Genomic DNA, 57,671 nt, shown 5'->3' with positions numbered 1-57,671 from the left:
CCGAATGTCGTATTAGAGCTTCCGAAAGATAAAACACATGGCGATTATTCTACAAATATGGCGATGCAGCTTGCCCGTGTAGCGAAAAAAGCACCCCGTGCAATAGCGGAAGGTTTAATTGAAAACTTCGACCGTAATAAAGCTTCGATTGAAAAGATTGAAATTGCTGGACCCGGTTTTATCAATTTTTACATGAATAATCAATATTTGACTGAGTTAATTCCAGTCATTTTAAAGGCCGAAGATTCGTATGGTGAAAGTGAATTTGGTCAAAAACAAAAGGTTCAGGTAGAGTTTGTTTCTGCTAATCCGACGGGTGACCTTCATTTAGGACATGCACGTGGAGCGGCAGTAGGAGATACTTTATGTAATATCCTATCAAAAGCTGGGTATGATGTTTCGCGTGAATATTATATCAATGATGCCGGTAATCAAATTAACAACCTTGCGTTGTCTGTAGAGGCACGCTATTTCCAAGCCCTAGGTCTTGAAAAAGAAATGCCACAAGATGGATATCATGGAGCAGATATTATTGGAATCGGCAAAAAGCTTGCTGAAGAGTTTGGTGATCAGTACGTAACAGTGGATGAAAGCACGCGTTTTGAATTTTTCCGTGACTACGGCTTGAAATATGAAATGGAAAAGTTAAAAACGGACTTAGAAAATTTCCGTGTTCGCTTTGATGTATGGTATTCTGAAACGTCTTTGTATAAAAACGGTAAAATAGATGAAGGTCTTGCTGCGTTGAAAGAAAGAGGTCATATCTACGAAGAAGGTGGAGCCACATGGTTCCGTTCAACAGATCTAGGAGACGATAAAAACCGCGTCCTGATTAAGCAGGATGGTTCTTACACATACTTAACACCAGATATTGCATATCACCGCGACAAGCTAGAACGTGGCTTTGAGCAGCTGATTAATGTTTGGGGAGCAGATCATCACGGATATATTCCCCGCATGAAAGCGGCGATTGAAGCGTTAGGCTACCGTCGAGACCAGTTAGAAGTAGAAATTATTCAGCTTGTCCATTTATATAAAGATGGCGAGAAAATGAAAATGAGTAAGCGAACTGGGAAAGCGGTAACGATGCGTGACTTGATCGATGAAGTAGGTCTTGATGCAACACGTTATTTCTTTGCTATGAGAAGTGCGGATACACATATGGACTTTGACTTGGATTTAGCCGTTTCCCAATCCAATGACAATCCTGTTTATTATGCACAATATGCACATGCACGTATTTCGAGCATTTTGCGTCAAGGAGAAGAGCAAGGAATCAGCCTAGACGAATCAGCTGATTTCTCGCTACTTTCGACAGAAAAAGAGGTTGAGCTTTTGAAAAAGCTTGGTGAATTCCCTCAAGCCATTGCTGAAGCAGCTGATAAACGGATGCCGCATCGGATGACGAATTACATCTTTGACTTAGCTTCTGTATTCCACAGCTTCTACAACGCAGACAAAGTATTGGATGTTGAGCATACTGACCGCAGTAAAGCGCGTCTAGCACTTGTTAAATCTGTGAAAATTACACTGAAAAACGCACTTGCCTTGATTGGCGTATCTGCACCAGAGAAAATGTAAAGAAAAAAGTAAGAGGATGGCCCAGTGCCATCCTCTTTTCACATTTAGTGGGGCTAGCTAGCAAACGTTCCAATAATTAATCAATCCTTCTTTATCTTTCCTATTTCCACTCCACTGTTCCACCGCTGATTCGTTTTACGCCACGGATTTTTGCTACATCGTTAATCAGCTGTAACATGGCTTGGTCTTTCATTTTCGCTTCAATCATGAAATCGACATCATGCTGATATTCTTTAAGTGCTTGAAGAAGGGGCATGATAAAGTCAAGGTTGACAAAATCGGAATGGGAACGGAATTCTTTCTCTGACTTAGGCGAGGAAATATGGATTTTCGGTACTAATTGTGTATGCTCCCATGTTGAAAACATGGCGGGAAGTAAATCCTGAAACGCCTTTACTCCGATGTTGACCATATGGTGATGATAATCAAATACCATTGGAATTCTTTCTTTCTGACAAATGGCTAACGTCTCATCAGTTGTATATGTTTTGTCATCATTTTCTAGTGTCATTTGCTGTTTCACAATCTGAGGAAGAGAGCGTAAATTCTCGTGAAAGCGAAAGGTCGCACTCTCTTTATCCCCATAAGCACCGCCAACATGAATATTAATAACAGCTTGCTTTTGAACACCCATAGCTTCAAGCATTTTAAAATGAAACTCCATATCCTTTACAGCATTCAGTGTGATTTGCGGTTTTGGACTAGTGAAAAGAGTGAATTGATTAGGGTGGAAGCTGATTCGTAAGTGATTGGTTTTAACCCAATCACCTAGCTCTTTCCACTCATCTTTAAAGGGTGTTACAAAATCCCAATTTACATCAGGATGGGTTGCTAGTGGAACGATAGAACTGGACATCCGGTATAATTCAATCTGATGGGCTGTATTGTAATAGAGAACACGTTTTGTATTAGCAATATTCTGTTTTGTGATTTCCAGCAGTTTTTGCATGCCGTTCTCTTTTCCTAACTGACAATACCTTTTAAAAGTCACTGTCTTTGCAGGTGAAGCTTCCCACAAACGTGTTGCAATGGAGACAAAGCCAAATCGTATTTTCATGTGAAATCCTTTCTTCATTCAAAAACTTATAAAAAAGGGGATATCGTATAGGCAATCCGTTCTTTGATTAATTGAATCAAAGTCGGACGGGTTAGAGTAGATTCAGCTAGTGTGGTTGAATTCGCAATGTCATCCTGTATTTGCTTTGCCACTTCAACTAAAAATGGCGGATCATAGATCAGACAATTGACTTCATGGTTTAAAAACAAACTGCGTTTATCGAAATTTGCTGTGCCAATATCACACAGATGATTATCAATAAATAAGACTTTTGAATGGTAAAACCCATTTTGGAACTGTAATACGTGAGCCCCTTCTTTTATCAGAATTCGAAAATAACGATAGGCGGCTTCTTTCACGAATGGGTGATCGGAAACAAAGGGAACAATGATGGTTAGTTTGATGCCTTTTTGCAGCACTTTCCTCAGTTCTTCAAGCAATGAAATGCTCGGGATGAAATAAGGCGTACCAATGATAATTTCATGTTTTGCTTTGTGAATAAATCGTGTAAATGTTTCTTCCAATCCGAATCCTTCAGTTGGAACGATCATATGTTGCATAGAGCCAGGTTGCTGCTGAGGGAAATAACGATCACTTCTCCGGTAATCTTCCTTTGTAGCTGTGTACCAGTCTGTTAAAAACTCATATTGTAAATCTTGAATGGATTCACCAGTAATTTTAAGGTGATAGTCTCTCCAAGGACATAATTTAGGGTCTTTATTGATATATTCTTTTCCGATATTTAAACCGCCTAAATAACCAATCTCTCCATCAATGACAGTGATCTTTCGATGATTTCGTTTTTGGGAGGTATAGAAAAGGTATGGCAACTTTGGTGTGAAACTAAAAGAAAAGTGGACGCCGTTCTTTTTTAATTCTTTTATCATTCGCTTTGAAATAATTCTACTTCCCATCCAGTCTATCAAAAGCCTTACCTCAACCCCGCTTTTTGCCTTGCGCATCAATAAGTCCAAGAAATGTTGGCTAAACTGATCATTTTTAATAATGTAAAAAAGAACATGAACATGTTGGGTAGCTTGATGTATATCCCTAAATAGTTCTGCAAATAAATCGGTTCCATCTGTATAAAGCCTTAAGTCTCCTTGACGTTTTGGATATACTCGATTGTGGTTTTTTTGAATATGATGCTTTTGTCCTCGTCTAAAATCAATTCTTAGCCAACAGAGGACAAATAACAGCAGTAGTAAAAGAACGATAACAATTTTCAAAGCATACTCTCTCCTCAAATGTGGCAAGTCTCGTCTCATTAGTTTACGCATAATTTCCATTTGTACTCATTAAATAAGCCTAATAAAGCGAATAGAATTTTTTGCAATTCAGGCAAGGAATAATAATAATTTGAAAATTCGCAATTTACAAATTAAATTTATTGACTGAATGACCATTCATTATATAATGGAGGTAATCTATTACAGAATATGGGCAGATGTTTTCTACATATCAAAATCGGCAATTCACCAGAAGGGGGTTATTTCTGTGGAAATGAATGGTTTACTTTGGATAAACTTAGTCGCGACAGTGATTGTAATCACCTACTTTGTAAGCCTTTTTGCTTATTTACTTAAAACGAGAACAGCATATGTGAAGCTTGGGAAAAAAGTAGAATTCGATAACCGTATTAAAGAGCGGTTATTGAATATTTGGGTATATGTATTTAAACAGAAGAAACTATTGAAGGATAAAAAGAGCGGTGCGATTCATGTCATGCTTTTCTATGGGTTTATTTTAGTGCAATTCGGTGCAATCGACTTTATCATCAAAGGCTTGAAACCCGGTTGGCACTTACCATTTGGCCCAATCTATCCTGCTTTTACATTCTTCCAAGAAGGGGTCACTTTAATTGTACTTGTCGCTATCACTTGGGCATTTTACCGCCGTTATATCGAGAAGCTCGTACGATTAAAGCGTGATTTCAAGGCAATGCTTGTGGTCCTTTTTATCGGTGGTATCATGGCTACTGTGTTATTGGGTAATGGAATGGCGATGATCTGGCACAGTCATGAAGCTACTTGGTCAGAGCCAGTCGCCTCAGTCGTTGCGTTCCTATTTAGCTGGATGGGACCAATAGCAGCAACGGTAGGCTTCTACATCGCATGGTGGCTGCATTTGCTGATCATATTGACCTTCCTTGTTTATATCCCGCAATCCAAACATGCTCATTTAATTGCAGGGCCTGTAAATGTTTTTTTTATGCGCTTAACTAATCCAGGAAAGTTGGAACCAATTAATTTTGAAGAAGAACCAGAAGATGATGAAGCAGGGGTCTATTACGGAGCTCAAAAGATTGAAGACTTTACGCAGTACCAACTTACTGATTTATATGCTTGTGTGGAATGCGGTCGTTGTACGAATATGTGTCCGGCCTCTGGAACAGGAAAGATGCTTTCTCCAATGGACCTTATCGTGAAAATGCGTGATCACTTAACCAACACAGGAGCGGCCGTTACAGGCAAGCAGCCGTGGGTACCGACATTTGTTTTTGGCAAGACAGAGGGCAATCAGATTGCGTTAGCCACAGCCACAGCGGGAGTGAAAGAAACAGCAGCAACTGCTGAAACATACAGGAAGAGCTTGATTGGCGAAGTAATCACTGAGGAAGAGCTTTGGGCTTGCACAACTTGTCGGAACTGTGAAGACCAATGTCCGGTATTAAATGAGCATGTCGATAAAATTATCGATATGAGACGTTATCTGGTTTTAACCGAAGGGAAAATGGACCCAGACGCAAAACGTGCTATGACAAACATTGAACGCCAAGGAAATCCTTGGGGCTTAAACCGGAAAGAAAGAGAAGACTGGAGAGAGCAACGCACAGATGTTCACATCCCAACTGTGAAGGAAATGAGGAAGGCGAATGAAGAATTTGAATACTTATTTTGGGTTGGCTCCATGGGGTCTTATGATAACCGTAGCCAGAAGATTGCCTTATCATTTGCCAAGTTAATGAATGAAGCAGGTGTGAAATTCGCGATTCTTGGCAACAAAGAGAAGAATTCAGGGGATACGCCGCGCCGTTTAGGAAATGAATTTGTTTTTCAAGAGCTGGCAACGAAAAATATCGAAGAGTTTGAGAAACATAATGTGAAGAAAATCGTCACCATTGATCCACATGCTTATAATATTTTCAAGAATGAATATCCTGATTTTGGATTGGCTGCGGAAGTATATCATCATACAGAATTGCTTGCCAAGCTTGTAAAAGAAGGGAAACTTGTGCCGAAGTACCCAGTTCATGAGAAGATAACCTTCCATGATTCTTGTTACTTAGGCCGCTACAATGAAGTGTATGACCCACCGCGGGAGATTTTGAAATCAATACCTGGTGTTACCCTTGTTGAAATTGAAAGGAACCGAGAAAACGGGATGTGTTGTGGGGCAGGCGGCGGCTTGATGTGGATGGAAGAAGAAACCGGACACCGTATTAATATCGCCCGAACAGAGCAAGCCCTTGCTGTAAATCCATCAGTAATCAGCTCAGGCTGTCCATACTGCTTAACGATGCTTTCGGATGGAACGAAGGCAAAAGAAGTAGAAGAAGATGTAAAAACGTATGATGTAGCGGAATTGCTTGAGCGATCAGTCATAGGACAACAAATACTAGTCTCATAATGTAAAACGTACTCTCTAATAAATGTATTGCTACCTACTCCTTAGAGTTTCAAGTGTATTTGGAAGTGGGTAGTTTTTTCGAAAAGTTAACGAAAAAAAGTTGGGAAATAACCAAGCTTTAAATAATTTTTTTCTGAGGGTTCACGTAAAATATTTATAAAGCGCTTACAAATAGGCGGCGATAAGGCACTTACACATACGAGCGAGCATTCAGGCAACCAATAAAGAGTAAATGATTTCTAGATGAGGGAGGAGCATGAATATGGCGAAAACAGTGATTGTGAGTGGTGCCCGTACACCTTTTGGTAAATTTGGCGGAAGCCTTAGTAGTTTAACAGCTTCAGAGCTTGGCGGAATCGCAATTAAAGAGGCCCTTAACAGAGCAGGGATTGACGGAAGTCAGGTTGATGAAGTAATTATGGGAAATGTACTTCAAGCAGGGCAGGGACAAATACCTTCACGGCAGGCAGCGCATCATGGAGGTCTCCCTTGGCAAGTAAAAACAGAAACGATTAATAAAGTTTGTGCATCTGGACTACGCAGTGTGACACTTGCCGATCAAATTATAAGGCTTGGAGATGAAGAAGTCATCGTCGCTGGTGGGATGGAGTCTATGAGTAACGCACCTTACATTTTACCGAATGTAAGATGGGGCTTGCGAATGGGTGATTCACAATTGAAAGATGTACTGATCCATGATGGTTTAAGCTGCAGCTTTACAGGTGTACATATGGGCACATATGGAAACAGCACCGCAAAAGAGCTGGAGTTATCACGGGAAGATCAGGACGATTGGGCATTTCAAAGTCACCAAAAAGCAATAGGAGCGATTGCCAATGGAACACTTGCTGAAGAAATTGTACCAGTTCAAGTACCTAACAGAAAAGGTGAGCCACTAACGGTTGCCGACGATGAAGCACCAAGAAAAGATACAACAATGGAGAAATTAGCAAAGCTTCGACCTGCTTTTAACAACGAAGGGACGATCACGGCAGGAAACGCTCCTGGAGTAAATGACGGAGCAGGAGCACTTGTATTAATGAGTGAAGAGCGGGCAGAGAAAGAGGGCATTGCCCCATTTGCTTATATTCTGGGGCATGCAGAAGTGGCAGTAGAAGCGAAAGATTTCCCAAAAACCCCAGGTTTCGTAATCTATGAATTGTTGAAAAAAACTGGGAAATCACTTGATGAAATTGCTTTATTTGAAATTAACGAAGCATTTGCAGCCGTGGCGCTTGCTAGTAAGGAAATTGCTAATGTGGATCCAAGCAAAGTGAATGTGAATGGTGGAGCAATCGCGCTTGGTCATCCTATAGGGGCAAGCGGTGCGCGCATCATCATTACGCTTATGCATGAGCTGAAACGACGAGGTGGTGGGCTAGGGATTGCCGCAATCTGTAGCGGTGGCGGTCAAGGGGATGCCATTTTAATAGAAGTGCCAAGTCAAGCATAATGGAGTTTTCAATCGAGATGAGGAGGAGTAGCTGTGGATATGAACAGGGTAATGATCATTGGAGCTGGACAAATGGGGTCAGGAATTGCCCAAGTATGTGCGATGAGTGGGTATGAAGTCATCCTCCATGATCTAAAACAAGAATTCGTGGATCAGGGAATCACGAATATCTCGAAGAATCTGACCAGACAAGTGAATAAAGGTAAGCTTACCGAGCAGGAAAAAGCAGCTATTCTTTCAAGATTATCTCCCTCAATTGATTTACAAAACGCAATTTCAGTTGATTTAGTTATTGAAGCGGCGGTGGAAAATATGGAAATTAAAGCATCATTATTTGCTGAGCTTGATAAAATTACACCTTTTCATACGATTCTCGCTAGCAATACGTCCTCCCTTCCCATTACTGAAATTGCAGCAGCGACCAAACGCCCTGGAAAGGTGATTGGTATGCATTTTATGAACCCAGTTCCCGTTATGAAACTCGTTGAAATTATCCGCGGTTTGGCTACAGAAGATGAAGTATATAGAACGATTGAAAAAATGGCTGTATCGCTAAAAAAAGTGCCAGTTGAGGTGAATGATTTCCCTGGATTTGTATCCAATCGAATCTTGATGCCGATGATTAATGAAGCCATTTATACATTATATGAAGGTGTGGCTTCTAAAGAAGCGATTGATGATGTCATGAAGTTAGGCATGAACCATCCAATGGGTCCATTGACGCTCGCTGATTTTATCGGTTTAGATACATGTTTATCTATTATGGAAACGCTTCATAATGGTTTTGGTGACGACAAATACCGCCCATGTCCCCTACTTCGTAAGTATGTAAAAGCAGGATGGCTTGGTAAAAAGTCAGGACGTGGCTTTTATGAATATAGCTAACAAGTATTTAATGACAGCTAGGAGGTGTGCGGATGATTTTTCATTTTAACGAAGAGCAAGAAATGATGCGGAAAATGGTTCGTGATTTTACGATAGCAGAGATTGCCCCCTTTGTAGAACGGATGGAGAACGGAGAATTTCCAAGACAAGTGCTTCAAAAAATGGGGAAGATTGGATTAATGGGGATTCCGATACCTGAACAATATGGCGGGGCTGAAATGGATTTTATTTCTTATATCATTGCCATTCATGAAATTTCCAAAGTAAGTCCAGCCTTGGGTGTCATTCTCTCCGTTCATACATCAGTTGGAACAAATCCAATTGTCTATTTCGGGAGCGAGGAGCAAAAGCGAAAATACGTTCCTTTGCTTGCAACTGGAGAATATTTAGGTGCATTTTGTTTGTCAGAACCTAGCGCTGGCTCTGATGCTGCCAACTTGAAGACAAAGGCAATAAGAGATGGAGATTTTTATAGATTGAACGGTTCGAAAGCATTTATCACAAATGGCGGCGAAGCGGATGTGTATATTGTGTTTGCTTCCACTAACCTCAAAGAGCGAAGCAGAGGGATATCTGCTTTCATTGTGGATAAAGACACACCAGGCCTAGTCATTGGTAAAGACGAACATAAAATGGGTCTTATGGGGTCACGAACCGTACAGCTTATATTTGAGGATATGAAGGTACCTGCTGAAAACCTATTAGGTAAAGAAGGAGACGGATTCAAAATCGCCCTGGCCAATTTAGAGGTAGGCCGAATTGGTATTGCGGCACAAGCACTGGGCATTGCTGAAGGCGCTTTTGGTCATGCTTATGAATATGCGAGGGAACGGGTTCAATTCGGAAAATCGATTTCTACACAACAAGGAGTTGGTTTTAAGCTTGCCGAAATGGCGACAGCAATTGAAGCAGCCAAACTATTAGTCTACCAAGCAGCCTATCTTCGTTCACATCGTTTAGCATGTGGCAAAGAAGCGTCGATGGCTAAGCTATTTGCTTCAAAAACAGCAGTAAATGTGACGACAGAAGCCATTCAAGTGTTCGGTGGCTACGGCTATACGAAAGAATACCCGGTTGAGCGTTATTTTCGCGATGCAAAGGTGACAGAAATTTACGAAGGAACGAGTGAAATTCAAAAAATCGTCATTCACAAACATTTGTAGGGGGAAATGGCATGCAGTTTAAATTAACGGAAGAACATGACATGATCAGAAAAATGGTTCGTGATTTTGCAAAAAAAGAAGTAGAACCGACGGCTGCAGAACGTGATGAAGAAGAAAGATTTGATCGGACGCTGTTTGATAAAATGGCTGAATTGGGTTTGACTGGCATTCCATGGCCTGAAAAATATGGTGGAATCGGTAGCGATTATTTGGCCTACTGTATCGCGGTTGAAGAACTTTCAAGAGTCTGTGCATCCACAGGTGTTACACTATCCGCTCATATATCTCTTGCAGGATGGCCGATCTATTCATTCGGTACCGAAGAACAAAAGCAGAAATACCTTCGACCGATGGCAGAGGGAAAGAAAATCGGCGCGTACGGTCTGACGGAACCGGGTGCTGGTTCGGATGCTGGCGGAATGAGTACACAGGCTAAATTAGACGGTGATTATTATGTGTTAAATGGTTCCAAAATTTTCATCACAAACGGCGGGATTGCGGATACGTATATTGTCTTTGCCTTAACTAATCCTGAATCCAAACAGAAAGGCACGAGTGCTTTCATTATTGAAAAAGACTTTCCGGGTTTTAGCGTAGGAAAGAAAGAGAGGAAATTAGGGATTCGTTCATCGCCAACTACTGAAATTATTTTTGAAGATTGCCAAGTACCAAAAGGTAACTTGCTAGGAAAAGAAGGAGAAGGGTTCAAAATTGCCATGATGACGCTGGATGGTGGTCGAAATGGCATAGCGGCACAAGCTGTCGGTATTGCTCAAGGTGCGCTCGATGCAGCCGTTGAATATGCAAAAGGGCGCGTCCAGTTCGGAAAACCAATTGCATCCCAACAAGGAATCGGCTTTAAGCTTGCGGAAATGGCCACCGGTGTTGAAGCGGCCCGCCTTCTTACGTACCAAGCTGCTTGGCTTGAATCGGAAGGGTTCCCATATGGAAAAGAATCAGCCATGTCGAAATTATTTGCAGGAGACACTGCAATGAAAGTTACAACGGAAGCAGTACAAGTATTTGGGGGTTATGGCTACACGAAAGACTATCCGGTTGAGCGCTATATGAGAGATGCAAAAATTACTCAGATTTATGAAGGTACTCAAGAAATTCAAAAACTTGTTATTTCAAGAATGTTAACCAAATAAAATATGCAAAAAGGTTGTTCAACCTTCGAACAAAGGCTATTGAAATTATTTATTGTAGCCAAGGAGCATTGACGATTTTCTAACGAGGTGAATGATGAAGAAAAGAGAGGTTCACAGAAGTTCGCTCCAAGAGGCTCACTCCTTTAGGTGTTGGGAGGAATGGAGTGCTTTTATCTTAGAGTTGAAACTATCTGTGTTAGATTGGCAGCATCATATCCTGCAAACACGATTTGAATTGGCTCGAAAACTCTACAACACCGCTCTTTCTTATGTATTAAAGCAGTACCAATTGATGAAAGAATCAAAAACATTTCGCAAACAACTCCGTTTGTATCGAGAAACAAAATTAAAATTAGAATACACAACTCATAAAGAAAGCCTTCGCCTTAACAAAGAAAAATGAGATTCCCATACAAAAAAACATTTCGCGATGAGGGGGAAAGCAAATGGGTACAATTGAGGTTTATAGAGCAAAACATCCCATTCGTTTTGTGACGGCTTCGAGTTTGTTTGATGGACATGATGCAACGATTAATATTATGAGAAGAATAATGCAATCAAGCGGTGCTGAGGTGATTCATCTTGGCCATAATCGTTCGGTTGAGGAAGTAGTCAATGCAGCGATACAGGAGGATGTTCAGGGAATTGCTGTTACATCCTATCAGGGTGGTCATTTAGAGTATTTTAAATATATGTATGATTTGTTGAAGGAAAAGGGTGCACCACATATTCGAATTTACGGTGGTGGAGGCGGAGTCATTATTCCCCGAGAAATCAAAGAGCTTCATGATTATGGAATTTGTCATATTTTTTCACCTGAAGATGGGAGAAACCAAGGGCTTCAAGGCATGATTAATAAAATACTTAAAGAATGTGACTTTTCAACCATTCAATCTTCTATGCCAGATCAATTTGACAAATTACTAATAGGAAATCCAGTTGCTATTGCAAAGTACATCACACTTGCTGAGAACAGAATTGCAATGGATGATGAAGCAGCGGCAACGGCAGACCGCCTTCTTGAACAAATTAAGACATCTAATAAACAGACGCCGGTTATTGGAATGACAGGAACAGGAGGAGCGGGGAAAAGCTCCTTAACCGATGAATTAATACGTCGTTTCCTTAACGAAATACCGGAAAAGAGAGTAGCTGTTCTGTCCATAGACCCAACTAAGCAGAAAACGGGCGGTGCCTTACTTGGTGATCGTATACGGATGAATGCCATATTCTCGAATCGCGTGTATATGAGAAGCCTCGCAACACGCCATTCGAAGACAGAGCTTTCATTAGCCATCCGTGATGCTATTTCGGTAGTCAAGGCGGCTGGTTTTGGCCTAGTCATCGTGGAAACGAGCGGAATTGGGCAAGGTGATGCAGAAATCGCTGAAGTCAGTGACGTTTCTCTATATGTAATGACAAGTGAATTCGGAGCACCGTCTCAATTGGAAAAGATTGATATGATTGATTACGCAGATTTAGTTGTTATCAATAAGTTTGAACGCAAAGGGTCAGAGGATGCCAAAAGTCAGGTGCAAAAGCAATATCAACGAAGCCGGCTGCTTTTTGACCGCGACACGGAAGAGATGCCTGTTTATGGAACCATTGCTTCTCAATTTAATGACGTTGGGACAAATGCCCTTTTTGCCGAATTAGTAGAGAAAGTAAATGAAAAAACAGGAACCTCATGGTCTACTACTTTTTCAAAACAGGCTGACGTGAAGAAGCAAAATATGATTATTCCAAACAATCGCCGTTATTATTTACGTGAAATCACAGATACAGTAAGGAATTACCATTGCCATACGGAAGAACAGGTGAAAGTAGCTCGTCGCTTATTTCAGCTCGAAGGAGCCATTGATGCAGTTAACCAGCAAGAGACAGACCAAACTACTCGGAAAACCCTTGAAGACTTGCGTATGAGAACAGAAGAAAAATTAACGGCAGAATCTAGAAAAATTCTGGCAGAATGGGACAATTTTAAAGAACAGTATTCAGGTGAAAAGCTAACTACAAAAATACGTGATAAAGAAATCGTTACTGAACTACGCTCAAAAAGTTTATCAGGCTTATCAATCCCGAAAGTGTCATTTCCAAAGTTCGTTGACTATGGAGAAATTCTTAGATGGGTTTACCTAGAAAATGTACCGGGCCAATTCCCTTATACAGCAGGAGTTTTCCCATTCAAACGGCAGGGGGAAGACCCGAAACGTCAATTTGCCGGAGAAGGGTCGCCAGATCGAACGAACCGCCGCTTTCACTATCTATCTAAAGATGATGCCGCCAAGAGGCTTAGCACTGCCTTTGATTCCGTAACTTTATATGGTGAAGACCCTGATCACCGCCCAGATATATATGGGAAAGTAGGGGAGAGTGGAGTCAGCATTTGTACGTTAGATGATATGAAAAAGCTTTATCAAGGCTTTAATTTATGCCACCCGTCCACGTCGGTATCGATGACCATCAATGGTCCAGCTCCAATTATTTTAGCCATGTATTTAAACACGGCCATTGAACAACAAGTCACCTTGAAAGAACAAGAACTAAAAAGAAAATTAATGCAAGAAGAGGTGGAACAAGTCAAAGCGTATACGCTCCAAACGGTACGTGGAACAGTTCAAGCTGACATTCTAAAAGAAGATCAAGGCCAAAACACATGCATTTTCTCTACGGAGTTTGCCTTAAGAATGATGGGAGATATTCAGGAATACTTTATTAATCAAAAAGTAAGAAATTATTATTCCGTCTCCATTTCTGGTTACCATATTGCAGAAGCGGGCGCTAATCCCATTTCACAATTAGCCTTTACACTAGCAAATGGCTTTACGTATGTAGAATATTATTTAAGCAGAGGTATGAAAATCGATGATTTCGCCCCGAATTTATCATTTTTCTTCTCAAATGGCTTGGATCCGGAATATACGGTAATCGGTAGGGTAGCGAGAAGAATTTGGGCGATGGTTATGCGTGATAAGTATGAAGCGAATGAACGCAGTCAGAAATTAAAATACCATGTCCAAACCTCCGGACGCTCCCTACATGCACAGGAAATTGATTTTAATGATATTCGTACGACCTTACAAGCACTAATGGCGCTCCAGGATAATTGCAATTCTTTGCACACAAATGCTTATGATGAAGCGATTACGACACCTACCGAGGAATCGGTCCGCCGAGCTATGGCGATTCAAATGATTATTACGAAGGAACTCGGGCTTTCAAAAAATGAAAATCCCCTACAAGGTTCGTATATGATTGAAGAGCTTACTGATTTAGTTGAAGAGGCTGTTCTTTTGGAATTCGACCGGATAGATGACCGCGGCGGGGTTCTCGGTGCCATGGAAACTCAATACCAACGCGGAAAAATTCAAGATGAATCGATGCATTATGAAATGAAGAAGCATTCAGGGGAACTGCCGATCATTGGGGTGAATACGTACTTGAATCCTAATCCACAAAGCGCAGAAGAACTTGATACAATGGAACTAGCACGGGCTACTAAAGAAGAGAAGGAAGGACAAATTGAGAACCTTCGTGTCTTCCAAAAACGTAATATTGATCAATATGAAGAGTCGATACAACGATTGAAAAAATCAGCAATGAATGGAGAAAACATTTTTTCCGAGCTGATGGAATGTGTGAAATATGCAAGTCTTGGACAAATCACTCATGCCTTGTATGAGGTGGGTGGCCAATATAGAAGAAATATGTAAATAAAAGTGCAAGGGAAACTTCCACTATTTTTAAGGGGAACATACAAAACCTGAATGGCGTTAAAACGCCACCAGCTACTATGAAGGATCTATCATTAAGCATGCTACATTCGCCTAATTACAATGGTAGCGGTGCGAGCCAGAACTTCGGAGACTTTCTCGATTATATAAGGATATCTGCTAAGTAGATTGGCTATATTAATAAGTCGCGAAGCCCCGACCCCATGTCCTTTATACAAAAGAGGTAATGATTTATCGTTAAAAAGGTAGGGGGTTCCTTGTTATAAAGATCTCTTGTTTTTTCAAACTATCTGTCATAAACATAGAATCTAAGATTAACTAGCATAAACCTTCTAATATTGTTTATAATGGATAGTATGTTTAGCAGGAATAGCAATGGGCGATACAGAATGATGTATGGATGTCTTTTGTTTGTTTTGTTTGAAAGAACACTTATGGAGTGTTTGACATAGAGAAAGGAAGTGCCGAACTTGAGTTTGAAATCATATTCAAAAGAAGAAATATTAGAAATGTCATTGCTTGAAATGGCATATGAATTACTTGTAGAAAAAAATGCACCTCTGTTATTTGATGATTTAGTAAAAGAATTGGCTGCTTTGCACGGCTTATCGAAAGAACAAATTAAAAGTAGAATCCCACAATTGTATACTGATTTAAATGTCAATGGACGCTTTACTTGTTTAGGTGAAAATCGCTGGGGTTTAAAAACATGGTATCCGGTTGATCAAATCGAAGATGAAGTTGTCCATGTTGTTAAGCCGAAAAAGAAAAAGGCCAAAAAATCTTCAATCATCGAGGACGATTTTGAAGAGTTGGATGAGGACGATTTGGATTTTGAAGATGATGTAGAAGATCTTGATGAGGACGAAGATGATCTTCTTGATGATCCGCTTGACGAGGATATTGACGATGACTTAGTCGAAGACGATGATGAAGATGACCTTAAAGAAGCATTAATAGACGAGGACGAACTTGAATTAGAAGAGGAAGAAGACCTTGACGAAGAAGTAGAAAAAGAATAGAGATTTCCTTGACTTTTTCTAGCGGAATTTGTAGAATCATTTTTGGGCTCCTTAAAAAAGGACAGGATGATAAATATATCGCTCCCTTACATCTGTAAGCGGAGCGTTTTGTTTTTTATTAGAAAAGCGGAAGCATCTTTTAAAACCTCAAATCCTAGAGGGGGAAGCTGCTTGCGTTAGACACAATGGAAAGTTTTAAAAAACATAAACTTTCGATTTGTTGAAAACAAAGCTGCGTAAAATGATGGATTGCTGAATGGATCATTCAAATAAACATCATTTTTTTATTTTTTTCATGGATTCATATAAATGGTCCTGCAATTAAAGGGAAATCTAAAAGAGTGAGCTTTAGGATGTAAGAAAAATTAACATATGTGACAAATATGTAAGAGAACTTGAAGGAGGATACAACATGACAAAGTATATTTTCGTAACAGGCGGTGTCGTTTCTTCGCTAGGTAAAGGGATTACGGCAGCATCATTGGGGCGATTATTGAAAAACAGAGGGCTAAGTGTAACCATTCAGAAATTTGATCCGTACATCAATGTGGATCCAGGAACAATGAGCCCGTATCAACACGGTGAAGTGTATGTAACCGATGATGGTGCTGAGGCCGATCTTGACTTAGGTCATTATGAGCGTTTTATTGATATAAATGTTGGAAAGCATAGTAATGTGACAACAGGAAAAGTCTATTCGACTGTTATTAGAAAAGAGCGCCGAGGCGATTATCAGGGCGGAACCGTACAAGTTATCCCACACATTACGAATGAAATCAAAGAACGTGCATTTTTAGCAGGAAATGAATCGAATGCAGACGTTGTCATAACAGAAATCGGCGGAACTGTGGGCGATATTGAATCGCTTCCATTCCTTGAAGCCATTCGTCAAATCAAAAGTGACATCGGTCGTGATAATGTCATGTATATTCATTGTACCCTTGTTCCGTTTATTAAAGCAGCGGGAGAATTAAAGACAAAACCGACTCAGCATAGCGTGAAAGAATTACGTAGCCTTGGCATTCAGCCAAACCTCATTGTATGTCGTACGGAAATGCCGATTTCTCAAGATATGAAAGACAAGATTGCTCTATTCTGTGATATTGATAAAAAAGCAGTCATTGAATGTCAAGATGCGGATACCCTTTACTCGATTCCTTTAGCGCTTCAAGCGCAAAACATGGACCAAATCGTTTGTGATCACTTGAAATTGGATTGCAAAGAAGCTGACATGACAGAGTGGAAAGAGCTTGTTAAAAAAGTTACGTCCCTTTCAAAAACTACGAAGATCGCTCTTGTTGGGAAATACGTTGAACTTCAAGATGCCTATCTTTCAGTTGTTGAAGCATTGAAACATGCGGGATATGCGCATGATGCAGATGTTGAAATTGATTGGGTTAATGCTGAACATGTTACAAGAGAAAATGTAGAAGAATTACTAGGAAATGCTGATGGGATTCTTGTTCCTGGAGGATTTGGTGATCGTGGTATTGAAGGGAAAATCGCAGCTACTGAATTTGCGCGTAATCAAAAAAAGCCATTCCTTGGTATTTGCTTAGGCATGCAGCTAGCTTCTGTTGAATTTGCTCGTAACGTGCTTGGACTTAAAGGAGCACATTCAGCGGAAATTAATCAGGAAACACAGCATCCTATCATCGATCTTCTGCCAGAACAAAAAGACGTGGAAGATTTAGGTGGAACATTACGTCTAGGATTGTATCCATGTAAACTAGTAGAAGGTACAAAAGCCTACGATGCTTACGGACAACAAGTGGTTTATGAACGTCACCGTCATCGTTATGAATTCAATAACCATTATCGTCAAGCTATGGAAGAAGCAGGGTTTATCTTCTCAGGAACTAGTCCAGATGGTCGTCTGGTTGAAATTATTGAATTGAAAGATCATCCATGGTTTGTAGCTTCTCAATTCCATCCAGAATTCATTTCTCGTCCAAATCGACCACAACCATTATTCCGTGATTTTGTGGAAATGTCTTTAAAAGCATAGTAAATCATGCACAAAAAGAGGCTGTCTCATAACGAAGGGCCAAGATCCCATATCTACTATATAGCGTTTATATGACACAATAAACGGTGTATCGAGTGTGGGGTCACCCTTTGGGACAGCCTCTTTCTTATTTAATTAAGAAACCAACTTGGTCACAACCTAGCTTAGCTGACATTATCTTTGGTAACGCTGTTTAAGTTAGCGACATTCCATTCCTTATTCTTCTTCATACTCCAAAATTATTTCTTCAAGTGTAGATTTGATTCCATAGTAGGCAAACAAAGCAATCATTAAATGTGGAAAACCGACACGGTTTCCTGATTCATCTGGGATTAACCCTCTTTGCAAACGTAAATTAATGTGTACATCAGAATAGTGCTCGATGGATTCTCCATCAGCATCTAATGAAGTGGCGATTGTTACAAAAGGAATCTGTTGGTCTCGCAGGTTTCTGGCAAGTGTTATGGCTGATTCATCGGTGGAGTATCTCGTAAACAAGATAACGCGATCGGCCACATTTAACGAACCACTTTCATCAAAAGGTTTAGCGCCTGGGAAAGGCTCAGCGCCGTAAAAAGCCTCTGAAAGAATGCCTCCCATCTCTCCGAAACCTTTGAGATAAATCGCGCCATTACTAATAGCTGCCTGAGCAAGAAGTCTTGCACCATCTTCAAAATTGAAGCTTTCTTCATCAACCATCTTTTTATATAATCCAGTTAACTGGGTGGAGAACATTTTTAACATGGATATAACCCCCTTCAATCACTATATTCACAAACTGAATGCATTTCATTATAAGGGAAAGTATTTTGATTTGAAAGGGAGTCATTATGTTAATTATGTCTTCTCATTGATGAAAGCAGTATCAAATATTTTAAGGGCTTTTTTGAATTTACCATATTTTTAAAAATATAGTATGTTAATTTGATTGAATGGTTTACAATTGTAAAGTAAGCACCATATTTAGCATCAACTGACTTTAAAGTAATACTTTGAATAGTAAAAAGCTAGAGCATATAAACACTAAAACAGATAAGTATTCGAAACGGCAGTAACAGATAAAAGGAAACTTCTATCATTGGGGTTCTTCAGTCAAAGGCGATTTTAAATGATGCGCTTTTGTAATACCGTACTGATGGTTAGTCAAATAGATATAAAAATTTTATTCAGAAAGATGTGAGAGTATGGCAGGGAAGGTTCTTATTGTCGATGATCAATTCGGTATCAGGATTTTATTAAATGAAGTGTTACATAAGGAAGGATATGATACATTTCAAGCCGCAAATGGTGTGCAAGCACTTGATATCGTTACGAATCATTCACCAGATTTGGTTCTTTTGGATATGAAAATACCTGGGATGGATGGAATTGAAATACTTAAGCGTATGAAGCAGCTAGATGCTGACATCCGTGTCATCATTATGACCGCTTATGGGGAACTTGATATGATTCAAGAGGCAAAGAACTTAGGTGCAATTACTCATTTTGCCAAGCCATTTGATATAGACGACATTCGTAAAGCGGTACGTGAACATATATCCGTCCAATCCAACTAATCGTCTATAATTTGATAAATGGTTAAAAAACCACGTGGAACTCTACCAATTTTTCACAAAAATGCTCCTGCCTTTTGGAAGGAAAAAGGACGGAGCATCTTAATAACGAAGCGATTTAAATGGCAAGTTCAACTAGAATTTGTATGAAAACTATAAGTATAGTAGCGACTTATCATATGTTTTTTTGGATGTCGAGTAAATCTTTTTCTTCCTTTATTTAAGATGATTGCGATTTATTTTGAAATCGTTTTATTTTTTTTGTGATAAAACTGAATATTCCCCCAAATTCGGAATCTGTTGCTGTTTTTTGTTTGTCTTGATATGCTTAGAGGGATTAGGAGACATTCACAATCTTGAATAGGTTAAAGGGTTTGTGGAAATCTCTAAACTGTATTTGTAAATAGAAGAACATTTACTGTAGGAGGAAATGATTATGCCTTTAGTATCGATGAAAGAAATGCTTAACAAAGCTCTTGAAGGTAAATATGCAGTAGGGCAGTTTAACATTAATAACTTAGAATGGACTCAAGCTATTTTAGGTGCTGCTGAACAAGAAAAATCACCTGTAATTCTTGGCGTATCAGAAGGTGCAGCTCGTCATATGGGCGGATTTAAAACAGTTGTTATGATGGTTCAAGGTCTATTGGAAGATATGAAGATTACAGTTCCAGTTGCAATCCATTTAGATCATGGTTCAAGTTTCGATAAATGTAAAGAAGCAATTGATGCTGGCTTTACATCTGTAATGATTGACGCTTCACATCACCCAATCGAAGAAAATATTGAAACAACGAAGAAAGTTGTTGAATATGCTCATTCTAAAAACGTTTCTGTTGAAGCGGAAGTAGGAACAGTTGGCGGACAAGAGGATGACGTGATTGCAGATGGTGTCATTTATGCTGACCCTAAAGAATGTGAAGATCTAGTTAAACAAACAGGTGTTGACTGCTTTGCTCCAGCTTTAGGTTCTGTACATGGAGAATACTCAGGTGAACCAAACCTAGGATTCAAAGAAATGGGAGAAGTTCGTGACTTAACACAAATTCCGTTAGTTCTTCATGGTGGAACTGGAATTCCAACAAAAGATATCCAACAAGCGATTTCTTTAGGAACTTCTAAAATCAATGTAAATACGGAGAACCAACTAGCTTTCACAAAAGCTGTTCGTGAAGTATTGAACAACGATGCAAAAGCATATGATCCACGTAAGTACATCGTACCTGGACGTGAAGCAATTAAAGAAGTTGTTATTGGCAAAATCCGCGAATTCGGTTCTGCTGGACAAGCATAAGCTTTATTTTGAAGTAAACAAGGGTTTCTCTTCTATTTTACATACTATGTGAAATGGAAGAGAAACCCTTATTTTATTTTTGAATAACATCTATAAGGGTAAAAATAGTATGAGCTAGTTTCTAATGCCATTTGCCTCTAGATTTTAAAAGGACTTTTTAGATAGCTTCTTCTAAACAGTTGGAATTTTTTTCACTATCATATAAACTAGAGGGAACAATGAAATTACGCTTTAGGAGGGTTATTTCAGGAACGAAAAATATCGATGAGCTAGGAACCGTGCTTTTATAAAGAGTTGATCTGAGTCAAAATATTGGAATGAAAAATAAATCTGTAAACGTTTGCTGGTAATGGGATGTTTTTTGATTCTCGCCTAAATCTATTCCCATAAAAAATTATAAAATTTTGTACATGACTTTTGAATTTTTGTGCAAACTAGTAAAGTGAAAAATATATGTTTATAATGGTAAAATAACCCATCGTTCCTTTGGGTGAGATCTTCACCAGTGTTTAGAAGGGAGTTAATTATGGAAAAACTTAAGATTGCAGGGGGGTACCCGTTACAGGGGAGCATTCGAGTAAGTGGAGCTAAGAATAGTGCCGTAGCCCTCATTCCTGCAACAATATTAGCAGATTCTACCGTTACAATTGAAGGGTTACCAGATATATCGGATGTACAAATGTTGAAAGCGCTACTTGAGGAAATAGGAGGAGAAATTGATTTTCGCGATGGAGAGATGAATGTAGATCCATCCAAAATGATTTCCATGCCTTTGCCAAATGGAAGAGTGAAGAAATTACGTGCTTCTTATTATTTGATGGGAGCCATGCTTGGTAAATTCAAGAAAGCTGTTATTGGTTTGCCAGGAGGGTGCCATCTAGGTCCTCGCCCAATTGACCAGCATATTAAGGGATTTGAAGCTCTCGGAGCCCAGGTTACGAATGAACAAGGCGCGATTTATTTAAGAGCGGATGAACTTCGAGGTGCGAAAATTTACCTAGATGTTGTGAGTGTGGGGGCAACTATTAATATTATGCTTGCGGCAGTACTCGCGAAAGGCCGCACAGTCATTGAAAATGCCGCTAAAGAACCAGAAATCATAGATGTGGCGACATTATTGACAAATATGGGCGCGAGAATTAAAGGGGCAGGTACAGATGTTATCCGAATTGATGGTGTCGAAAAATTAAACGGGTGCAGACATACCATTATTCCTGACCGAATCGAAGCAGGTACATTTATGATTATGGCTGCAGCGGTTGGAAAAGGCATTATAATTGATAATGTCATTGCACAGCATGTAGAATCTTTGATTGCTAAATTACGGGAGATGGGCGTGAATATAGAAACAGGAGATGATCAAATCTTCGTGTCTCCTGGATCATCTCCATTGAAGTCTGTTGATATTAAAACACTCGTCTATCCTGGATTCCCAACAGACCTTCAACAGCCTTTTACATCCTTATTAACGAAAACAACTGGCTCAAGCATGGTTACAGACACAATTTACGGAGCGCGCTTCAAGCATATTGATGAGCTCCGTAGAATGAATGCAGCTATTAAAGTTGAGGGGCGTGCGGCCATTATCAATGGGCCTATTCAACTCCAAGGTGCGAAAGTGAAGGCAAGTGATTTGCGTGCTGGAGCGGCTCTTGTTATTGCGGGGCTTATGGCTGAAGGTATCACAGAAATAACAGGTCTTGAACATATAGACCGAGGCTATAGCCACCTTGTTGAAAAACTGTCAGGACTTGGGGCAACGATTTGGCGCGAAGAAATGACTGTGGAAGAAATCGAACAATTTAAAAGTTGAAAGTCCCCCTAATGCTCAATGTGTTACTATAGTTATCTTAATGTGTTATACTATTTTGGATAAAGGACATGTTTAGTAACACTAAGGGGGAAATCGCGATGGAAAGAAGCTTATCAATGGAACTTGTTCGTGTGACTGAAGGAGCTGCATTAGAATCAGCACGCTGGATGGGTAGAGGGTTGAAAATGGAAGCAGATGATGCAGCCACAACCGCTATGCGGGATGTATTTGATACAGTGCCCATGAAAGGGACAGTCGTCATCGGTGAAGGAGAGATGGATGAAGCTCCTATGCTATACATTGGTGAAAAGCTTGGGACAGGCTACGGACCTCGTGTAGATGTGGCGGTAGACCCTTTAGAGGGGACAAATATTGTTGCATCTGGCGGCTGGAATGCTCTTGCTGTATTAGCTGTTGCGGATCATGGTAATTTACTACATGCTCCCGATATGTATATGGAAAAGATTGCTGTTGGTCCAGAAGCGGTAGGATTAATTGATATCAACGCTTCGGTTCTTGACAACTTAAAAGCTGTCGCAAAAGCAAAGAATAAGGATATCCAAGATGTTGTAGCAACGGTATTAAATCGAGCGCGACACGGAAGAATTATTCAAGAATTACGTGATGCTGGAGCGCGAATTAAGTTAATTAATGACGGTGATGTAGCTGGAGCAATTAATACAGCATTTGACCATACGGGCGTTGATATTTTATTTGGTAGCGGTGGAGCACCAGAAGGCGTCATTTCAGCTGTTGCTTTAAAATGCCTGGGGGGAGAAATTCAGGGGAAACTGCTTCCGCAAGATAACGCAGAAGCTGAACGCTGTTTGAAGATGGGCATTAATCTCGATGCTGTGTTAAGAATGGAAGACCTTGTTCGCGGCGACGATGCAATATTTGCTGCAACAGGCGTTACTGATGGAGAATTATTAAAAGGTGTCCAATTTAAAGGCAATTATGGCGAAACCCATTCTGTTGTCATGAGAGCAAAGTCTGGCACAGTCCGCTTTGTTGAAGGGCGCCATAGCTTGAAAAAGAAACCAAATCTGGTCATGCGTTAACCAATTCTACCTCGTGGATTTCAGAAATTCTTCAATAAAAGCGGGCGGTTTTTACTGCTCGCTTTCTCTGCAAAAAAATTAAGTTGATTAATTAAAATAAAGAAAGTACAATAAAGGTTGTTTTTATAAATATTTTACATTAAATCAACTGCCTATTTATTACTCCAAATTTATGAGCCTTCTAATTTATTCTTCTTTACAAGTAAAGATGTCAATCATTATCTTCTAGCAAAAAGGATACTCTCCCTATTTGCCATTTATTGACCATTCATATGATCTATGTATGATATGAATGTAACCGTTAATTATATAAAGTGTGGTGCCAATATGAATTTAACTATTTCGAATTTAGAAAACATGAAATTAAAAGATTTATACGAACATGCTCGCGAATACAAAGTATCGTATTACAGCAAGCTTTCAAAAAAAGAATTAATCTTTGCGATATTAAAAGCACAGGCCGAGCAAGATGGATTATTATTCATGGAAGGTGTGCTTGAAATCATCCCATCTGAGGGGTTTGGCTTCCTGCGCCCAATTAACTATTCTCCAAGCTCAGAAGATATTTATATTTCCGCTTCACAAATTCGCCGATTTGACCTGAGAAATGGTGATAAGGTATCTGGTAAAGTACGACCTCCTAAAGAGAATGAACGTTATTATGGCTTGCTTCATGTTGAAGCCGTCAACGGTGATAACCCAGAATCAGCAAAGGAGCGTGTGCATTTCCCTGGCTTGACGCCATTATACCCTGATCGTCAAATCAAGCTGGAAACGGTTCCGAAATACTTATCCACTCGAATTATGGATGTGCTTGCTCCTGTTGGGTTTGGACAACGTGGTTTAATTGTTGCTCCACCAAAAGCGGGTAAAACGATGTTGATTAAAGAAATTGCTAATTCAATCACAACGAATCATCCAGAGGCAGAATTAATCGTGCTTTTAATTGATGAGCGTCCTGAAGAAGTAACTGATATTGAACGATCGGTTGCTGGGGATGTCGTCAGTTCAACGTTTGATGAAGTACCTGAAAATCATATTAAAGTGGCGGAATTAGTTCTTGAACGCGCAATGAGACTTGTGGAACATAAACGCGATGTTATTATCCTGATGGATAGTATTACTCGTCTTGCGCGAGCATACAATCTTGTGATTCCACCAAGTGGTCGGACTCTTTCAGGTGGAATTGACCCTGCAGCTTTCCATCGACCTAAACGATTCTTTGGTGCAGCGCGTAATATTGAAGAAGGTGGAAGTTTAACCATCCTTGCAACAGCGCTTGTTGATACGGGTTCACGTATGGATGATGTCATTTATGAAGAATTTAAAGGTACGGGTAATATGGAACTTCATCTGGATCGAGCACTAGCTGAGAGAAGAATTTTCCCGGCAATTGACATTAGACGTTCTGGAACACGGAAGGAAGAGTTGTTAATTCCGAAGGACCGCCTTGATAAGCTATGGGCAATCCGCAAAACGATGTCTGACTCACCTGATTTTGTTGAGAAATTCTTGCGCCGTTTAAAACAAACAAAGAATAATGAAGAATTTTTCAGTAAGTTGGAAGAAGAAATGAAAAAAGGTTTGGCTGCATCCAGGCGTTCTTGAACAATAATAATAAGTGCTTTATAATAACAGTGTCCAGTGCAAGTATTTAGCCTCTCTGATAGCTTTCGGTCCTGTGCGGATAACGCTGACATCGACGTTTGCCACAAGGTGGAAGATGTTGGTTGAGGTTCTAGTTATAGGTTTCTCTTAGTAAAATGTAACAAGTGGTTGCATATCTCGACTACAGTTGATATAATAAGTGCATGTATTTTTACAAATTATGTGAGGGTCACTTATCTTCGCATTGAAGTTATAACTCTGTTTCAGAATGATTCAGGGCAGAAGGAGCTGAAAAGAATGAAAGCTGGAATCCATCCAAATTATAAACTTGCAAAAGTAATTTGCTCTTGCGGGAATACATTTGAAACTGGTTCAATCAAAGAAGAAATTAAAGTTGAGACTTGTTCAGAATGTCATCCATTCTACACTGGTCGTCAAAAATTCGCTGAAGCTGGCGGACGTGTTGACCGTTTCAATAAAAAATACGGTATTAAATCAGAACAACAGTAATAATGAAAACTTCCGGAACAGGCAAGTGTACGTCCTTGCCTGTTTTTTTATTGCGAATTAATGGTTTTTTTACTAAGATTGCCTGAAAAAGGCTTTAAGTACGTGTTCAAAAGAAGGATAAAAAGAGCCGAGAAGTTCTGCGAGCGATCGTCTCAAACCTTTCGCGTATGCAGTAGCGTTGAGGATCGGGCTTGCACAGAACGTGCGCGATTTTAACAGAAGGTCATTCATGAGCTTTGATGCAATTCGCAAGCTTTTTTACCGGACTTTTTAAACAACCTCTTTAATATAATACGTTTGATGGAATTTAAAATGTGACAGGGTTATTGACTCTGTTTTTATAGATTAGGTTGTTGGAACAAGAATCAGGACGAAGTGATCACGAGAAATTGATTGGAAGAAAGGGTAATAGCTGGAAAGGGGAGTGACTGTTTCAATGTATGAAATGAAACAATCTGGCTGGATTGAATTGATTTGCGGAAGTATGTTTTCAGGGAAATCGGAGGAGTTAATTAAAAGAGTCAGCCGAGCTCAGTTTGCGAAACAGAGTATTGCTGTTTTCAAACCTGTTATTGATAATCGCTATGCGGAAGAAGCTGTAGTGTCCCACAATGGATCATCTGTTATGGCAAAACCGATTTCGCATTCTACTGATATTTTTAATTATCTCGATAAAAAAATAGATATCATTGCGATTGATGAGGTACAATTTTTTGACAAAGAAATTGTAGAAGTTGCCCAGCATCTTGCGGACAGCGGTTATCGTGTCATTCTGGCTGGATTAGATCAGGACTTTCGTGGGGAGCCATTTGGGGCTGTGCCGATTTTGATGGCATTGGCAGAATCCGTCACAAAGCTTCAAGCTGTTTGCGCAGTTTGCGGTTCAGCAGCAAGTAGAACGCAGCGACTTGTGGATGGACTTCCAGCTGCCTGTGATCAACCTATAATACTTGTCGGTGCATCGGAAGCGTATGAACCTAGATGCAGACATCATCATATAGTGCCTGGTAAGTTGGAAAAGATGAAAAGCATCGTAAAGAATCATACAAAATAATGAAGTGGTAGTCCAAAGGGTCAGACCTCACACTCTATACAACGTTTATATGCCATCTTCACTTCATAAACGATATATAGTAGATGTGGGGTCTGACCCTTTCCGTCATTTAATTTCACCTATGTTTTGCATTCAATATGGGAACCCTATCACTAAGCCTTATAAAAGGCAGAATCGAATGGGGGGATTCCGTATGAAAATAGTATGGTCGTTTGTCATCATGGCGTTATTAGCAGGCTGTAATGGCTTGTCGAACAATGCAGGTGACAAGAATAAGACGAATGAAGCTGCCACAAGTAATTTGAAGAAAGTAACAAGTGACAGTGGGCATTATAGTAATCAGCCTGCTGATCAGCTGTTAAATACTCCGTATAGTGTATCGAACGTAGCCCCTTCTAATGGAGATGATATCGAGCAAGCTCGTAAAACAATCGAGGCAGAAACGAATTATGAGGCAAAGGGTGTCTGGGTGAATGGGCTTTCGATGGTTGTGACCATTGATGATCATGGGAAAATTAAAACGGAATCAGAATGGAAGAAGGAAAAGAAACGAATTCATCGTCTCCTGATTAAAGCCTTCCCGCGTTATCATGTTGATATAAAACGAGATCATTAATGAAAGATTACCCGATTCGAGCATCCTTCACCCAATTGTCTTTGACGTTGATTATTATCCTATACTATAATTAACATGAAATGGATAAGCTTAAAGCTAAAGAGACGAATCAATGGATGGTGCGTCCTATTACAAAAGGGTCAAATCCTTTTAGGACATCTTCCTTGGAAATTATGGGGTGAAAAGAGTGTTTGATCGACTACAGGCAGTTGAAGATAGATACGAACGATTAAATGAATTATTAAGTGATCCTGAAGTGATCAATGATTCAAATAAGCTCAGAGAATACTCGAAGGAACAATCAGATATTCAAGATACGGCTATTACGTATAAGGAATATAAAGTAATTCGGGAACAATACCAAGAAGCGAAAATGATGCTTGATGAGAAGCTTGATGCAGATATGAAAGAGATGGTTAAAGAAGAATTGAATGAACTTGAATCGAATATAGAAGAATTGGAAGCGCGGTTAAAAATCCTTCTAATTCCCAAAGATCCAAATGACAATAAAAACGTAATTATGGAAATCCGCGGCGCGGCTGGTGGAGATGAAGCGGCGTTATTTGCAGGTAGTCTATATCGCATGTATAGCCGTTATGCGGAGATGCAAGGCTGGAAAACTGAAATCATTGATGCCAATGCAACGGGACTAGGTGGTTATAAGGAAATTATCTTCATGATTAATGGGAGTGGCGCTTATTCCAAATTGAAATTTGAAAATGGAGCACACCGTGTTCAACGAGTTCCTGAAACAGAGTCAGGAGGCCGAATTCATACGTCAACAGCAACGGTTGCTGTATTGCCTGAAACGGAAGAAGTTGAAATTGAAATCCATGAAAAGGATATTCGGGTTGACACATTTGCTTCTAGTGGACCTGGTGGACAGAGTGTAAATACAACGATGTCAGCTGTTCGATTAACGCATATTCCGACCAATACGGTAGTTTCGTGCCAGGATGAAAAGTCGCAGATTAAAAATAAAGAAAAAGCTATGAAGGTTTTGCGTGCTCGTGTGTATGATAAAATTAACCGGGAAATTCAAGCTGAATACGATCAAAACCGTAAATTGGCGGTTGGAACAGGTGACCGATCAGAGCGGATTCGCACGTACAACTTCCCGCAGAATCGTGTGACAGACCATCGAATTGGTTTGACGATTCAGAAACTTGATCAAATAATGGAAGGCAAGCTTGATGATGTGATTGATACATTAATCGTAGAGGACCAATCCTCTAAGCTGCAAAATGCGGATGATTAAGTCATTCAAAAAAGTATACGAAGCCCTGAATTGGGCTTCTTCTTTTCTGACGGAGCACAATCGAGATCGTAATGCGGGTGAGATTTTATTGCAACATTATCTTGGAGTAAATCGATCGCGACTGCTTGCGAGTTTACATGATGAACTTCCTGAGCATATAAAAGCCTTGTTCATTCAAGCTGTACAAAAGCATGTGGCGGGGACGCCTGTCCAATATATTACTGGGTCCGAGGAGTTTTACGGCAGAACCTTTAAGGTGAATGAAGAAGTTCTTATTCCAAGACCGGAAACGGAAGAATTAATTGAGCATGCGCTTTTGAAAATAAAAAAACTGTTTCCTACTGAACACCCGCTTGAGCTTGTGGATATTGGAACAGGAAGCGGTGCAATTGCCGTTACGATGAAGTTAGAATGTCCCAAATTGCTTGTGACGGCGACAGATATTGCGAAATCATCTTTGGATGTTGCTAGAACGAATGGAGATGCTCTATCTGCAGAGATTGAGTGGGTACAAGGAGATTTATTAGCTCCATTTATTGAAAAGGGACAAACGTTTGATATTCTTCTTTCCAACCCGCCCTATATTCCCGTAGCTGACAAAGAAACGATGTCAGTCGTTGTAACCGAACACGAACCACACCGTGCCTTGTTCGCGGGTGAGGATGGTTTGGATTTCTATCGTCGATTTATGGAGGAACTTCCTTATGTGATGAAAAAACCAGGACTCATCGGTTTTGAATTCGGTGCAGGACAAGGTAATTCAGTTGCCGAAATATTACAGAAGGCATTTCCAAAAGCTTTGGTTAGTGTTGAATATGATATTAACGGCAAGGATCGTATGGTTTTTGCTGAACTCTAAGATAAAAAGAGCTTATTCATTCTGTTTTATCCGTTAAAGACCAGTTTAATCCCGTTGCGGTGGATAAACTGGTCTTTTTCTATATTATAAATGATTCTATTAAACTTCTAAAATTATTAGGATAATCGATACTTTATTTTTTTCTAGATATATAGTTTAAAACACTCTCTTTCTGGCGACACTATTTTTGTGAGGGGAGAGGATCAAGATGAGAAAAAATTTAGCACTTATCTATCTATTAATTTTAACGATTGGAACAATCGTAAGTTTATATATGCCGAAAGTGGAGGCGACAGTTGAAGCAACTGAGATGATACCTGATGAAGCAATTAGGTTAAGGATTCTTGCTAATAGTGATTTAGAGGTAGATCAAGTAGTCAAACGACATATACGAGATGAAGTGAATAAGGAGATAACAACATGGGTTGAAGATTTAACATCCTTAGATGAAGCAAGAACAATCATTACCTCTAATATTCCACAGATCCAGAAGATCGCAGAAAGAATCATAGCTGAAAAAGGTTTGAATCAGGCGGTCACGGTTAAATTCGGTCAAGCTGAATTTCCAACAAAGCTGTACGGCCAATATTTATATCCGGCAGGCGAATATGAGGCGATTGTCATTACAATTGGAGCAGGTGAAGGGGCCAATTGGTGGTGCGTATTATTTCCTCCCCTATGTTTTCTTGATTTTTCAAATGGAACTGCAGTAAGTCAGACACCTTTTGAAGAGAAGGAAGTAGAAGTACAGAAACCTATTGAAGAGAAAGAAGAAGTACAGACACCTATTGAGGAGAAAGAAGAAACACAGAAGAGGCCTGTTGAAGAGAAAAAAGAAGCACAGAGTCCTATTGAAGAGAAAAAAGAAGAGTATAGTCCTATTGAGGAGAAAGTAGAAGAGCATAGTCTTGTTGAAAAGAAAGAAGGGTTACAGAATTCTATTGAGGATAAAGAGGAATCACGGAGTCTTCTAGATGATAATAAAGAATTGCAGGAGCAGCCTGTCTCACAACAAGTTCAAGTAGCTGTAAAGCAGGACTCAATCTACAATGGTCAAGAAGAAGAACCGATTATCGTAAAATCATTTTTTGCAGAGCTATTCTCTCAATTATTTTGACTGTTTGGATGAAGGGATAGGGAATAGAGCATCTTTAACTTAACCAGCATTGCCAATAAAATTGCCGCTGCGGTCTTTCTTTTGCTAGGGAGAAACCACTCAAAATTGAGGGTACTCGTCTTGTGTTAGTCATTAGGTTGTTCAAGTCGCTTGTGATTTTGTTCTTAATCGCAGTTCTAGTTTAGCGTTTCTATCATATACCTAGTAAAAAAAACTAGAGGAGCGATTCGTATGGCAACATTCTATCAAGTGAGTGAAATGGACATTCCGGAATTGGCACGGTTTTTGTCGGAAGCTAATGTTGGAGAAGTGGATTTGCAGAAGCAATATCAATACTTTGTAGTCGCTAAAGACGATGAAGGTGAAATTATAGGAACCATTGGATTAATCCCCGTTGAAAATTCCGGGTTGCTGCGATCCTTTGTGATTTCACCTGCTTTTCCTGCTGAAAAAATTTCAGAGCTCGTTCAATATATGGTGCTTGTAGCTAAAAGTCGTGAATTATCGTCGATCTATCTTGTGACAGAGAAACAAAGCTCACTTGCATTTTTTGAAGCGTTTGGTTTTGAAAGAAAAGAGAATATAGCACAAGGGATAAAAAGTTCTCCACATGTGGAAAAGTTAATTCAACAGGAAAATCGGTGGTTTATGCAGAAAATTCTTTGAATTCATTAACATACCCACAAAGTTATTCACAAATAAACAAGTGTTATCCACATTTTGTGGATAACACTTGTTTTATTTACAGCTATCTTTTATACTTTCGAAGTAACTTTTTTGATAAAGGGTGAAATAATAAGATTTTTTTTAAAAGAAATAGAACATAATGTAAAAAAGGTGAAGGTGTTAATGATGGAAACTAATTTGTGGATAGTGGATAAAAGTGTGGATAAGAAAAAAGGTTATCCACAGTTAATAGAGGCAGCTCATTTACTTGCTGAAAATGAGGTTGTTGCTTTCCCAACTGAGACCGTTTATGGATTAGGAGGGAATGCCAAAAGTGATGAAGCGGTTAGGAAAATATTTGGAGCGAAAGGTCGTCCTAATGATAATCCGTTAATCGTTCATGTTGCGTCAATGGAACAGTTAAATGAAATTACAGTGGAAATTCCTAAATTAGCGAAAACCTTAATAAATGAATTCTGGCCGGGCCCACTCACACTCATACTTGAAAAAAAAGAAGGAGTTTTATCAACTAGTGTGACGGCGGGTTTGCGAACTGTAGGGGTTAGAATGCCGGATCATCCCGTTGCACTTGAATTAATCCGTGCGAGTGGTGTGCCGATTGCAGCTCCAAGTGCTAATACGTCAGGAAAACCGAGCCCAACAACTGCAAAACACGTTTCAGATGACTTAAACGGAAAGATTGCTGGAATAGTCGATGGTGGCCCCACAGGAGTAGGAGTTGAATCAACCGTTCTTGATTGTACTGTATCGGTACCTGTAATTCTTCGGCCTGGTGGTGTGACAAAAGAAGCACTTGAAGCGGTTATTGGTCCTATTAAGGAAGATGCAGCGCTTAAAAATCAAGCAGTTACACCGAAGTCGCCTGGAATGAAGTATACCCATTATGCGCCGAATGCACCGCTCATTTTAATTGAGGGCAGTCGGGAGTTTTTCCAACAGATAGTGGATCAGTATAAAGCAGAAGGCAAGAAGGTCGCGGTGATGGTGCCAGAAGAGCACGCGGATGATTATCAATCAGATTATCTCGTTCGTTCGGGTTCTTTGGCAAATTTACAATCAGTTGCGGCGAGGTTATATGATACATTACGGACATTTAATGATCTCGATGTCGATATTATTTTGGCAGAAGTGTATCCAGAAACAGGTATTGGTCAAGCTATTATGAACCGGTTGCATAAAGCAGCAGGACATCAGCTAATCAAGGAAAAGTAAAGACTTGAACAGGACTTGTGGCACTTTCGCTTTTCTTATTCTATTTTCTCTTGGACATGCATAACATGAAGTAGGCACGTCCGAGGGGGTAGGGAAAGTGAGTGTAGTTACGGGAGAGCTGGTAACTTTAATGCTTATGGCATTCGCATTAGGAATGGACGCCTTTTCTGTCGGGCTTGGGATGGGGATGTTCAAGCTAAGGCTCAAACAAATCTTGTTCATTGGTTTGACAGTAGGCTTTTTTCATATATGGATGCCTCTAGCAGGTATGACAGCTGGCCGGTTTATTTCGGGACATTTTGGTGTGTTTGCTGTTTACGCTGGCGGAATTTTACTTATCGTTCTCGGAACTCAAATGTGTATATCAGGAATACGAGGAGGAGATGTTCCTCTCCTTGCCCCGGTAGGGAAGGGGTTGTTCATTTTTGCTGTTAGTGTGAGCCTTGACAGTTTTTCTGTTGGTCTGACTCTGGGGATTTATGGCGCGAAAACACTGTTGACTATTCTTTGTTTTGGAATTGCAGCTACCCTGCTTACCTGGCTGGGTCTGCTAACAGGAAGGAAAATTCAAGGTTGGCTCGGAGTTTACAGTGAAGTGCTGGGCGGTAGCATTTTATGTGCTTTTGGTTTAAAGCTTTTGCTATCCTTTTAATCACGAATGAACGAGCCGAAGTCAGAGAGTTTTTGGAATCTGGCTTTTTTTTTCGTTTCCTCTTCTGATACTAACCATAAGAAGGCATGTTGTATAAGATTGCTTGCAAAAAATATTGATACATCACTTAAAATGTCAAAATATCGTTCGAATTATCATTGGCATATAACTGGATAAAATGGTACTTTTATCGTAGGTAATGAATATAGAAACGAGATGGTAGAATCAGAGAATGGTTCACTATAACGGAAATGAAGGAGGTTGACTTAATGATTCGAGTATTATTTGTTTGTACGGGAAATACATGCAGAAGTCCTATAGCGGAAGCGATACTAAGAGCAAAGAAATTGTCTGGAATAGAAGTGAAGTCGGCTGGTATATATGCTTCATTAGGCGATCCGGCTTCATATCATGCAAAAAATATTTTATCTGCTCAAAATATCCAACAGAATCATTCTTCCACTCTTTTAACAAAAGCTGAAATTGATTGGGCTACACATATTTTCACAATGACGGAGGGACATAAATCTATAATAGCCGCTTCATATCCACAATCTTCGGCTAAGACCTTTACATTGAAAGGATTTGTGTTCGATGACCCAAATAATAGCGATGTTTTCGATCCATACGGCGGTTCACGAGAAATGTACGAGGAAACCTTCGTTGAGCTTCAGGCACTAATCGAAGGGCTAATTAAAAAGATTGGCGGATAACAACAAACGTATGGTAAATAATGATTATTAGTTTCCCCCCTTCGCTAACGGACCCTTCTTTTTCGGGAGCAAGGGTCTGACCTCGTACTCTACCCACTGTTATAGTATTATTTACACTTCATGTAAACGGTAAATAATAATTATGGAACCTGACCCTTCGTTACCTTTATCTTTTCCTTCATTTATGACACAATAAAAATAAAAAAGCCTGGGGAGGATTCCAATGAAGGTAGCAATCACATCAGACCACGGCGGAATGGTAATCCGTGAAGAAATAAAAAAATTAATGGACGAGCTTGACATTCCATATGATGATTTTGGATGTGGGTGTCAAACATCTGTAGATTACCCGGATTACGCACTTCCTGTTGCGGAAAAGGTAGCAAATGGAGAATATGATAAAGGCATTTTGATTTGTGGAACCGGAATTGGCATGAGCATTGCTGCAAATAAGGTAAAAGGTGTTCGTTGTGCACTTGTACATGACGTCTATAGTGCAAAGTTGACTCGTCAACACAATGACAGCAATATGCTTGCGATGGGAGAACGTGTCATTGGTCCAGGGCTTGCCCGGGAAATTGCTCAAGTGTGGTTGACGGAAGAATTCGAAGATGGTCGTCATGCGAATCGAATTGGAAAAATTTCTGAGTATGAGAGTAAAAACGGATAATTCTGAAAGGGAGAGTATTTCATGGCACATGAAGAATTAGAGTTGATCAGAAGCCAATTCAGAATCTTGCTTGCTGAATTTCAACAAGAGGTAGGCTTGACAGAAAAGCAATTGCTTGTCATTGGTTGTAGCACAAGTGAAGTTGTCGGCAAACGGATTGGGACAGAAGGTACGTTGGATGTAGCGAATATGCTTTTCGCTGAATTGCAGGTATTTCAGAAACGAACAGGAGTCCAACTTGCCTTTCAATGCTGTGAGCATCTAAATAGAGCACTCGTTTTAGATAGAGAGTATGCAGATTTAAGAAGATATGAGGAAGTATCAGTAGTCCCTATTAGAAAAGCTGGAGGAGCAATGGCTACAGCTGCGTATCAGCAACTAGCAAATCCTGTGGTTGTTGAGTATATTCAGGCAGATGCGGGTATTGATATTGGAGATACCTTTATCGGAATGCATCTTAAACACGTCGTAGTTCCGATTCGCTCCTCTGTAAAAGAAATTGGAAATGCACATGTTACACTGGCTAAAACTCGAGCAAAACTTATTGGTGGTGAACGCGCTGTATATAATAATACTTCAGAAAACCAAAGTTGTTCGTGATTTTAGTAAAGCGCTTCTCTTATCAATATAGAGGAGTGCTTTTATTATTGGATCGGTCCGTTATACGAACGATTAAAGGAAAATTAATGACAATGTTCGATAAAGTTTAATAGTTACACTACCGTTCACTTATTGAACATGGTAAAATGAAAGAGAAAATTTTTAAAATAGTAGTTCGGTAGATTAGGTCTCAGCATTAATCTACGATACATACTGACAATCACGCATTAAGAGGAGGATTACAATGAACCGGTTAGCGAATCAAGATGAGCAGGTTTTTAAAGCTATTCAAGAAGAGTTGGGTCGCCAAAGAAGCAAGATTGAATTAATTGCTTCAGAGAACTTTGTAAGTGAAGCTGTCATGGAAGCCCAAGGATCTGTATTAACGAATAAATATGCAGAAGGGTACCCGGGTAAACGCTACTATGGTGGATGTGAATATGTGGACGTTGTCGAAGATTTAGCTCGTGACCGCGCGAAAGAAATCTTTGGTGCCGAACATGCAAATGTTCAGCCACATTCTGGAGCACAAGCGAATATGGCTGTTTATTTCACGATTCTTGAGCCTGGAGATACGGTTCTTGGTATGAATCTTTCTCATGGTGGACATTTAACGCACGGAAGCCCTGTGAACTTTAGTGGTGTTCAATATAACTTTGTTGAGTATGGAGTGCATGAAGAAGATCATTTGCTTAATTATGAAGATGTACTTGAAAAGGCACGTCAGCATAAGCCTAAGTTGATCGTCGCTGGAGCAAGCGCCTACCCGCGTGCTATTGATTTCAAACGCTTCAGAGAAATTGCTGATGAAGTTGGTGCGTATTTAATGGTCGATATGGCACATATCGCAGGGTTAGTTGCAGCTGGATTACATGAAAGTCCGGTTCCGTACGCTGATTTTGTTACCACAACTACTCATAAAACATTACGCGGGCCTCGTGGCGGGATGATTCTTTGTAAAGAAGAATTTGCAAAAAAGATTGATAAATCCATCTTCCCTGGAATTCAAGGTGGTCCATTAATGCATGTGATTGCGGCCAAAGCTGTTGCTTTTGGTGAAGCACTACAAGATGATTTTAAGAAGTATGCAAAGCAAATCATTGATAATGCACAACGTCTTGGTGGGGCTTTGAAAAAAGAAGGAATCCAGCTAGTGTCAGATGGAACAGATAATCATTTACTATTGATTGATGTACGTTCTGTTGGACTAACGGGTAAAGTGGCTGAAAAGGCATTAGATGATATTGGGATCACAGTAAATAAAAACGCGATTCCATTCGATCCTGAAAGCCCATTTGTAACAAGTGGAGTTCGAATTGGGACTGCAGCAGTGACTTCTCGTGGATTTAGTTTAGAAGACATGGATGAAATTGCTTCAATTATTGGATTGGTTCTGAAAAATGTAGATGACCAAGCAAAACTGGAAGAAGCTAAACAACGAGTAGAAGCTCTTTCTGGAAAATATACTTTATATCCATCTCTATAATCAATAAAGGGATGTCTCAAAGGGTCTGACCTAGCACTCACGTACGGTTTATGGTGTTACTTACACTTCATTTAAACTGTATGCAGTAGTTGCTGGGTCTGACCCTTTACTTATGGGGCATCCTATTTTTGAGGTCCAAAACATCTGATAAAATCGTACTACATTTATAAAGGATAAAGAACTCATTCGCAGAACATGTTAATAAATATCTCGATTTTTAAATATGAGAGTTCATGATTTCTTTATTCCTAATTGAAGTTAGATATATTTTTCTGTAAAATGGTTAGAAGTGTGTTTTTGTCGGAATGACCTACCGGCAATAAGAAAACCGTCACCAGTCCTTTGCGCAGTAATCTATATAATTGAGCGAGGTAGGTAAATGGTAAACTATCACAATTTGATAAAACCTAATATTTCCTTATCTTTTAAAAAGGTACAGGAAAAAATCCAGAAATAGAAATGGAGAGAACCTTTAATGGCAAAGGTATACGTATTCGATCATCCACTCATTCAACACAAGTTGGCTTTTATACGTGATGTTAAAACAGGAACGAAGGAATTTCGTGAGCTTGTAGACGAGGTTGCTACTTTAATGGCATTTGAAATTACGAGAGATATGCCACTAAAAGAAGTAGAAATTGAAACGCCAGTTAGCAAGGCAAAAGTAAAAGTGCTGTCAGGGAAAAAACTTGGAATTATTCCTATTTTACGAGCTGGCATCGGCATGGTGGATGGTATTCTGAACTTAATTCCAGCTGCTAAAGTAGGGCATGTTGGTTTATACCGAGATCCTGAAACGCTGAAACCAGTAGAATATTATGTGAAGCTTCCAAGTGATTTGGCTGAAAGAGAATGTATAGTTGTCGATCCAATGCTTGCAACAGGGGGATCTGCAATTGAAGCGATTACGTCTATTAAGAAGCGTGGAGCCGTTAATATTAAATTCATGTGTTTAATTGCAGCTCCTGAAGGTGTGGAATTATTGAAGGAAGCACATCCGGATGTAGATATTTACATTGCAGGTCTTGATGAGAAGTTAAATGACCATGGCTATATCGTTCCTGGACTTGGAGATGCTGGAGATCGATTGTTCGGAACAAAATAAGATAAAACGAGGTGGTAGTCATGTCGAAACCGATTAAGGTTATGACAATTTTTGGTACAAGGCCTGAAGCGATCAAGATGGCTCCGTTAGTTCTTGAATTACAAAATCAACCGGAGCATTTTGAATCGATTGTGACGGTTACGGCACAGCATCGCCAAATGCTTGACCAAGTACTGGAAATTTTCTCGATTCAACCAGATCACGATTTGAATATTATGAAGGATCGCCAAACACTCATCGACGTAACTACAAGGGGTCTTGAGGGTCTTGATGGAGTGATGAGGGAAGTGAAGCCAGATATCGTTTTAGTACACGGTGACACGACAACAACATTTGTGGCGAGCTTAGCTGCTTTTTATAATCAAATACCAGTTGGTCACGTGGAAGCTGGGTTGCGGACATGGAATAAATATTCACCATTTCCTGAAGAGGCAAATCGTCAGCTTACAGGGGTGATTGCGGACTTGCACTTTTCTCCAACTGCAAAGGCAGCTGAGAATTTAACAAATGAAGGAAAAAGTGATGAATTTATCTTCATTACAGGAAATACAGCTATTGATGCACTAAAAACAACAGTAAAAGAGACATATTCTCATCCTGTTTTAGATGAAATTGGGGATAATCGTCTTATTTTACTAACGGCTCACCGTCGTGAAAATCTAGGTGAACCAATGCGCAATATGTTCCGTGCAATTAAGCGGCTTATTGATGAGCATGATGATGTACAGGTAATCTACCCAGTACATTTAAATCCAGTTGTTAGAGAATTAGCGGCTGAAGTTCTTGGTAACGACCCGCGCATTCATTTAATTGAACCTTTAGATGTATTTGATTTCCATAACTTCGCGGCGAAGTCATATTTGATTATGACTGATTCAGGTGGAGTCCAAGAAGAAGCTCCTTCACTAGGTGTTCCAGTTCTAGTTTTGCGGGACACAACGGAACGTCCTGAGGGAATTGAAGCAGGTACGCTTAAGCTTGCTGGAACAGATGAAGAAACGATCTATAATCTAGCGACGGAACTGTTAACGAATAAAGAAGCCTATCAACAAATGGCGAAAGCTCACAACCCTTATGGTGATGGGCACACATCAGCAAGGATTGCAGAAGCTATTCGTTTTTATTTCAAACAAACTGACAAAGCTCCGGCAACATTTGTGCCGGGGGAATAATTAGCATTCTAAAAAGGTCTGATCTTGAACTCTATATACAGGATGAAATGTTCATTGTGTATAGTAGTTTCGGGAACAGATCTTTTTTTGATTTTGAATCCGAAACCTTCTGCCATTAAAAAAAGGATTTCCCTCATATGCATAGACTTGAGCTTAAGTGAAACCATAAGTGAAAGGGGTGTCGCTTTTGCTGAAAAAGTATTTTTCTTTACTAATTATGCTCATCTTTCTTTGTGCAAGTGTAACGTCGGTAGCGGCAACACAGCTACCGCCTTTGCCAAAACAAGTTGAATCCAAAAATACGACAGCGATTGTGCTGTTGGAAAAACCTATATCTACTATTGATATTCAGACAATTTCGATAAAACATCCATCGCTTCAGCTCAGGAAAATATACAAACACGCTATCGTGGGTTTTTCTGTTAAAGGTAAAATGGAAGAGATTATGCAACTGAAAAAGGAGTATGCCATTTCTGCGATATCAGAAGTGTCAGTTTATCGTGTTCAAGCCGATTCAAGCATACCTTTTATTGGGGCCGATCAAGCGAGGTCTTTTTTTGACGGCAAAAAACAGAGAATCACCGGAAAAGGTGTAACGGTTGGAATTATTGATACTGGTATTGATTACACACATCCTGATCTACGAAAAGTGTATAAGGGGGGGCGCGATTTAGTCGATGGAGATCGGGATCCGATGGAAACGAAAGGACAGGGTGACCAATCGACCATACATGGTACGCATGTAGCAGGAATTATCGCAGCTAATGGAAAAATGAAAGGTGTAGCCCCGGAAGCTGAAGTGATCGCATACCGTGCGCTTGGTCCAGGGGGGACTGGCAATACTGAACAAGTATTGGGAGCAATTGAAGCAGCGATTGAAGATAAGGTGGATGTGCTTAATTTATCACTTGGGAATGATGTAAATGGCCCTGATTTACCCATCTCAATTGCGTTAAATAAAGCGGTTGAAAGCGGTATCGTCGCGGTTACTTCAAATGGAAACTCAGGTCCAGCGGTCTGGACTGTTGGTTCACCAGGCACTGCAGAGAAAGCAATTTCTGTTGGAGCATCGACACCTCCAATGATTGTCCCGTATATGAAAGTAGGGCTAGGAGCGAGGAAAAAAATGATTCAATTAATGCCTATGCAAGGGTCGGAACCATGGGAGCTACATTTCACACAAGAATTAATGAATGGGGGGAAAGGAAGGGTAGATGATCTAAAGCAAGTGAAAGGGAAAGTAGCTCTGATAGAGAGAGGGGGTATATCATTTACTGAGAAAGTAATCAATGCCAAAGAATCAGGAGCCGTTGCTGTTATTATTTTTAATAATACAGAGGGGAATTTTATTGGTAGTGTGACAAAAGGCTTGGATATTCCAGTTGTCTCTATATCAAAAAAATCTGGAGAGATGGCAAAACGACAAATTCGCTCTAAGCAGCGGAATGTGCAGTTCATATATAAGAAGGAACAAGATCAGTTAGCGGATTTCAGTTCAAGGGGTCCGGTTACAGTAAGTTGGAATATTAAGCCGGATCTATTAGCGCCGGGAGTGGCGATTAATAGTACAATTCCTTCAGGCTATTTAGAGATGCAGGGAACAAGCATGGCTGCTCCGCATGTATCTGGAGCAAGTGCGCTTATCCTACAGGCACATCCGGAATGGACACCGGATCAAGTGAAGTCTGCTCTAATGAGTACGTCTAAACCATTGTTGGATAAGAAGGGGAAGTTGTATCGTACATTCGAGCAAGGGGCAGGGCGGCTACAAATTGATCAAGCTTTAAAGGCAGATACACTTCTTTACCCAAGTTCCCTTTCATTTGGGATGTTTACAAAGAAAGAAGGGATTCATGAACATGAAGAGGAGCTCGTCATTGAAAACACTAGCAAGGAGAAGAAAAATTACTCATTTCAGATTCCTATGAAAGAGATGGGAATTACCTGGGATTTGCCAGTGTCATTCTCCGTTAATCCTGGGGAGAAGAAACAAGTTCATTTAGGATTACAAATAAACCCGACACTTATGAAAAGGGGAATTTATGATGGTTTCTTAACACTGGTTGAAGGAGTGAAGGAAATCAGTCTTCCGTTTCTCTATGTGAAGGAGGAACCAAACTATCCAAGAGTAATGGGTTTTGAATTCAGCGCGGGTGATCAAGAAGGAATGTATCGGTATGAAATGTATTTGCCTCGTGGTGCAGATGAAGTGGGAATTGCACTTTATGATCCAGATGATTTTCGCTTTGTGGGATATTTGGATTGGGCTAAACATGTACCGCAGGGTTTACTAAAGAAGGAATTATCTAAAGATAAACTTCCGAGGGTGGGAATTTATACAGCAATTATCTTCGCGAGGAAATTTGGGAAGGAAGACCAAATTGAAACGACCATCATAATTGAGTGAAAAAAGGAGGTTTGACAAAAGTCAACAAAAAGGTTTAATAAAAATGTGAACAATTCGTTAACTATTACCGTTCTGTGACAAAATCCACGAACCATACATTGACATAACCTGTTAGGCTATTGTATGCTAACTAAGGGTGTAAATGGTAGGGGTTTCAGAGTCTCAGGGCGGTTTTTTTGTCTTTTTCTATCGGAATATTATTCACATCCTCCACAAATTTCGACCGCAAGGATGCACAATATGCGTCAAAAATCGCAGCCATATAAGGCAATGGCATTAACGTCAGCGATTCTTTCACAATATGTCGGTTCGTTGTATATGGGCATTTCATTAAGAGGATGCCGAACCGAACGCCTGACACCAAGCCGTAATTTTTAACAATCGGTCTTCTCACTGGACATGCAATAAATACTTTTGCGATGCTCCAAACAGCAAGAAAAATTTTCTCAGGAGATTAACAAAAAGATGCCAGAAATAAACATCGTTTTTAAAAGGCAGAGTAAATACATGGTCTATCTCTTGGCAGTTTTTGTATTAGGCTGGGGATTTACAAATTACCAAACTGTGTTTGGAGGGCTTTTGCTAGGAACTAGCTTGAGTTTGTACAATTTGTGGCTAGTAAATCAAAAAATGAAAAAGTTTGATCAAGCAATAACTGAGGGAGGAAAGGTTAAATCTCTCGGCACAATGACCAGATTTGCTTCAGCCGGTTTGGCCGTTATTATCGCGTTGAAATATCCAGAATATTTCCATTTGATTAGTGTAGTACTGGGATTGATGACAGCTTATCTTGTCATTATTATAGATTTTTTTATCCACTTAAAACGTCAGTAGTGGGGAAGAGAGGTGAATATAGTTGAATCATGGGGCACCAACGCAAGAATTTTTAGGCTTAACCTTTAACTTGAGTAATGTTTTAATGATAACTGTAGCAAGTGCTATTGTGTTCATTATTGCTACAGTTGGCTCTCGTAAACTTGCAATGAAACCAACTGGTATGCAGAATTTTATGGAGTGGGTCATGGATTTCGTTAAGAATATGATTAACAGCTCCATGGACTGGAAAACAGGCGGCCGCTTCCAACTACTTGGAATGACGTTGATTATGTATTTATTCGTATCGAATATGCTTGGTCTTCCATTTGCGATCTCGTATGATCATGAGCTTTGGTGGAAATCACCAACCGCTGATCCTGTTGTAACTTTGACTTTAGCAGTTTTGGTTCTAAGTTTATCACATTTTTATGGTATACAAATGAAAGGCTTCAAAGGATACTTGAAAGCATACAAAAATCCAATGTCATTAATCGAAGAGTTTTCAAATACTTTGACACTCGGTTTACGTTTGTATGGTAATATCTTTGCTGGTGAAGTATTACTAGGCTTATTAGCAGGTACGCTTGCTTTTAGCGGACCTTTAGGTTTTATTGGAGCCATCATACCTACATTGGTATGGCAAGGATATAGTATTTTCGTAGGCGCAATTCAATCGTTTATTTTCGTTACGTTAACAATGGTTTATCTGTCTCATAAAGTCAGTTCAGACCATTAATTATAAGTTCATTAAGAACTAATTTGCAAAATTATATATCTCGAGGAGGAAATTAATAATGGTAGGTTCAGTAGGTCTTCTTGCAGCAGCAATAGCAATCGGTTTAGCAGCACTAGGTGCAGGTATTGGTAACGGTCTAATCGTTTCAAGAACAGTAGAAGGTATCGCTCGTCAACCAGAAGCTCGTGGAATGCTTCAAACTACAATGTTTATCGGTGTAGGTCTAGTAGAGGCAATGCCGATCATTGCTGTAGTTATCGCGTTCATGGTATTAGGTCAATAATAGAACCATTAAAAAGTTCAAAAATGGCGAAGTTCGTTTCATGTGAACCTTCGCCTTTCCTTTATGTTCATATTCAGTATGCGTCAAGCAGCTGAAGAAAATACTTTGAAACAATAAAAATGGCTGTCTCAAGTTAAGGTATGACTCTTTTAAAGACATCCTTATTATAAGTGAAACTCGTGAAGGGAGTGAACCAAGCGTGTTAACAAGCGGTTTAGTATTGGGATTATCTATAAGCAAGTTTAACGGTGGAGATGCCTTGTTCCAGTTGGCCATGTTTGTCATCTTGTTATTCTTGCTTAAAAAATATGCATTTGGTCCTCTAATGGGCATCATGACTCAACGTGAAGAACATGTTGCATCTGAAATTAATGCTGCAGAAGCAAGTAGGTTAGAAGCAAGCAAATATTTAGAAGAGCAACGTGAACTATTGAAACAATCTCGCGTAGAAGCTACTCAGCTGATTGAAAACGCGAAACAACAAGGTGAGACTCAGCGTGAAGATATTATCATTCAAGCACGTACAGAAGCTGAACGCCTGAAAGAATCAGCAAAACGCGAAATCGTTCAAGAAAGGGAAAAGGCTATCGTTGCATTGCGCGAACAAGTCGCTTCCTTGTCTGTTTTAATTGCTTCTAAAGTTATTGAAAAAGAACTATCTGAAGCAGATCAAGAAAAACTAATTAATCATTATATTCAAGAGGCAGGAGAAGAGCGATGAGCGATGTTGCAGTAGCAAAGCGATATTCGAGAGCTCTTTTCAAAATTGCACAAGAGCAAAACCTTCTTGATCAATTAGAGGGAGAGCTCCGTGCCGTCAGAGAGGTCTTCAACTCTGACAAGGAACTTTTAGCTTTCCTTACGCAGCCTAAAATCTCAGTTAAAGAAAAGAAAAATGTAATTACACAATCTTTTTCTAGCGTCTCTCCCCATGTTCAAAATACGCTTCTTATTATGATTGAACGTCACCGTACGAATTCAATCGCACAAATGGCGTGTGAATTTATTGAACTGGCTAATGAAGCTAAATCAGTAGCAGAAGCGACAGTATATACAGTTCGTCCACTGACTGATAACGAAAGTGAAGCTGTGTCTTCCGTATTCGCAGCCAAAGTGGGAAAACGCACATTGAAAATTACTAATATTGCTGACAGCAGCATTCTTGGCGGTATCAAACTTCGTATCGGCAACCGTATTTTTGACGGCAGTGTTAACGGGAAGCTTGAACGCCTTAGTAGACAACTATTAAGCTAATATTCACAGTTAGGGGTGAAATTCATGAGTATTAAAGCTGAAGAAATCAGTGCGCTTATAAAGGCGCAAATTGAAAACTATCAGTCCGAAATTAAAGTAAGCGACGTTGGTACTGTCATCTCTGTTGGTGACGGGATTGCACGCGTTCACGGTTTAGATAATGTAATGGCAGGAGAGCTCGTAGAATTCGCAAACGGTTCAATGGGGTTATCTCAAAATCTTGAAGAGAACAACGTGGGTATCGTTATTCTTGGACCATTTAGAGACATTCAAGAAGGCAGTGAAGTTCGTCGTACAGGACGGATTATGGAAGTACCAGTAGGTGAAGAATTAATTGGCCGTGTCGTGAATCCATTAGGACAACCAGTTGATGGACTAGGTCCAATCAATACGACTCATACTCGTCCAATCGAAAGCCCAGCTACAGGTGTTATGGACCGTAAATCTGTTCATGAACCATTACAAACGGGTATTAAAGCGATTGACGCTCTTGTTCCGATTGGTCGTGGACAACGTGAGTTAATTATCGGGGACCGCCAAACAGGTAAAACATCTGTTGCAATTGATACGATTTTGAACCAATCTGACCAAGATATGATTTGTATCTACGTAGCAATCGGACAAAAAGAATCGACTGTGCGTAATACAGTCGAAACATTCCGTAAGCATGGTGCGTTAGATTACACAATCGTTGTAACGGCATCTGCGTCACAACCGGCTCCATTATTATACTTGGCTCCTTATGCTGGTGTATCAATGGGTGAGCATTTCATGTTCCAAGGCAAGCATGTGTTAATTGTATATGATGATCTTTCAAAACAAGCATCTGCATATCGTGAATTGTCATTACTACTTCGCCGTCCACCAGGTCGTGAAGCATTCCCGGGAGACGTATTCTACTTGCACTCACGTTTACTCGAGCGTGCGGCTAAATTAAACGATACATTAGGTGCTGGTTCAATTACTGCACTTCCATTTGTTGAAACTCAAGCAGGCGATATTTCTGCTTATATCCCAACAAACGTAATCTCTATTACGGATGGACAAATTTTCTTGCAGTCTGATTTATTCTTCTCTGGTGTACGCCCGGCGATTAACGCAGGTCTTTCTGTATCCCGTGTTGGTGGATCAGCTCAAATTAAAGCGATGAAGAAGGTTGCTGGAACACTACGTCTTGACCTTGCCTCTTACCGTGAGTTGGAAGCATTCTCTCAATTCGGTTCTGACCTTGATAAATCAACGCAAGCGAAACTAAATCGTGGTGCACGTACAGTAGAGGTACTTAAACAAGATCTTAACAAGCCAATCAAAGTTGAAAAGCAAGTTATGATTCTGTTTGCTCTAACTCGTGGACATTTAGATGATATTCCTGTAAAGGACATTCTTCGTTTTGAAGAGGGATACTATTCATTCCTAGATCGTTCTCACTCTGGTTTATTAGACCACATCCGTACGACAGGTAACCTACCTGAAGAGGATGCAATCGTAGCTGCTATCAACGAATTCAAAAAGAATTTTGTAGCATCTGAATAATCGGCCTAATTAAATTTTACAAGGGTGGTGAGAATGAATGGCCTCTTTACGCGATATAAAGTCACGTATTAACTCGACTAAAAAGACTAGCCAAATTACAAAAGCGATGCAAATGGTTTCTGCTTCAAAATGGAACCGTGCTGAATCCAATGCGAGAAGGTATGCTCCTTATATGGAGAAGATTCAGGAAGTCGTAATGAGTATTGCTAGCGGAAGTACAGACGCGTCACATCCGATACTAATGACTCGACCTGTTAAGAAAACCGGTTACGTTGTCATTACAGCGGACAAAGGCTTGGCAGGTGCTTACAACAGCAGTGTGCTTCGTCACGTCTTTAAAACGATTCAACAACGTCACAAATCATCCGATGAATATGTCATTATTGCCATCGGAAGAGTTGGCCGTGATTTCTTTGTCAGTCGGAAAATGCATGTGGAGCTTGAAGTAATTGGAGTGCCTGACCAACCATCGTTTTCAGATATTAGTGATATAGCAAAATCGACAGTGAATTTATTTCAAAATGAATTGTGTGACGAGTTATATATGTACTACAATCACTATGTCAGTGCCATCTCTCAAGAGGTAACAGAAAAGAAAATTCTGCCGCTGACAGATATTGAAATTTCAGGTTCGTTAACTTCTTATGAATATGAACCGGATCCTGAAACAATTCTTGAGGTTTTGCTACCTCAGTATGCAGAAAGCTTGATTTACGGAGCCTTGCTAGATGGGAAAGCGAGTGAGCACTCGGCACGTATGACTGCAATGAAAAGTGCAACGGATAATGCGAAAGAGATTATCGATTCCTTATCATTGCAATATAACCGTGCGCGTCAAGCAGCAATCACGCAAGAGATTACTGAAATTGTCGGCGGTGCCGCAGCATTAGAATAACAAGTTAAGCGTAAGGCGCCCATTTATCGGCGACAAATATAAGATGCACCGTCATGGAGGTTGTTCATTAACTTTTATGACGAGCTGTCTTATGATTTCGAGCTGACGGCGCCTGAAGCAAGACATCAAGACTCTTTGAAAATGATATACTTTTAAATATATATAAGGGCCAGGTAAGCCTAGACGATTGCTACCTGTTCTACAATCATAGATAGTCGTCAAACGTAATGACAGGAGGGAAAACGATGAATATTGGACGCGTTACTCAAGTTATGGGTCCGGTAGTTGACGTGAAGTTTGATAACGGACAGCTACCTAAGATCTATAATGCGTTAAGAATTGAAAACACATCTTCTGGTACTGGCTTAACTCTTGAAGTTGCCTTGCATTTAGGTGATGATTCAGTTCGTACAATTGCGATGTCTTCCACAGATGGATTGACACGTGGGGCAGAGACTGTTGATACAGGAGCTCCGATTTCCGTACCTGTAGGAGATGTGACATTGGGACGTGTTTTCAACGTATTAGGAGAAAACATTGATCTTGAAGCACCTATTCCTGTAGAAGCACGTAGAGATCCAATCCATAGACAAGCACCTACATTTGACCAACTTTCTACAGAGGTAGAAATTTTGGAGACGGGTATTAAAGTAGTAGATCTTCTTGCACCTTATGTTAAAGGTGGGAAAATTGGTCTATTTGGTGGTGCCGGTGTAGGTAAAACGGTATTAATTCAAGAACTTATTAACAACATTGCCCAAGAGCATGGCGGTATTTCTGTATTCGCAGGTGTTGGTGAGCGTACTCGTGAAGGAAATGACCTTTACTTCGAAATGAGTGACTCGGGCGTAATTAAGAAAACAGCTATGGTATTCGGACAAATGAATGAGCCACCTGGTGCACGTATGCGTGTTGCCTTAACTGGTTTGACAATGGCTGAATACTTCCGTGATGAGCAAGGACAAAACGTATTGTTATTCATCGATAACATTTTCCGTTTCACACAAGCAGGTTCTGAGGTTTCCGCCCTTCTTGGTCGTCTGCCTTCAGCAGTTGGTTATCAACCTACACTTGCAACTGAAATGGGGCAATTACAAGAGCGTATCACTTCAACAAACGTAGGGTCAGTTACATCGATTCAAGCGATCTATGTACCTGCGGATGACTATACGGATCCAGCTCCGGCAACAACTTTTGCCCACTTAGATTCAACAACAAACCTTGAGCGTAAATTGTCTGAAATGGGGATTTATCCAGCTGTTGATCCATTGGCTTCTTCTTCACGTGCTCTTAGCCCTGAAATCGTAGGCGCTGAGCATTATGCAATAGCACGTCAAGTTCAAACCACACTGCAAAAATATAAAGAACTACAAGATATCATTGCAATCTTGGGTATGGATGAGTTAAACGACGATGAGAAATTAGTTGTTGCCCGTGCTCGTAGAATTCAAAACTTCTTGTCTCAAAACTTCCATGTGGCAGAACAATTCACTGGACAAAAAGGTTCTTACGTACCGGTTAAAGAAACGGTCAAAGGTTTCAAGGAAATCCTTGAAGGTAAGTACGATGATCTTCCAGAAGATGCGTTCCGTTTAGTAGGACGAATTGAAGAAGTTATTGAAAAAGCAAAGCAAATGGCGTAATAAAGGGACCGAGGAGGGTATGAAATGAAGACGATAAAAGTCAGTGTTGTTACTCCCGATGGCCCAGTATATGATGCAGAAGTAGAAATGGTAAGCGCAAAGGCAAAGAGCGGAGAACTAGGAATCATGGCCGGCCATGTTCCTATGGTAGCTCCTCTTGATATAGCGGCTGTCCGTCTTAAAAAAGAAGGCGGTACAGACTATATTGCCATTAATGGAGGCTTCTTGGAAGTTCGTCCAGATGTGGTTACGATTCTTGCTCAATCTGCAGAAAGAGCTGAAACTATCGATCTTGTCCGGGCACGATCAGCTAAAGAGCGTGCAGAGAAGAGATTGCAGGAAAAGCCTGATTCAATCGATATAAAGCGAGCTGAATTAGCATTAAAACGTGCAGTCAACCGGATTAATATTGCAGAAAATAAATAATACTTAATAAGAGGCTATCCCAAGAGGGTTTTGACCGCACATTCTATTACCGTTTATAGTTTCATTTACACGTCATATAAACGATATATAGTAGATGTGGGGGCTGATTCTTTCGCTTTGGGATAGCCCCTTCCTTTTTTGAATAACATCATATGTTTTAGTTAGGTGCTCTATCTCCCTTTATTATGTAATCAAGGCGTGTCCGTTTTTACTGTGACTCCTTGACTAATAAGGGTATGCTAAAATAACTAGCTTTTATAGCCGAGGAACGGTGACGTTTTTTTCTAAAAAAGCCAAAATCTTTTATCCAAAGAAAGAAGATATAAAGAAAGATTGTATAATTGCTATTTTTCTTTGCATCTTTTGAAGGTTTTTCGCCATATATCCTTTAAAATTCCAAGTTCCGAACAGTTATGTGCTATAATAGGGTTCGGGTGCTTTTTTAAGGAGGATTATTTATGTTTTCAGCATTTAGCCAACAGGCGCTGATTGGAATTGTTTCACACCTGTTTTTTATTGCCGTAACGTGGTGGGCTCTCCAAGCTTTAAATTTCGAGAGGCTTTTAAAAGCAAACTCCGTACTGAAGGCAAGAGTTCTTTACACACTTTTGACAGTTGCAATTGGATCAGCTGTAAGCAATTTCTTCTTAGATTACCTCTTTTATTCGCAGCAACTCCCTTATATGTTTAATCAGTAACACTGATGTTTTAAGATTTTGTCAATTACTGGCGATACATTTTAAGTATGTCAAACCTCCCTACCGGAAAAGATGGTAAAAAGGGAGGGATTCAAAGTGAAAACAACGTTAACATACATCATATTTCTTGGTTTGATACTAAATTTCCTTGGGAATAGTACAAGTGTAGCTAAGAATAAGTCAGATATAGAAAAAATAATTGGACTGCTAGAATCGAACATAAATATAGAAATAGGCGATTGGTCTGTATATGCACGTGAAAAAACTTTAATGATTGATACAAGGAAAGATTTCAATAAAGAAGTAAAAAAACTTCAAAGAACATTTCCTGGCTTTACCTGGACAACTACAGCTGAAGAGGAGAAATGGACAGCCACTGCGACATATGTGGATCCACAAACAAATTTAACAGAATCACTTCATTTAATGTCTACTCAAGAAGAATCTCATATTGTAAGCTATATGATTTATGAGGCTAAAGGCCATAGCTGGAATGCAGATTATTCAGCCTTTATTGAAGGGGCTTTCCAAGACAGGAAAAAAGTCATATTTCGAGGGAAACCTGCAACTTTCACTTGTATTAAAGGGACATTCAATGATAATATTGATACGGTTTTAACCTCAAAATCTATAAAGCTATTAGATTTATTTCAGGCCGAGGAAATGGAAAGTATAAAGGAACCTCATTTTATTTCTGTTTCTGCAAAATCAAACATGTTTACCGAAACATTGACACACGAATCTTTGAATTTGCAAATTGCTTTAAGAACAGATGGATTGGGCGAAAAAACAACTTTTGTAGTTGGCACACCCATCATTACATTTGAATATTAATATAGAGAAATTGGACGCGGAGGGGAATACTCTTGGAAAAAATCATCGTCCGCGGCGGTAGAAAGCTTAGCGGAACTGTTAAAGTAGAGGGAGCAAAAAATGCCGTTTTGCCGGTTATCGCCGCAACACTGTTGGCTAGTGAAGGAAAAAGTATTATTAAGGACGTTCCAACGCTCTCCGATGTATATACAATTAATGAAGTATTGCGCAACTTGAATGCAGAGGTTGCCTTTGATAATAATGAAGTTACTGTAGATGCATCTAGAGGGCTATTAGATGAAGCGCCGTTCGAATATGTTCGAAAAATGCGTGCTTCTGTATTGGTTATGGGTTCTTTACTAGCAAGAAATGGGCGTGCTCGTGTAGCATTACCTGGTGGATGCGCAATCGGTTCACGTCCTATTGATCAGCATCTAAAAGGCTTTGAAGCGATGGGTGCGAAAGTGAAAGTTGGAAATGGCTTTATTGAAGCAGAAGTGAATGGCCGACTCAAGGGTGCAAGAGTATATCTTGATTTCCCAAGTGTAGGTGCAACAGAGAATATTATGATGGCTGCAACACTTGCAAAAGGCACCACTGTGCTCGAAAACGTTGCCAAAGAACCAGAAATTGTAGACCTTGCTAATTTCCTAAATAAAATGGGAGCAAAGGTTAAAGGTGCAGGAACAGGTACACTGAAAATCGAAGGTGTAGAAAAGTTATACGGTGCTGAACATTCAATCATTCCAGACCGCGTTGAAGCTGGTACATTTATGGTAGCTGCTGCAATTACGGGTGGTAATGTCCTTGTCAAAGGAGCAGTACCAGAGCATCTCACTTCTTTGATAGCAAAAATGGAAGAAATGGGTGTTGAAATTTACGAAGAATATGAAGGTTTGCGTGTAATTGGCCCAGACACTTTAAAGGCTATCGATATTAAAACGATGCCTCACCCAGGATTCCCAACTGACATGCAATCACAAATGATGGCATTGTTGTTGCAAGCTAAGGGAACAAGCATGATTACAGAAACAGTATTCGAAAATCGCTTTATGCATGTTGAAGAATTTCGTCGTATGAATGCAAATGTCAAAATTGAAGGAAGATCGGTCATCATAAATGGACCATCCAATCTTCAAGGAGCAGAAGTAGCGGCTACCGATTTACGTGCTGCAGCGGCTCTTGTTTTGACAGGATTGGTAGCTGAAGGGGTAACACGTGTAATGGAACTAAAGCATCTTGATCGCGGTTATGTAGATTTCCACGGTAAATTAGCAGCTCTAGGTGCAGATGTAGAACGTGTAAACGACGAGCATACAACTGAAATTAAAAATATTGCAGCCGATTTGAATGCATAATTGATAAAGGCAGCTGGATTCGAATATGAAATCCAGCTGCCTTTTTGTCATTTCATGCTTGTAACTAAGTTTGGATAAATTATCAAATTTTCTAAACAAAGCTAAGAGATTATACCTCAGATTTTGATTTTCCTCATTTAATAATATTTTCCTATCCACCTTTACCGATTTCTTCACCAAGTTGAACGAATTACCCACCAGAATTGGACAAATCCCAGAAAGAACAAAACCAAGCATCAAATGTCAAAGTTACTTGCAGCTCCGTAAGTGGAGGCCTAGAAAATCGGAGTATTATCGTTTCATGAATTAGCAATTGGCACACCGAGGTAGTTTCAAAATAACGGTCATAATTGCTTGTCCAAATCCATATATTTGTCATGAGAGAAGGGGCGCAGGAATGTAGGGATCTTCCATTCGAAAGATAAAGTGAAACTTCTATCAGTGGGATGTAAGTTCCCACTGATGGTTAGTTGAACCAATCGGGGTTTTACAGGCTGTTTATCACCGCATAAGCTATATTAATCTTCTTGCCAGACTGTGAACGTGGAGATATTACAGCCTGTTAAACCGGGATAAGATGTTAGAGGACTCATTTCTGCTCATTCCCCTTTAGAGCATACAAAGGGAGGCCCAGGAGTATTGAGAGCATTCAAACCGATTATCGTACTATTCTTAGCGGTAGCATTTGTCACACTTATGATTCCCGCAGTACTTGTGCTTCTATTTTCAAAAGATGAAAAGGCTGGCAAATTATCAGAAACGGTAGAACAACCAATAGAAAGTGTTGAAACGACAGATTTGCCAGGTGTCAATGTAGCTGTGTATCGATCTGCTCAAGAAGAGGTTCAAACAGTGCCGATCGAATCGTATGTTGTCGGTGTGGTGGCATCGGAAATGTATGCCGATTTCGAATTAGAAGCATTGAAAGCCCAGTCACTGGCGGCAAGGACGTATATTGTGAACCTATTGCTTGCCAAGAATGCGGTTGGTGTATCAAAAGGAGCAGATGTGACAGATACAGAATCGCATCAGGTTTATCGAAATGATGATGAGCTAAAGAAGTCGTGGGGGGCCGATTATTCGTGGAAAATGAAGAAGATTAAAGAAGCAGTAAATGCAACAAAAGGGCAAATTTTAACGTATGATGGCAAACCGATCACAGCGTCCTTCTTCTCAACTAGCAATGGGTATACCGAGAATTCAGAAGATGTTTGGACAAGTGCTTATCCTTATCTAAAAAGTGTGGCAAGTCCTTGGGATAAATCATCACCTAAGTTTTATAATAATGAAACAATATCCGTAGCTGATTTTCAAAAAAAATTAGGTGTTAAACTGCCAGCAGGAAATGAAATTGGTACAGTGGAGGCTCGTACAAAAGGACACCGAGTAAGTAAGGCGGTTATAGCAGGCAAAGAGCTAACTGGAGCGGTAGTTCGTAATAGCTTGGGCTTAAAATCAACAGACTTTACCTGGGAGCGAAAAGGCGAGAACATCGTCATTACGACTAAAGGATTCGGCCATGGGGTCGGAATGAGCCAGTACGGTGCGGATGGAATGGCTAAGGAAGGGAAAAAATATGATGAAATCGTGAAGTACTATTACCAAGGTGTTACCATTCAGCCTGCCGACACGATATTGAATACGATCACAGCTAAAAAATGAGACTAAGAAAATCAGTGTTGGTGGGCAGACGATTTTTCATGAAACATGAGCGGTAATGAGTCAAAAAATTAACATTGTTAGATAAAGAAAAAAGACTGTCTCATTAAAAGGATTCAATCCTTATGAGACAGCCTTTTTCGTTAATTTTTCAATAATTGTAAGAAACCCGCGATGATGCTTGAAATAGTGAAAGCGCACATGAAAATAGGCGGCTAATACGCCAATTACATCTTTGGCAACATCAATTAGGCTTGCTGAGCGGACAGGTATGAAGGATTGGTGTATTTCATCACAAACACCATATAAGCACGCTATAATGGCAGCCAGGGTGCTCCAGGAGCTGGTTAATTTGTTATGAGCACAAAGAGCGGCAGCAAACAGTAGATAAAGAATCGCAAATTCAACTAAATGAAGAGCTTCCTTGATGAAACGATCGACGGAAGAGGCTGGGAGATCGAGAATTAAATCATCAGGTTGACTAGACATATACCAAATAGCTCCCATATAAATAAACGGTAGAACCGTTAAGAATAGCTTCAAAAATTTTCTCATGATTTAAGACTTCCTTTAGTAAGTAGTTGTTGCCATTGTATCAAGAATTTTCTTATTGTGAAAGAACAAAGCACAAGTGATTTGAAAAGGGCAGAACGGCAAGATTACCACGCCTTTATCCCTTTCGCCCAAGTTTTTCTTCTGCAACTTCCTTTGGGAGTGGTCAAAAAACGGCACCATTCACCATAAAGGATTAATCATGTATCACGTTACACCCGTTCAATCACAATGATGGCGGTATGGAGTTAGATTTTGGGATGCTTTCTGTAAAAAGCATCAGTTAGTTGCTAATTAGACTAGCTATATTAGAAAGTAGCGAAGCCCTGCTCCCCTGCTCCTTATAGAGAATGAAATAATTCCCATGCATAAAAAAATCAAGTTAAACAAAAAATAAATCTAAAAAAATTTTGTGGCAGATGTATATAATTCCAGCAATCTGTTCAGAATGATTGCTGAGGTGATTAATATGAGAGAGGAAGAAAACAAACCAACTTCCAAAAAGTCCATTATCCGACGTTTTCTGAATAAACGTTGGGCTTTACCAGCAATCTATATCGCAAGTGCCGCATTGATTTTAGCCGGTGCCATCTGGGCACAGAACAGTTTTAACAATTCAGCTGACAACACAATAGATAAAGAAGAGGCAGCTGGAATAGGCAATAACACGGAAGAACCTGCAATTGAAGTAAATAGCAATCTTGAAAAAATTAACATGCCAGTAACAGATTCCGAACTAGCGGTCATTAAGAAAGATTTCTATGACAAAGATGCTGACAAAGAAAAGCGTGCTGCTGCATTAGTCTTTTATAATAATCGGGTTATGCAAAACAAAGGACTGGATATCGCAGCTAAAGATGGTGGTGCATTCGATGTCGTAGCGTCTTTAAGCGGGAAAGTAAAAAAAGTTAAAGAAGATTCATTGCTTGGAAATGAAGTGGAAATTGAGCACGAAAACGGTGTGGTTACTCGTTATCAATCTATTACAGACATTAAAGTTACGGTTGGGGACGAAGTGAAACAGGGTGCTGTGATTGCCAAAGCAGGTAGAAGTCTATTGAATGAAGAGGCTGGAACACATGTCCACTTTGAAATTCGCCAAGATGACGTTGCTTTAAATCCAAATGCTATTTTCGGAAGTCAGTTGGCATCCCTTGAAACAAAGGAAGAGGCAGCTGATAAAAATCCAAGTAGTGTAGGTGAAAAAGAAAATCCGGAAAATTCGGAATCTAAAGCAATTGAAAATCCATCGGGCACAAAATCTAAAGATGATCGTACAAAAGAAGAACCTTCTGATTCTGAAATGAGTAACACTGAAGAAGGCTGATTATCTGTATTTTTCCATCGATGGAGTGTATTCACTTCATGCATGGGTTAACTAAAGTAAACTAATCAAAACAAAATGGTACGCCCGTAAACAACAACTGAAAATTTGGTGAGATCCCTATCATTAAGATGGGGATTTTTTATATGGATATCTTAGCTCCTTCTTTTTTACAAAATCCCTTTATTTGTGACAAATTTCTCGGGAAATAATTTGAAAACACGAATTTATTATTGGGAAATTTAGATAAATATTTCTGCAAGCTGTGGAAAGTGTGCATATATCCTTATCCGAACTAATAAACTGATACAAACCATACAAAGAGAGTGTTTGAGGTGAGCAGTCGTTTAAATCCAATGATAAATCCAGTTGAAGATATATGTATTGCTAATTTCCGGGGCAGCGGTCGTTTTTAAGCCAAAAGCGAATCTCATTTCACACTTCTCACATCCAAATTAGGGAGGTCGAGTGGTGTGCACGATTACATCAAAGAAAGAACTATCAAGATAGGAAAGTATATCGTGGAAACAAGAAAAACCGTTCGTGTCATTGCGAAGGAGTTTGGTGTATCCAAAAGTACAGTCCATAAAGATTTAACCGAGCGATTACCTGAAATTAATCCTGAATTAGCCAATGAGGTGAAGGATATTTTGGATTATCATAAATCTATCCGTCATCTTCGAGGTGGAGAAGCGACAAAGTTGAAGTATAAGCGATCAGAGCGCGAAGAGGAGATATTGAAAAGATAGCTTTTGTAAAAAAATCCGGTATTTGTTACCTAAATCAATTTCGGTGGTTTAAAAGGGAAATGCTTAGTAAAAAGTGTTACCTTTTAAGAACCACAGGAAGCGGGGATGATAACAAATACTGGTTTTTGTGTTGTATAAAAAAAATTCCCATTTCAAGGATATAGACCTACCTTCCATCTTGTCAATATGTTAAAATAAACAATTAGGAGTAAGTAGGCTTTTATGAGGATTCAAGGAGGATTTAAATCATGTTTGCTAGGGATATTGGAATAGATCTCGGTACAGCTAATGTGCTGATTCATGTCAAAGGTAAAGGAATTGTGTTAAATGAGCCATCGGTACTGGCAATCGATAAAAATACAAATCGTGTATTAGCAGTCGGTGAGGAAGCTAGAAAGATGGTTGGTCGTACACCAGGAAACATCGTTGCGATTCGCCCGTTAAAGGATGGAGTCATTGCTGATTTTGATGTAACTGAATCGATGCTTAAGCATTTTATAAATAAGTTGAATGTTAAAGGGTTTTTATCGAAACCAAGAATTCTGATTTGCTGTCCAACAAATATTACGAGCGTTGAGCAGAAGGCAATTAAAGAGGCAGCTGAGAAAAGCGGGGGTAAGAAAATTTACCTAGAAGAAGAGCCAAAGGTGGCGGCAATAGGAGCGGGTATGGACATCTTCCAGCCAAGCGGAAATATGGTCGTTGACATTGGCGGAGGTACAACAGACATCGCAGTCCTATCTATGGGGGACATTGTAACCTCATCGTCCATAAAAATGGCGGGCGATAAATTTGATAATGAAATTTTGAATTATATCAAACGTAAATATAAACTGCTCATTGGTGAAAGAACGTCGGAAGACATCAAGATACAGATTGCAACTGTTTTTCCCGGATCGCGGAAGGAAGAAATTGATATTCGTGGACGTGATATGGTTTCTGGATTGCCTAGAACAATCACTGTTCATTCTGAGGAAATAGAAGAGGCGCTGCGAGAACAAGTTTCTGTTATTGTCCAAGCTGCTAAGAGCGTTCTAGAACGTACACCGCCTGAACTATCAGCAGATATTATTGACCGTGGCGTTATTCTTACAGGTGGCGGAGCCCTTCTGCACGGAATTGACTTATTGCTAGCAGAAGAATTGAAAGTCCCAGTACTAGTCGCAGAGAATCCTATGGACTGTGTAGCAATTGGAACGGGAATTATGCTGGATAATATGGATAAATTACCACGTCATAAATTTGGCTGATTCGATGGAAGTGCACTTTTATGAGTGCGTTCATTTTGACAGGGCTGAGGATTCTCGGTTCCTGTTTCTCATTCGAAATCCAGTTATAATACCTCCGCAGATTTTTTAACCAATTCCTTTACAATTGACGATTCTAATGCCTCAGACAGTCCTACTTTAATTAATGTTAAGATACCCTAGAAACCTACCGATATAGTAAATAGACATATGGAACAACCGCTATATGATGACAGTTTAGAGAAAAATTCCAGATAGCTGAAGATTTCAGCTTTTTGTATGAAGGACATGGGGACAGGTCTTCACGACTTACTAATATAGCCAATCTACTTAGCAGGTATACTGATTTTATCGCGAAAGCATCCAAAAATCTGGCTCCGCACCGCCACCATTGTGATTAGGTGAGTGTAGCGTGCTACAGGCTGGCCCCATCTTGGTAAATGGTGGCGTTTTAACGCCATAGGAATTTTGTATATAACAGAGGTGATCAATGATGTTCAGGGGATTTTACACAGCGGCTTCCGGAATGCTTACTCAACAAAGGCACGCGGAAA

Annotated in this window: 53 protein-coding genes (2 of these 53 cut by a window edge); 49 read left to right on the top strand and 4 right to left on the bottom strand. The window is 39.8% G+C overall.

All coding sequences use genetic code 11. The annotated features are described in order from the left end of the window. Window positions 1-1,581, top strand: the 3' portion of a protein-coding gene (argS, locus tag AC625_RS22725; protein WP_049683346.1) for an arginine--tRNA ligase. The gene continues 90 nt to the left of window position 1, outside the view; 1,581 of the gene's 1,671 nt are visible here — the last part of the coding sequence; the start codon falls outside the window, past its left edge; its stop codon occupies window positions 1,579-1,581. Window positions 1,582-1,681: 100 nt separating this feature from the next. On the opposite strand, the gene uvsE is transcribed toward argS, so the two are convergent. Next, window positions 1,682-2,638: a UV DNA damage repair endonuclease UvsE gene (gene uvsE / locus AC625_RS22720; RefSeq protein WP_049683345.1), complete on the bottom strand. Its 957-nt coding sequence runs from the start codon at window positions 2,636-2,638 to the stop codon at window positions 1,682-1,684. A 26-nt stretch (window positions 2,639-2,664) separates the two neighbouring features. Beyond that, window positions 2,665-3,867, bottom strand: a complete 1,203-nt coding sequence (gene cls, locus AC625_RS22715) for a cardiolipin synthase (protein WP_049683344.1) — start codon at window positions 3,865-3,867, stop codon at window positions 2,665-2,667. 274 nt (window positions 3,868-4,141) lie between these two features. Here cls and AC625_RS22710 point away from each other — a divergent pair, with 274 nt between their 5' ends. The 9 genes from AC625_RS22710 (at window position 4,142) to AC625_RS22670 (ending at window position 17,684) form a co-directional block, all read left to right on the top strand. Continuing rightward, window positions 4,142-6,268: a heterodisulfide reductase-related iron-sulfur binding cluster gene (locus tag AC625_RS22710; protein WP_049683888.1), complete on the top strand. Its 2,127-nt coding sequence runs from the start codon at window positions 4,142-4,144 to the stop codon at window positions 6,266-6,268. Window positions 6,269-6,530: 262 nt separating this feature from the next. Continuing rightward, window positions 6,531-7,721, top strand: a complete 1,191-nt coding sequence (locus AC625_RS22705; protein WP_049683343.1) for an acetyl-CoA C-acetyltransferase — start codon at window positions 6,531-6,533, stop codon at window positions 7,719-7,721. A gap of 39 nt (window positions 7,722-7,760) precedes the next feature. Continuing rightward, entirely contained in the window at window positions 7,761-8,606 is an 846-nt protein-coding gene (locus AC625_RS22700; RefSeq protein WP_049683887.1) for a 3-hydroxybutyryl-CoA dehydrogenase, read from the top strand. Between the two features lie 32 nt (window positions 8,607-8,638). After that, the gene (locus AC625_RS22695; protein WP_049683342.1) at window positions 8,639-9,769 is read left to right on the top strand and encodes an acyl-CoA dehydrogenase; all 1,131 of its coding nucleotides are present in this window, start codon (window positions 8,639-8,641) and stop codon (window positions 9,767-9,769) included. An 11-nt stretch (window positions 9,770-9,780) separates the two neighbouring features. Beyond that, entirely contained in the window at window positions 9,781-10,920 is a 1,140-nt protein-coding gene (locus tag AC625_RS22690) for an acyl-CoA dehydrogenase (RefSeq protein WP_049683341.1), read from the top strand. 94 nt (window positions 10,921-11,014) lie between these two features. Next, on the top strand, window positions 11,015-11,323 hold the full coding sequence (locus AC625_RS22685) for a hypothetical protein (protein ID WP_049683340.1): 309 nt from the start codon (window positions 11,015-11,017) through the stop codon (window positions 11,321-11,323). Between the two features lie 43 nt (window positions 11,324-11,366). Further along, window positions 11,367-14,633: a fused isobutyryl-CoA mutase/GTPase IcmF gene (gene icmF, locus AC625_RS22680; RefSeq protein ID WP_049683339.1), complete on the top strand. Its 3,267-nt coding sequence runs from the start codon at window positions 11,367-11,369 to the stop codon at window positions 14,631-14,633. Between the two features lie 482 nt (window positions 14,634-15,115). Beyond that, window positions 15,116-15,676 carry a DNA-directed RNA polymerase subunit delta gene (gene rpoE, locus AC625_RS22675; RefSeq protein ID WP_342671005.1) on the top strand — a complete coding sequence of 187 codons (561 nt, stop codon included), beginning with the start codon at window positions 15,116-15,118 and terminating at the stop codon, window positions 15,674-15,676. Window positions 15,677-16,088: 412 nt separating this feature from the next. Next, entirely contained in the window at window positions 16,089-17,684 is a 1,596-nt protein-coding gene (locus AC625_RS22670) for a CTP synthase (protein WP_049683337.1), read from the top strand. 216 nt (window positions 17,685-17,900) lie between these two features. Here AC625_RS22670 and AC625_RS22665 read toward each other — a convergent pair whose 3' ends face one another. Continuing rightward, on the bottom strand, window positions 17,901-18,428 hold the full coding sequence (locus AC625_RS22665) for a DUF2529 domain-containing protein (protein ID WP_049683336.1): 528 nt from the start codon (window positions 18,426-18,428) through the stop codon (window positions 17,901-17,903). 440 nt (window positions 18,429-18,868) lie between these two features. On the opposite strand from AC625_RS22665, the gene AC625_RS22660 reads away from it, so the two are divergent. The 35 genes from AC625_RS22660 (at window position 18,869) to spoIID (ending at window position 53,248) form a co-directional block, all read left to right on the top strand. Continuing rightward, entirely contained in the window at window positions 18,869-19,240 is a 372-nt protein-coding gene (locus AC625_RS22660) for a response regulator (RefSeq protein ID WP_049683335.1), read from the top strand. Window positions 19,241-19,673: 433 nt separating this feature from the next. Beyond that, complete coding sequence (locus tag AC625_RS22655) at window positions 19,674-20,531, top strand: class II fructose-bisphosphate aldolase (protein ID WP_049683334.1); 858 nt, start codon at window positions 19,674-19,676, stop codon at window positions 20,529-20,531. 526 nt (window positions 20,532-21,057) lie between these two features. After that, window positions 21,058-22,344 carry a UDP-N-acetylglucosamine 1-carboxyvinyltransferase gene (locus tag AC625_RS22650; RefSeq protein WP_049683333.1) on the top strand — a complete coding sequence of 429 codons (1,287 nt, stop codon included), beginning with the start codon at window positions 21,058-21,060 and terminating at the stop codon, window positions 22,342-22,344. A 98-nt stretch (window positions 22,345-22,442) separates the two neighbouring features. Then, window positions 22,443-23,405 (top strand): class II fructose-bisphosphatase, encoded by a 963-nt coding sequence (gene glpX / locus AC625_RS22645; protein ID WP_049683332.1) that lies wholly within the window; start codon window positions 22,443-22,445, stop codon window positions 23,403-23,405. 327 nt (window positions 23,406-23,732) lie between these two features. Next, window positions 23,733-25,013: a transcription termination factor Rho gene (gene rho, locus AC625_RS22640; RefSeq protein ID WP_049683331.1), complete on the top strand. Its 1,281-nt coding sequence runs from the start codon at window positions 23,733-23,735 to the stop codon at window positions 25,011-25,013. Window positions 25,014-25,310: 297 nt separating this feature from the next. Beyond that, window positions 25,311-25,523 (top strand): 50S ribosomal protein L31, encoded by a 213-nt coding sequence (gene rpmE / locus AC625_RS22635; RefSeq protein ID WP_049683330.1) that lies wholly within the window; start codon window positions 25,311-25,313, stop codon window positions 25,521-25,523. 436 nt (window positions 25,524-25,959) lie between these two features. Further along, entirely contained in the window at window positions 25,960-26,577 is a 618-nt protein-coding gene (locus AC625_RS22630; protein WP_049683329.1) for a thymidine kinase, read from the top strand. 193 nt (window positions 26,578-26,770) lie between these two features. Beyond that, a complete protein-coding gene (locus tag AC625_RS22625) occupies window positions 26,771-27,193 on the top strand; it encodes a hypothetical protein (protein WP_049683328.1) in 423 nt (140 codons plus the stop codon). Window positions 27,194-27,371: 178 nt separating this feature from the next. Next, a complete protein-coding gene (gene prfA, locus AC625_RS22620; RefSeq protein ID WP_180320136.1) occupies window positions 27,372-28,451 on the top strand; it encodes a peptide chain release factor 1 in 1,080 nt (359 codons plus the stop codon). Continuing rightward, the gene (gene prmC, locus AC625_RS22615) at window positions 28,444-29,310 is read left to right on the top strand and encodes a peptide chain release factor N(5)-glutamine methyltransferase (protein ID WP_049683326.1); all 867 of its coding nucleotides are present in this window, start codon (window positions 28,444-28,446) and stop codon (window positions 29,308-29,310) included. Before prfA ends, prmC begins: the two co-directional genes overlap by 8 nt. Before the next feature lie 208 nt (window positions 29,311-29,518). Beyond that, complete coding sequence (spoIIR, locus tag AC625_RS22610; protein ID WP_082191212.1) at window positions 29,519-30,427, top strand: stage II sporulation protein R; 909 nt, start codon at window positions 29,519-29,521, stop codon at window positions 30,425-30,427. A 231-nt stretch (window positions 30,428-30,658) separates the two neighbouring features. Next, window positions 30,659-31,093 (top strand): GNAT family N-acetyltransferase, encoded by a 435-nt coding sequence (locus AC625_RS22605; protein WP_049683325.1) that lies wholly within the window; start codon window positions 30,659-30,661, stop codon window positions 31,091-31,093. A gap of 186 nt (window positions 31,094-31,279) precedes the next feature. Continuing rightward, on the top strand, window positions 31,280-32,326 hold the full coding sequence (locus AC625_RS22600) for an L-threonylcarbamoyladenylate synthase (RefSeq protein ID WP_049683885.1): 1,047 nt from the start codon (window positions 31,280-31,282) through the stop codon (window positions 32,324-32,326). 97 nt (window positions 32,327-32,423) lie between these two features. Continuing rightward, window positions 32,424-32,978 (top strand): manganese efflux pump MntP, encoded by a 555-nt coding sequence (locus tag AC625_RS22595; protein WP_049683324.1) that lies wholly within the window; start codon window positions 32,424-32,426, stop codon window positions 32,976-32,978. Between the two features lie 269 nt (window positions 32,979-33,247). After that, entirely contained in the window at window positions 33,248-33,691 is a 444-nt protein-coding gene (locus AC625_RS22590; RefSeq protein WP_049683323.1) for a low molecular weight protein arginine phosphatase, read from the top strand. Window positions 33,692-33,914: 223 nt separating this feature from the next. Beyond that, complete coding sequence (gene rpiB, locus AC625_RS22585) at window positions 33,915-34,361, top strand: ribose 5-phosphate isomerase B (protein WP_049683322.1); 447 nt, start codon at window positions 33,915-33,917, stop codon at window positions 34,359-34,361. Between the two features lie 21 nt (window positions 34,362-34,382). Next, the gene (locus AC625_RS22580) at window positions 34,383-34,961 is read left to right on the top strand and encodes a TIGR01440 family protein (RefSeq protein ID WP_049683321.1); all 579 of its coding nucleotides are present in this window, start codon (window positions 34,383-34,385) and stop codon (window positions 34,959-34,961) included. A 244-nt stretch (window positions 34,962-35,205) separates the two neighbouring features. Next, window positions 35,206-36,447 carry a serine hydroxymethyltransferase gene (locus tag AC625_RS22575; protein WP_049683320.1) on the top strand — a complete coding sequence of 414 codons (1,242 nt, stop codon included), beginning with the start codon at window positions 35,206-35,208 and terminating at the stop codon, window positions 36,445-36,447. A 475-nt stretch (window positions 36,448-36,922) separates the two neighbouring features. Next, window positions 36,923-37,552, top strand: a complete 630-nt coding sequence (upp, locus tag AC625_RS22570) for a uracil phosphoribosyltransferase (protein ID WP_049683319.1) — start codon at window positions 36,923-36,925, stop codon at window positions 37,550-37,552. Between the two features lie 20 nt (window positions 37,553-37,572). Then, window positions 37,573-38,724, top strand: coding sequence for a non-hydrolyzing UDP-N-acetylglucosamine 2-epimerase (gene wecB, locus AC625_RS22565; RefSeq protein ID WP_049683318.1), 1,152 nt, complete (start codon window positions 37,573-37,575; stop codon window positions 38,722-38,724). A gap of 187 nt (window positions 38,725-38,911) precedes the next feature. Next, entirely contained in the window at window positions 38,912-41,131 is a 2,220-nt protein-coding gene (locus AC625_RS22560; protein WP_425415468.1) for a S8 family serine peptidase, read from the top strand. 240 nt (window positions 41,132-41,371) lie between these two features. Further along, the gene (locus AC625_RS27075) at window positions 41,372-41,509 is read left to right on the top strand and encodes a hypothetical protein (protein ID WP_156187621.1); all 138 of its coding nucleotides are present in this window, start codon (window positions 41,372-41,374) and stop codon (window positions 41,507-41,509) included. Between the two features lie 87 nt (window positions 41,510-41,596). Then, window positions 41,597-41,965: an ATP synthase subunit I gene (locus tag AC625_RS22555; protein ID WP_049683317.1), complete on the top strand. Its 369-nt coding sequence runs from the start codon at window positions 41,597-41,599 to the stop codon at window positions 41,963-41,965. Window positions 41,966-41,987: 22 nt separating this feature from the next. Continuing rightward, window positions 41,988-42,683, top strand: coding sequence for a F0F1 ATP synthase subunit A (gene atpB / locus AC625_RS22550; protein WP_049683316.1), 696 nt, complete (start codon window positions 41,988-41,990; stop codon window positions 42,681-42,683). Between the two features lie 58 nt (window positions 42,684-42,741). Next, window positions 42,742-42,966, top strand: a complete 225-nt coding sequence (gene atpE / locus AC625_RS22545) for a F0F1 ATP synthase subunit C (RefSeq protein WP_028393442.1) — start codon at window positions 42,742-42,744, stop codon at window positions 42,964-42,966. Window positions 42,967-43,165: 199 nt separating this feature from the next. Next, window positions 43,166-43,687, top strand: a complete 522-nt coding sequence (gene atpF / locus AC625_RS22540) for a F0F1 ATP synthase subunit B (RefSeq protein ID WP_049683315.1) — start codon at window positions 43,166-43,168, stop codon at window positions 43,685-43,687. Continuing rightward, window positions 43,684-44,220, top strand: coding sequence for a F0F1 ATP synthase subunit delta (locus AC625_RS22535; protein WP_049683314.1), 537 nt, complete (start codon window positions 43,684-43,686; stop codon window positions 44,218-44,220). The genes atpF and AC625_RS22535 overlap by 4 nt, the downstream gene beginning before the upstream one ends. Before the next feature lie 24 nt (window positions 44,221-44,244). Next, window positions 44,245-45,753 (top strand): F0F1 ATP synthase subunit alpha, encoded by a 1,509-nt coding sequence (atpA, locus tag AC625_RS22530; protein ID WP_049683313.1) that lies wholly within the window; start codon window positions 44,245-44,247, stop codon window positions 45,751-45,753. 37 nt (window positions 45,754-45,790) lie between these two features. Next, the gene (atpG, locus tag AC625_RS22525) at window positions 45,791-46,648 is read left to right on the top strand and encodes an ATP synthase F1 subunit gamma (RefSeq protein WP_049683312.1); all 858 of its coding nucleotides are present in this window, start codon (window positions 45,791-45,793) and stop codon (window positions 46,646-46,648) included. Window positions 46,649-46,893: 245 nt separating this feature from the next. Beyond that, complete coding sequence (atpD, locus tag AC625_RS22520) at window positions 46,894-48,291, top strand: F0F1 ATP synthase subunit beta (protein WP_049683311.1); 1,398 nt, start codon at window positions 46,894-46,896, stop codon at window positions 48,289-48,291. Window positions 48,292-48,315: 24 nt separating this feature from the next. Continuing rightward, a complete protein-coding gene (locus AC625_RS22515; RefSeq protein ID WP_049683310.1) occupies window positions 48,316-48,717 on the top strand; it encodes a F0F1 ATP synthase subunit epsilon in 402 nt (133 codons plus the stop codon). A gap of 458 nt (window positions 48,718-49,175) precedes the next feature. Beyond that, complete coding sequence (locus tag AC625_RS22510; protein ID WP_049683309.1) at window positions 49,176-49,415, top strand: DUF1146 family protein; 240 nt, start codon at window positions 49,176-49,178, stop codon at window positions 49,413-49,415. A gap of 96 nt (window positions 49,416-49,511) precedes the next feature. Further along, window positions 49,512-50,249 (top strand): YwmB family TATA-box binding protein, encoded by a 738-nt coding sequence (locus AC625_RS22505; RefSeq protein WP_049683308.1) that lies wholly within the window; start codon window positions 49,512-49,514, stop codon window positions 50,247-50,249. A 32-nt stretch (window positions 50,250-50,281) separates the two neighbouring features. Next, window positions 50,282-51,586, top strand: a complete 1,305-nt coding sequence (gene murA, locus AC625_RS22500) for a UDP-N-acetylglucosamine 1-carboxyvinyltransferase (protein WP_049683307.1) — start codon at window positions 50,282-50,284, stop codon at window positions 51,584-51,586. Window positions 51,587-52,225: 639 nt separating this feature from the next. After that, window positions 52,226-53,248 (top strand): stage II sporulation protein D, encoded by a 1,023-nt coding sequence (spoIID, locus tag AC625_RS22495; RefSeq protein ID WP_049683306.1) that lies wholly within the window; start codon window positions 52,226-52,228, stop codon window positions 53,246-53,248. A 120-nt stretch (window positions 53,249-53,368) separates the two neighbouring features. Here spoIID and AC625_RS22490 read toward each other — a convergent pair whose 3' ends face one another. Continuing rightward, complete coding sequence (locus AC625_RS22490; protein WP_049683305.1) at window positions 53,369-53,800, bottom strand: VanZ family protein; 432 nt, start codon at window positions 53,798-53,800, stop codon at window positions 53,369-53,371. A gap of 466 nt (window positions 53,801-54,266) precedes the next feature. Here AC625_RS22490 and spoIIQ point away from each other — a divergent pair, with 466 nt between their 5' ends. The 4 genes from spoIIQ to AC625_RS22470 form a co-directional block, all read left to right on the top strand. Continuing rightward, on the top strand, window positions 54,267-55,124 hold the full coding sequence (gene spoIIQ, locus AC625_RS22485; protein ID WP_053178176.1) for a stage II sporulation protein SpoIIQ: 858 nt from the start codon (window positions 54,267-54,269) through the stop codon (window positions 55,122-55,124). A gap of 470 nt (window positions 55,125-55,594) precedes the next feature. Continuing rightward, window positions 55,595-55,870 carry a sporulation transcriptional regulator SpoIIID gene (spoIIID, locus tag AC625_RS22480; protein WP_028393454.1) on the top strand — a complete coding sequence of 92 codons (276 nt, stop codon included), beginning with the start codon at window positions 55,595-55,597 and terminating at the stop codon, window positions 55,868-55,870. A gap of 248 nt (window positions 55,871-56,118) precedes the next feature. Then, window positions 56,119-57,120 carry a rod shape-determining protein gene (gene mreB / locus AC625_RS22475; RefSeq protein WP_049683304.1) on the top strand — a complete coding sequence of 334 codons (1,002 nt, stop codon included), beginning with the start codon at window positions 56,119-56,121 and terminating at the stop codon, window positions 57,118-57,120. Between the two features lie 490 nt (window positions 57,121-57,610). Next, window positions 57,611-57,671, top strand: the beginning of a protein-coding gene (locus AC625_RS22470; RefSeq protein WP_049683303.1) for a flagellar hook-basal body protein. 776 nt of this gene lie beyond the right edge of the window; only the first 61 of its 837 coding nucleotides appear in the window; the start codon lies at window positions 57,611-57,613; its stop codon lies beyond the right edge, outside the window.

The organism is Peribacillus loiseleuriae (genome assembly GCF_001183985.1).
GTDB lineage: Bacteria > Bacillota > Bacilli > Bacillales > DSM-1321 > Peribacillus > Peribacillus loiseleuriae.
This window is presented reverse-complemented; position numbering and strand designations above follow the sequence as displayed.

Excerpts from the sequence above, each read along its gene's own strand:
- uvsE (WP_049683345.1), bottom strand. The coding sequence starts at position 2,638 with ATGAAAATACGATTTGGCTTTGTCTCCATTGCAACACGTTTGTGGGAA.
- AC625_RS22710 (WP_049683888.1), top strand. The coding sequence starts at position 4,142 with ATGAATGGTTTACTTTGGATAAACTTAGTCGCGACAGTGATTGTAATC.
- AC625_RS22705 (WP_049683343.1), top strand. The coding sequence starts at position 6,531 with ATGGCGAAAACAGTGATTGTGAGTGGTGCCCGTACACCTTTTGGTAAA.
- AC625_RS22700 (WP_049683887.1), top strand. The coding sequence starts at position 7,761 with ATGAACAGGGTAATGATCATTGGAGCTGGACAAATGGGGTCAGGAATT.
- AC625_RS22695 (WP_049683342.1), top strand. The coding sequence starts at position 8,639 with ATGATTTTTCATTTTAACGAAGAGCAAGAAATGATGCGGAAAATGGTT.
- AC625_RS22690 (WP_049683341.1), top strand. The coding sequence starts at position 9,781 with ATGCAGTTTAAATTAACGGAAGAACATGACATGATCAGAAAAATGGTT.
- AC625_RS22685 (WP_049683340.1), top strand. The coding sequence starts at position 11,015 with ATGAAGAAAAGAGAGGTTCACAGAAGTTCGCTCCAAGAGGCTCACTCC.
- icmF (WP_049683339.1), top strand. The coding sequence starts at position 11,367 with ATGGGTACAATTGAGGTTTATAGAGCAAAACATCCCATTCGTTTTGTG.
- AC625_RS22670 (WP_049683337.1), top strand. The coding sequence starts at position 16,089 with ATGACAAAGTATATTTTCGTAACAGGCGGTGTCGTTTCTTCGCTAGGT.
- AC625_RS22665 (WP_049683336.1), bottom strand. The coding sequence starts at position 18,428 with ATGTTAAAAATGTTCTCCACCCAGTTAACTGGATTATATAAAAAGATG.
- AC625_RS22660 (WP_049683335.1), top strand. The coding sequence starts at position 18,869 with ATGGCAGGGAAGGTTCTTATTGTCGATGATCAATTCGGTATCAGGATT.
- AC625_RS22655 (WP_049683334.1), top strand. The coding sequence starts at position 19,674 with ATGCCTTTAGTATCGATGAAAGAAATGCTTAACAAAGCTCTTGAAGGT.
- AC625_RS22650 (WP_049683333.1), top strand. The coding sequence starts at position 21,058 with ATGGAAAAACTTAAGATTGCAGGGGGGTACCCGTTACAGGGGAGCATT.
- glpX (WP_049683332.1), top strand. The coding sequence starts at position 22,443 with ATGGAAAGAAGCTTATCAATGGAACTTGTTCGTGTGACTGAAGGAGCT.
- rho (WP_049683331.1), top strand. The coding sequence starts at position 23,733 with ATGAATTTAACTATTTCGAATTTAGAAAACATGAAATTAAAAGATTTA.
- rpmE (WP_049683330.1), top strand. The coding sequence starts at position 25,311 with ATGAAAGCTGGAATCCATCCAAATTATAAACTTGCAAAAGTAATTTGC.
- AC625_RS22630 (WP_049683329.1), top strand. The coding sequence starts at position 25,960 with ATGTATGAAATGAAACAATCTGGCTGGATTGAATTGATTTGCGGAAGT.
- AC625_RS22625 (WP_049683328.1), top strand. The coding sequence starts at position 26,771 with ATGAAAATAGTATGGTCGTTTGTCATCATGGCGTTATTAGCAGGCTGT.
- prmC (WP_049683326.1), top strand. The coding sequence starts at position 28,444 with ATGATTAAGTCATTCAAAAAAGTATACGAAGCCCTGAATTGGGCTTCT.
- spoIIR (WP_082191212.1), top strand. The coding sequence starts at position 29,519 with ATGAGAAAAAATTTAGCACTTATCTATCTATTAATTTTAACGATTGGA.
- AC625_RS22605 (WP_049683325.1), top strand. The coding sequence starts at position 30,659 with ATGGCAACATTCTATCAAGTGAGTGAAATGGACATTCCGGAATTGGCA.
- AC625_RS22600 (WP_049683885.1), top strand. The coding sequence starts at position 31,280 with ATGGAAACTAATTTGTGGATAGTGGATAAAAGTGTGGATAAGAAAAAA.
- AC625_RS22590 (WP_049683323.1), top strand. The coding sequence starts at position 33,248 with ATGATTCGAGTATTATTTGTTTGTACGGGAAATACATGCAGAAGTCCT.
- rpiB (WP_049683322.1), top strand. The coding sequence starts at position 33,915 with ATGAAGGTAGCAATCACATCAGACCACGGCGGAATGGTAATCCGTGAA.
- AC625_RS22580 (WP_049683321.1), top strand. The coding sequence starts at position 34,383 with ATGGCACATGAAGAATTAGAGTTGATCAGAAGCCAATTCAGAATCTTG.
- AC625_RS22575 (WP_049683320.1), top strand. The coding sequence starts at position 35,206 with ATGAACCGGTTAGCGAATCAAGATGAGCAGGTTTTTAAAGCTATTCAA.
- upp (WP_049683319.1), top strand. The coding sequence starts at position 36,923 with ATGGCAAAGGTATACGTATTCGATCATCCACTCATTCAACACAAGTTG.
- wecB (WP_049683318.1), top strand. The coding sequence starts at position 37,573 with ATGTCGAAACCGATTAAGGTTATGACAATTTTTGGTACAAGGCCTGAA.
- AC625_RS27075 (WP_156187621.1), top strand. The coding sequence starts at position 41,372 with ATGCGTCAAAAATCGCAGCCATATAAGGCAATGGCATTAACGTCAGCG.
- AC625_RS22555 (WP_049683317.1), top strand. The coding sequence starts at position 41,597 with ATGCCAGAAATAAACATCGTTTTTAAAAGGCAGAGTAAATACATGGTC.
- atpE (WP_028393442.1), top strand. The coding sequence starts at position 42,742 with ATGGTAGGTTCAGTAGGTCTTCTTGCAGCAGCAATAGCAATCGGTTTA.
- AC625_RS22535 (WP_049683314.1), top strand. The coding sequence starts at position 43,684 with ATGAGCGATGTTGCAGTAGCAAAGCGATATTCGAGAGCTCTTTTCAAA.
- atpA (WP_049683313.1), top strand. The coding sequence starts at position 44,245 with ATGAGTATTAAAGCTGAAGAAATCAGTGCGCTTATAAAGGCGCAAATT.
- atpG (WP_049683312.1), top strand. The coding sequence starts at position 45,791 with ATGGCCTCTTTACGCGATATAAAGTCACGTATTAACTCGACTAAAAAG.
- atpD (WP_049683311.1), top strand. The coding sequence starts at position 46,894 with ATGAATATTGGACGCGTTACTCAAGTTATGGGTCCGGTAGTTGACGTG.
- AC625_RS22515 (WP_049683310.1), top strand. The coding sequence starts at position 48,316 with ATGAAGACGATAAAAGTCAGTGTTGTTACTCCCGATGGCCCAGTATAT.
- AC625_RS22510 (WP_049683309.1), top strand. The coding sequence starts at position 49,176 with ATGTTTTCAGCATTTAGCCAACAGGCGCTGATTGGAATTGTTTCACAC.
- AC625_RS22490 (WP_049683305.1), bottom strand. The coding sequence starts at position 53,800 with ATGAGAAAATTTTTGAAGCTATTCTTAACGGTTCTACCGTTTATTTAT.
- spoIIQ (WP_053178176.1), top strand. The coding sequence starts at position 54,267 with ATGAGAGAGGAAGAAAACAAACCAACTTCCAAAAAGTCCATTATCCGA.
- mreB (WP_049683304.1), top strand. The coding sequence starts at position 56,119 with ATGTTTGCTAGGGATATTGGAATAGATCTCGGTACAGCTAATGTGCTG.